Annotated in this window: 33 protein-coding genes; 19 read left to right on the top strand and 14 right to left on the bottom strand. The window is 67.2% G+C overall.

Annotation, left to right across the window (positions count from 1 at the left end; genetic code table 11):
- Nucleotides 1-323: 323 nt before the first annotated feature.
- Complete coding sequence (locus INR38_RS26365; RefSeq protein ID WP_207444320.1) at nt 324-3,485, top strand: multidrug efflux RND transporter permease subunit; 3,162 nt, start codon at nt 324-326, stop codon at nt 3,483-3,485.
- Between the two features lie 23 nt (nt 3,486-3,508).
- Entirely contained in the window at nt 3,509-5,011 is a 1,503-nt protein-coding gene (locus tag INR38_RS26360) for an efflux transporter outer membrane subunit (protein ID WP_207444321.1), read from the top strand.
- A gap of 3 nt (nt 5,012-5,014) precedes the next feature.
- Here the strand turns inward: INR38_RS26360 and INR38_RS26355 are convergent, their stop codons facing one another.
- The gene (locus tag INR38_RS26355; protein WP_065347487.1) at nt 5,015-5,380 is read right to left on the bottom strand and encodes a hypothetical protein; all 366 of its coding nucleotides are present in this window, start codon (nt 5,378-5,380) and stop codon (nt 5,015-5,017) included.
- 91 nt (nt 5,381-5,471) lie between these two features.
- Between INR38_RS26355 and INR38_RS26350 the strand changes: the two genes are divergently transcribed.
- Nucleotides 5,472-6,158, top strand: coding sequence for an ATP-binding cassette domain-containing protein (locus INR38_RS26350; RefSeq protein ID WP_242699203.1), 687 nt, complete (start codon nt 5,472-5,474; stop codon nt 6,156-6,158).
- 25 nt (nt 6,159-6,183) lie between these two features.
- Here the strand turns inward: INR38_RS26350 and INR38_RS26345 are convergent, their stop codons facing one another.
- The 4 genes from INR38_RS26345 to INR38_RS26330 all read right to left on the bottom strand — a co-directional run bounded on the left by INR38_RS26345 (nt 6,184) and on the right by INR38_RS26330 (nt 9,017).
- On the bottom strand, nt 6,184-6,996 hold the full coding sequence (locus INR38_RS26345) for a LytTR family DNA-binding domain-containing protein (RefSeq protein WP_123692446.1): 813 nt from the start codon (nt 6,994-6,996) through the stop codon (nt 6,184-6,186).
- 140 nt (nt 6,997-7,136) lie between these two features.
- Nucleotides 7,137-8,225, bottom strand: coding sequence for a histidine kinase (locus tag INR38_RS26340; RefSeq protein WP_207444339.1), 1,089 nt, complete (start codon nt 8,223-8,225; stop codon nt 7,137-7,139).
- 29 nt (nt 8,226-8,254) lie between these two features.
- The gene (locus INR38_RS26335) at nt 8,255-8,572 is read right to left on the bottom strand and encodes a 2TM domain-containing protein (RefSeq protein ID WP_207444323.1); all 318 of its coding nucleotides are present in this window, start codon (nt 8,570-8,572) and stop codon (nt 8,255-8,257) included.
- Nucleotides 8,573-8,606: 34 nt separating this feature from the next.
- Nucleotides 8,607-9,017 (bottom strand): DUF2306 domain-containing protein, encoded by a 411-nt coding sequence (locus INR38_RS26330; RefSeq protein ID WP_097203067.1) that lies wholly within the window; start codon nt 9,015-9,017, stop codon nt 8,607-8,609.
- Nucleotides 9,018-9,339: 322 nt separating this feature from the next.
- Between INR38_RS26330 and INR38_RS26325 the strand changes: the two genes are divergently transcribed.
- Both INR38_RS26325 and INR38_RS26320 read left to right on the top strand, forming a co-directional pair.
- Nucleotides 9,340-11,505 (top strand): TonB-dependent receptor, encoded by a 2,166-nt coding sequence (locus tag INR38_RS26325; RefSeq protein ID WP_207444324.1) that lies wholly within the window; start codon nt 9,340-9,342, stop codon nt 11,503-11,505.
- An 18-nt stretch (nt 11,506-11,523) separates the two neighbouring features.
- Nucleotides 11,524-12,753 carry a PepSY-associated TM helix domain-containing protein gene (locus tag INR38_RS26320; protein WP_207444325.1) on the top strand — a complete coding sequence of 410 codons (1,230 nt, stop codon included), beginning with the start codon at nt 11,524-11,526 and terminating at the stop codon, nt 12,751-12,753.
- Between the two features lie 330 nt (nt 12,754-13,083).
- Here INR38_RS26320 and INR38_RS26315 read toward each other — a convergent pair whose 3' ends face one another.
- Nucleotides 13,084-13,362 carry a PsiF family protein gene (locus INR38_RS26315; protein ID WP_043781210.1) on the bottom strand — a complete coding sequence of 93 codons (279 nt, stop codon included), beginning with the start codon at nt 13,360-13,362 and terminating at the stop codon, nt 13,084-13,086.
- A gap of 193 nt (nt 13,363-13,555) precedes the next feature.
- Between INR38_RS26315 and INR38_RS26310 the strand changes: the two genes are divergently transcribed.
- Entirely contained in the window at nt 13,556-14,383 is an 828-nt protein-coding gene (locus INR38_RS26310) for an undecaprenyl-diphosphate phosphatase (RefSeq protein WP_013803592.1), read from the top strand.
- 91 nt (nt 14,384-14,474) lie between these two features.
- On the opposite strand, the gene INR38_RS26305 is transcribed toward INR38_RS26310, so the two are convergent.
- The 4 genes from INR38_RS26305 to INR38_RS26290 form a co-directional block, all read right to left on the bottom strand.
- On the bottom strand, nt 14,475-15,344 hold the full coding sequence (locus tag INR38_RS26305) for an alpha/beta hydrolase (protein WP_207444326.1): 870 nt from the start codon (nt 15,342-15,344) through the stop codon (nt 14,475-14,477).
- Nucleotides 15,341-16,399: a proteasome-type protease gene (locus INR38_RS26300; protein ID WP_043824518.1), complete on the bottom strand. Its 1,059-nt coding sequence runs from the start codon at nt 16,397-16,399 to the stop codon at nt 15,341-15,343. The genes INR38_RS26305 and INR38_RS26300 overlap by 4 nt, the downstream gene beginning before the upstream one ends.
- Before the next feature lie 55 nt (nt 16,400-16,454).
- Entirely contained in the window at nt 16,455-19,043 is a 2,589-nt protein-coding gene (mutS, locus tag INR38_RS26295) for a DNA mismatch repair protein MutS (protein ID WP_043824531.1), read from the bottom strand.
- Between the two features lie 319 nt (nt 19,044-19,362).
- Nucleotides 19,363-20,184, bottom strand: a complete 822-nt coding sequence (locus INR38_RS26290; protein WP_242699202.1) for a hypothetical protein — start codon at nt 20,182-20,184, stop codon at nt 19,363-19,365.
- Nucleotides 20,185-20,354: 170 nt separating this feature from the next.
- Here INR38_RS26290 and INR38_RS26285 point away from each other — a divergent pair, with 170 nt between their 5' ends.
- The 4 genes from INR38_RS26285 (at nt 20,355) to INR38_RS26270 (ending at nt 24,723) form a co-directional block, all read left to right on the top strand.
- Nucleotides 20,355-20,831 carry a toxin-antitoxin system HicB family antitoxin gene (locus INR38_RS26285; RefSeq protein ID WP_207444327.1) on the top strand — a complete coding sequence of 159 codons (477 nt, stop codon included), beginning with the start codon at nt 20,355-20,357 and terminating at the stop codon, nt 20,829-20,831.
- 179 nt (nt 20,832-21,010) lie between these two features.
- Nucleotides 21,011-23,002: an ATP-binding protein gene (locus INR38_RS26280; RefSeq protein WP_207444328.1), complete on the top strand. Its 1,992-nt coding sequence runs from the start codon at nt 21,011-21,013 to the stop codon at nt 23,000-23,002.
- Between the two features lie 157 nt (nt 23,003-23,159).
- Entirely contained in the window at nt 23,160-23,786 is a 627-nt protein-coding gene (locus INR38_RS26275; RefSeq protein WP_242699201.1) for a hypothetical protein, read from the top strand.
- A complete protein-coding gene (locus INR38_RS26270; protein ID WP_207444329.1) occupies nt 23,779-24,723 on the top strand; it encodes a nucleotidyl transferase AbiEii/AbiGii toxin family protein in 945 nt (314 codons plus the stop codon). Before INR38_RS26275 ends, INR38_RS26270 begins: the two co-directional genes overlap by 8 nt.
- 95 nt (nt 24,724-24,818) lie before the next feature.
- On the opposite strand, the gene INR38_RS26265 is transcribed toward INR38_RS26270, so the two are convergent.
- Nucleotides 24,819-25,532: a GntR family transcriptional regulator gene (locus tag INR38_RS26265; protein WP_207444330.1), complete on the bottom strand. Its 714-nt coding sequence runs from the start codon at nt 25,530-25,532 to the stop codon at nt 24,819-24,821.
- A 147-nt stretch (nt 25,533-25,679) separates the two neighbouring features.
- Between INR38_RS26265 and INR38_RS26260 the strand changes: the two genes are divergently transcribed.
- The 8 genes from INR38_RS26260 to INR38_RS26225 all read left to right on the top strand — a co-directional run bounded on the left by INR38_RS26260 (nt 25,680) and on the right by INR38_RS26225 (nt 35,623).
- The gene (locus tag INR38_RS26260) at nt 25,680-26,666 is read left to right on the top strand and encodes a tripartite tricarboxylate transporter substrate binding protein (protein ID WP_207444331.1); all 987 of its coding nucleotides are present in this window, start codon (nt 25,680-25,682) and stop codon (nt 26,664-26,666) included.
- A gap of 15 nt (nt 26,667-26,681) precedes the next feature.
- Nucleotides 26,682-27,635 (top strand): SMP-30/gluconolactonase/LRE family protein, encoded by a 954-nt coding sequence (locus tag INR38_RS26255; protein ID WP_016454704.1) that lies wholly within the window; start codon nt 26,682-26,684, stop codon nt 27,633-27,635.
- 90 nt (nt 27,636-27,725) lie between these two features.
- Nucleotides 27,726-29,453, top strand: a complete 1,728-nt coding sequence (locus INR38_RS26250) for an acetolactate synthase catalytic subunit (RefSeq protein ID WP_207444332.1) — start codon at nt 27,726-27,728, stop codon at nt 29,451-29,453.
- Nucleotides 29,453-30,220, top strand: coding sequence for an SDR family oxidoreductase (locus INR38_RS26245; RefSeq protein ID WP_207444333.1), 768 nt, complete (start codon nt 29,453-29,455; stop codon nt 30,218-30,220). Before INR38_RS26250 ends, INR38_RS26245 begins: the two co-directional genes overlap by 1 nt.
- 199 nt (nt 30,221-30,419) lie before the next feature.
- Nucleotides 30,420-31,412 carry a tripartite tricarboxylate transporter substrate binding protein gene (locus tag INR38_RS26240; RefSeq protein ID WP_012204208.1) on the top strand — a complete coding sequence of 331 codons (993 nt, stop codon included), beginning with the start codon at nt 30,420-30,422 and terminating at the stop codon, nt 31,410-31,412.
- A gap of 103 nt (nt 31,413-31,515) precedes the next feature.
- Nucleotides 31,516-32,034, top strand: a complete 519-nt coding sequence (locus tag INR38_RS26235; RefSeq protein WP_207444341.1) for a sigma-70 family RNA polymerase sigma factor — start codon at nt 31,516-31,518, stop codon at nt 32,032-32,034.
- A gap of 1 nt (nt 32,035) precedes the next feature.
- Nucleotides 32,036-33,043, top strand: coding sequence for a FecR domain-containing protein (locus INR38_RS26230; protein ID WP_207444334.1), 1,008 nt, complete (start codon nt 32,036-32,038; stop codon nt 33,041-33,043).
- 126 nt (nt 33,044-33,169) lie between these two features.
- Entirely contained in the window at nt 33,170-35,623 is a 2,454-nt protein-coding gene (locus INR38_RS26225; RefSeq protein ID WP_207444335.1) for a TonB-dependent receptor, read from the top strand.
- A gap of 53 nt (nt 35,624-35,676) precedes the next feature.
- Here INR38_RS26225 and INR38_RS26220 read toward each other — a convergent pair whose 3' ends face one another.
- Genes INR38_RS26220 through INR38_RS26210 form a run of 3 tightly spaced genes read right to left on the bottom strand, consistent with a single transcriptional unit; the run spans nt 35,677 to nt 38,633 of the window.
- Nucleotides 35,677-36,774, bottom strand: a complete 1,098-nt coding sequence (locus INR38_RS26220; protein WP_207444336.1) for a crosslink repair DNA glycosylase YcaQ family protein — start codon at nt 36,772-36,774, stop codon at nt 35,677-35,679.
- A 53-nt stretch (nt 36,775-36,827) separates the two neighbouring features.
- On the bottom strand, nt 36,828-37,760 hold the full coding sequence (locus INR38_RS26215) for a DUF4349 domain-containing protein (protein ID WP_207444337.1): 933 nt from the start codon (nt 37,758-37,760) through the stop codon (nt 36,828-36,830).
- Nucleotides 37,761-37,811: 51 nt separating this feature from the next.
- Nucleotides 37,812-38,633: a hypothetical protein gene (locus INR38_RS26210; protein WP_242699200.1), complete on the bottom strand. Its 822-nt coding sequence runs from the start codon at nt 38,631-38,633 to the stop codon at nt 37,812-37,814.
- A 363-nt stretch (nt 38,634-38,996) separates the two neighbouring features.
- Between INR38_RS26210 and INR38_RS26205 the strand changes: the two genes are divergently transcribed.
- Nucleotides 38,997-40,241: a cyclopropane-fatty-acyl-phospholipid synthase family protein gene (locus tag INR38_RS26205; RefSeq protein WP_046985902.1), complete on the top strand. Its 1,245-nt coding sequence runs from the start codon at nt 38,997-38,999 to the stop codon at nt 40,239-40,241.
- Nucleotides 40,242-40,537: the final 296 nt, after the last annotated feature.

Below are 40,537 nucleotides of genomic sequence, written 5' to 3'. Positions count from 1 at the left end.
TGACTCTGTTCACTACGCCTGTGATTTATCTGACGTTTGAGGGGTGGGCGCAGAGGTGGCGGGATCGTCGGGGTGCTTCTTCGGAGCAGGCCCATGCTTGAGCTTGATCTGCGCTTTTGGCTGGCGCCGCTGGCCGGGGCTCGGCCCGGCGGCCGACCTACTTTCTTGTCGCGCGACAAGAAAGTAGGCAAAGAAGCGCGCCCCACTGCCCGCGACCCCTTCGCTTCGCTGCGGGGCCACCTGCGTCGTGGCGTTTGCGGGGGCACAAGGGAAGTTTGCTCGGGCCATCGCTTCGCTCGGCCTGGGTTTTTTGGGGCTGGATCATGAGCCAGCTTTCCAATCTCTCGGCGCCGTTCATCTTCCGGCCCATTGCCACCATGCTGATGACTATCGGCCTGGCGCTGGCGGGGGCGGTGTCGTATTTCCTGCTGCCGGTGGCGCCGCTGCCGCAGGTGGACTATCCGACGATTTCGGTGTCGGCCAGCCTGCCCGGTGCAAGCCCCGACACGATGGCGGCGACGGTGGCGACGCCGCTGGAGCGGGCGCTGGGGGCGATTGCGGGGGTCAATGAGATCACGTCCAGCTCCAGCCTGGGCAGTACGCGCATCACGCTGCAGTTCGATCTGTCGCGCACGGTGGACAGCGCGGCGCGCGATGTGCAGGCTGCCATCAATGCGGCGCGCACGCTGCTGCCTTCGGGCATGCCGGGCAATCCTACGTATCGCAAGGTGAATCCGGCCGATGCGCCGATCATGATCCTGGCGCTCACGTCCAGCGCGCTGACGCGCGGGCAGATGTATGACGCGGCGTCCACCGTGCTGGCGCAGAAGCTGTCGCAGGTGGAGGGCGTGGGCCAGGCGTCCATCAGCGGGGGGGCGCTGCCGGCCGTGCGCGTGGAGCTGGACCCGGTGAAGCTGGCGGCCAATGGCGTGTCGCTGGACCAGGTGCGTACCGCCATTTCGGCCACGAATGCCAACCGGCCGCTGGGCGCGGTGGAGCGCGAGGACCATTACTGGCAGGTGACCGCCAATGACCAGGCGCGCGTGGCGGCCGACTATGCGCCGCTGGTGCTGCGCTGGAGCAATGGCAATGCGATCCGGCTGCAGGACGTGGCCGATGTCACGGATTCGGTGCAGGACGTTCGCAACTACGGCGTGGCCAATGGCAAGCCCGCCATCCTGCTGCAGATCTTCAAGCAGCCGGACGCCAACATCCTGGAGGCCGTGGCGCGCGTGCGCTCTTTGCTGCCGCAGCTCAAGGCGTCCATCCCTGAGGCCATCGATCTGACCATCGTGTCCGACCGCACGCCCACGCTGCGTGCCTCGGTGGTGGAGGTGGAGCGGGCTCTGTTGATCGCCGTGGCGCTGGTGATCCTGGTGGTGTTCCTGTTCCTGCGCAATGGCCGGGCCACGCTGATTCCGGCCGTGGCCGTGCCGGTGTCGCTGGCAGGCACGTTCGGCGTGATGTACCTGGCTGGCTATACGCTGGACAACCTGTCGCTGATGGCGCTGACCGTGGCCACGGGCTTTGTGGTGGACGATGCCATCGTGGTGCTGGAGAACGTGATGCGCCACATGGAGCGCGGCAAGACCGCGCTGCGCGCGGCGCTGGACGGGGCGCGCGAGATCGGGTTCACCGTGGTGTCCATGAGCCTGTCGCTGATCGCGGTGTTCGTGCCCATCCTGTTCATGGGCGGCATCGTGGGGCGGTTTTTCCGCGAGTTCGCGGTGGTGATGTCGGCGGCGATTCTGATCTCGATGGTGGTGTCGCTGACCACCACGCCCATGATGTGCGCGGCGCTGCTGCGCCCGCAGCGTGTCGCTCAGCCGGGCCGGCCGCGCAACGGCCTGCAGCGCGCCTGGGACCGCTTCGGCGCCTGGGTGGGCCGGGCCGAGCGGCGGGCCATGTCCGGCTACCGCGCAAGCCTGGCCTGGTGCCTGCGCCACCAGCCGCTGGTGCTGCTGGTGCTGGCCGGCGTGGTGGCGCTGAACGTGCACCTGTACATGGCCATCGACAAGGGTTTCATGCCCAGCCAGGACACGGGCCGCGTGATGGGCTTCATCCGGGCCGACCAGTCCACCTCCTACCAGGCCATGGAGCAGCGGCTCAAGCGCTTCCTGTCCATCGTGCAGGAAGACCCGGCCGTGGAGTACGTGACGGGCTTCACGGGCGGCGGCCAGCGCAATGCGGCCAACATGTTCATGTCGCTCAAGCCGCTGGCCGAGCGCAAGGTGTCTTCCGACGAGGTGATCAACCGCCTGCGCGACAAGCTCAAGAACGAGCCCGGCGCGAGGCTGTTCATGGTCACGCAAAGCGATATCCGCATCGGCGGGCGGCAAAGCTCGGGCTCGTATGACTACACGCTGCAGGCCGACGATATCCAGGACCTGCGCACCTGGGAGCCGCGCATCCGCCAGGTGCTTTCGCAACTGCCCCAGCTCACGGACGTGAACAGCGATGTGTCCGACTTCGGCCTGCAGACCTCGCTGGTGATCGACCGCGACGCGGCCACGCGGCTGGGGCTGACGGTGTCGCAGATCGACGGCACGCTCAACAACGCCTTCGGCCAGCGCCAGGTGGGCGTGATCTACAACCCGCTCAACCAATACCGCGTGGTGATGGAGGCCGCGCCCCGCTACCTGCAAAGCCCAGAGACGCTGCGCGGCTTCTTCTTCGTGAACAACCAGGGCGTGCAGGTGCCGCTGACCTCGTTTGCGCGCATCACCACCACCAACACGCCGCTGGCCGTGAACCACGACCGGGGCACGCCGGCCAGCACCATCAGCTTCAGCCTGGCCGAGGGCGTGGCGCTGTCGGACGCCAGTGATGCCATCCGCGCGGCCGTGGCCGATCTGGGCGTGCCCGTGTCGGTGCGCGGCAGCTTCAGCGGCACGGCCGGGGCCTTCCAGCAGGCGCTGTCCGGGCAGCCGCTGCTGATCCTGGCGGCCATCATCACCATCTACCTGGTGCTGGGCGTGCTCTATGAGAGCCTGGTGCATCCGCTGACCATCCTGTCCACGCTGCCCTCGGCCGGCGTGGGCGCGCTGATGGCGCTGATGCTGTTCAAGACGGAGTTCTCGCTGATCGCGCTGATCGGGGTGATATTGCTGATCGGCATCGTCAAGAAGAACGCCATCATGATGATCGACTTCGCGCTGGAGCGGCAGCGCGCCGGCCATGCCACGGCCGCCCAGGCCATCTACCGTGCCTGCGAGCTGCGGCTGCGCCCCATCCTCATGACCAGCCTGGCGGCCATCTGCGGCGCGCTGCCGCTGGCCCTGGGCCGGGGCGATGGCGCCGAGCTGCGCCAGCCGCTGGGCATTGCCATCGTGGGCGGCCTGATGCTGAGCCAGCTGCTCACGCTCTACACCACGCCCGTGGTCTATGTGCTGCTGGACAGGCTGCGCCAGCGTGTCATGGGCCTGCGTGGCCGCGTGCAGGGCAAGGACCGTGGCACCCCTTTGCCCGCCGCATCACCCCAGTGAACCGAATCCGAAAGCCCAAGGCCATGCAGCTGAAGACACTCCAAACCCCGGCGATCTGGCTGGCCGCCGCGCTGCTGGCCGGCTGCTCCACGCAGAGCGCCTACCAGCGCCCCGCACTCGAGGTGCCGGCCCAGTTCAAGGAAGCCACGCCCGAGGCGGCCGAGGCCGGCATCTGGCGGCCCGCAGATCCGTCGCGCGCGCAAGTGCTGCCCGACAACTGGTGGGAGCTGTTCGGCGACGAGCAGCTCAACCGCCTGCAGCAGCAGGCCGCCACCGGCAACCAGAGCATTGCCCAGGCCGCCGCGCGCCTGCGTGCCGCGCAGGCGGCCGTGGCCAGCAGCCAGGCCGGGCTGTTCCCCACGCTGGGCAGCACGGCCGGCGCCACGCGCTCGCGCAGCGGCGGGGCCTCCGGTGCATCAGGCACGGGCGGCAACACCGGCAGTAGCGGCAGTAGCGGCAACATCTCGACCAACTACTCGCTGGGCCTGAACGCCAGCTGGGAACTGGACCTGTGGGGCCGCGTTTCGGGCACGGTCAGCGCCAGCCAGGCCAGCGCCCAGGCCAGCAGCGACGATCTGGCCGCCGCGCGCCTGTCGGCCCAGGCATCGATCACGCAGACCTATTTCTCGCTGCGCGCGGCCGATGCCAGCGTGCGGCTGCTGCAGGAAACGCTGCAGGGCTACGAGCAAAGCCTGAAGCTCACCAACAACCGCTACCGCGCGGGCGTGGCCTCGTCGGCCGACGTGGCCCAGGCCGAGGCGCAGTACAAAAGCACCCAGGCCCAGCTCATCGAGGCACAGACCAGCCGCGCCCAGCTGGAGCACGCCCTGGCCGCGCTGCTGGGCCTGCCGCCGGCCGCCTTCAGCCTGGAGGCCGGCGCCGAACTGCCGCCGCCGCCCGAGGTGCCGGCCATGCTCTCGTCCCAACTGCTGGAGCAGCGCCCCGACATTGCAGCGGCCGAGCGCCGCGTGGCCGCCGCCAACGCCCAGGTAGGCGTGGCGCGCGCGGCCTTCTTCCCGGCGCTCACGCTGTCGGCCACGGCCGGCTACCGGGGTGCATCGCTGTCCAACCTGGTGAGTGCGCCCAACCTGTTCTGGTCGCTGGGCCCGTCGCTGGCGCTGGCGCTGTTCGACGGCGGCGCGCGCACGGCGGCCGTGGAGTCGGCGCGTGCCTCGCTGGACCTGGCTGCTGCCACCTACCGCCAGACCGTGCTGACGGCGCTGCAGGAAGTGGAGGACAACCTGGTCACCGCATCCGCCCTGGCGCGCGAGCAGCAAGTGCAGATCGAGGCCGTGGCCGCGGCGCAGAAGGCGCTGGATGTCGTCAACAACCAGTACCGCGCGGGCACGGTGGCCTATCTGAATGTGCTCAGCGCCCAGACCACGGTGCTGTCGGCGCGGCGCAGCCTGATCGATGTGCGCAACCGGCGGCTGGCCGCCGTCAACACCTTGCTCAAGAACGTGGCCGGGCGCTGGGAGCCGCTGGGGCCGGTGTCCGCGCAGGGGCCGCAGGCTGTCGCGCGCTGATGTTCAGTCCTGCAGCTCGAAGGCCTGGCGCAATGCTTCGCCGAAGGCCGCGCTGCCGCTGATCGACAGGTTCACCGTGGTGCGGCCATCCCCGGCCGCCACGGATTGCAGGCGCGCCGTGGCTGCGTCAAAGCGCCAGGCCAGCGGCTTGCTGCCGTCGTCCTGGGCCTGCAGCTCGTAGTCCCAGTCGCCGCCTTCCTCGATGGGGCCGCGCCGGCCCTTGAAGCGGCGGTGCGCCCAGGCCAGCAATTGCTCCACCTCGGCCGCCAGCGCCGGTACGCGCGTGGCGGGCACGCTGGCCATGGCGTCCCAGCAGCCCGTGCCTTCGTCGTCTTCGCTGTAGTCGAAATCCAGGTAGTCGAGGGTCATGGTGGGTCCGCCTGCGTGATGGGAAAAGAGAAAGCCCGGCATTGTGCCGCGTGCACAATCGCCCGCATCGCAGAACCGGAAAGACATTCAGATGGACACCGCACAGCAAACGATGGCGCCGCCGATGGTGAGCGCGCAGTCCCTGCGCTTCGGGCAGCCGGGCCTGCTGCTGTGGGATGCCGCCTCGCACGACTGGCCCGTGGGCCTGTGCCTGGTGCGCGGCGGCGAGGGCTGCGGCAAGACCAGCCTGCTGCAAATGCTGGCCGGCCAGTTGCCCTTGCAGGCCGGGCGCCTGGTGTATCCACAGCAGCCGGACCCCTCGCAGCGCCCCGCGCTGTTCTGGCGCGACCCGCGCGCCGAACTGTCCAATGCCGAGCGCGCCCGGCCCGCGCAGGAATGGGTGCAGGCACAGCGGCAGTTGCACCCGGCCTGGAGCGAGGCGGCATGGCAGGCCCATGCCGACGGCCTGGGCCTGGAGCCCCACCTGCACAAGGCCCTGCTGGCCCTGTCCACGGGCAGCCTGCGCAAGCTGTGGATGGCGGCGGGCTGGGCCAGCGGCGTGCCGCTGCTGCTGATCGACGAGCCACTGGCCGCGCTGGACCGGGGATCGATCGACCATGTGCAGCGCACGCTGGCGGGGCTGAACCATGCGGGCCAGCAATCGGCCCCCGTGGCTGGGCATGGCCCCCGCTGCGTGATCGTCGCCCACTGGGACGAGATGCAGGGCGTGGCCTGGGACGACGTGCTGGACCTGCCCGATCAGCCGCCGCTGCGCTGACCGGAGCCGGCGTCTACATCGCCACCTACATCGCCTTGAACCGCTGCGCGTAGAGGCGGCTGACGGCCAGTTTTTCCGCTCGCTCGCGCAGCTGCAGCCACAGTCGGCCGGCCTCGTCGCGCTGGGCACTGGCAATGGCGGCTGCGCGCACCACCGTGCCGCGGTGCACCTGCCAGAATTCCTCGGCGTCCAGCCGGGGCAGCAGTTCCTTGAGCGGCGTGCGCACCAGGTATTCATGCGAGGCCGTGAGCACGCGCACGTACTTGTCGGCCGCCTCGAAGTAGACGACGTCGTGCACGGGCACCATCTGGATCTGCGTGCCCACGCCGGCCTGGATCATCTGCAGCGGCGGCTCGGTAGCGGTGGCGGCGGGGGCCGTGGCCCCGGCCAGATGCCGCAATTGCTCCAGCGCCTGCGCCAGCGCAGCGCCGGCCGGGGCCGCCGTGCGCTGGGCCAGCAGCTCGCGCAGGCGCTGCACGCTGCGCGCCAGCCGCTCGGGCTGCACGGGCTTGAGCAGGTAGTCCACGGCCTGGGCCTCGAAGGCGTCCATGGCGTACTGGTCATAGGCGGTCACGAAGACCAGGATGGGAAACGGCTGCGCCTCTGGCCAGGCGTCGGCCAGTTCGGCGGCGGCCTCCAGGCCGCTTTGGCCCGGCATGCGGATGTCGAAGAACAGCACATCAGGCTGCAGCGCCAGCGCCTGCCGGGCGGCACTCAGGCCGTCGCCCACCATGGCGGCGATCTGCAACTCGGGCCAGGCGCGGGCCAGGGCCTGGCGCAGGTCCTCGGCCAGCAGGGGTTCGTCTTCGGCGATCAGGGCGCGGGCGGAGTAGGTCATTTCAGTCTTCTATTTCACTTGCGCATTGCCGACAGCGTATGAAACTGGCGCGGCCCAACTCAGGGACACCGAGGAAGGGCCGCCCCGCACCGAGGGTGTCGTCCCCCCCGCGAAGCGAGAGGGGGAAGGCGCGAAGCGACTCAGGGGGTGCATTTGAGGGTGATGCGGGCGAGCGTGCCGCCTTCGGGCAGGGCGGCCAGTTCGAAGTGCGCGGCGTCGCCATAGCGGCTGGCCAGGCGCTCGCGCAGCTGGGCCGTGCCGAAGCGGCTGCCGGGCAGGGCGGGCGCTCCGGTGTCCAGGCCCATGCCGTTGTCGGCCACGGTCAGCTCCAGCTGGCCGCCGGCGGTGCGGCGCGCGCGCACGGCGATATGCCCGCCTTCCAGCTTGGGCTCCAGTCCGTGGCGTATGCAGTTTTCCACCAGGGGCTGCAGCAGCAGCGGCGGCACGGGCACCTGGGCCAGGTCCTCGGGCAGGTCCAGCGTGTACTGCAGGCGCGGGCCCATGCGGATGGACATCAGCGCCAGGTAGTCGCGCAGGCGTGCGAACTCTTCGCCCAGCGCATGCTCGGTGCTGCGCGAGCCGCCCAGCGTGGCGCGCAGGTAGGCGATCAGATGGTCCAACATGGCCTGGGCGCGCTGCGGGTCGCTGGCCACCAGCACGCGCAGGTTGGCCAGGGTGTTGAACAGCATGTGCGGCTCCAGCTGGGCCTGCAGCAGGGTGAGTTTGGCCTCGGCCGCCTGGCGGCGGGCCTGCTCGGCCTGCATCTGCAGGTGGCGCGAGTAGCCCAGCAGGAAGAAGGCCAGCGACATCACCGTGCTGGCGACGATGGTGACGGCCAGCGGTATCCACAGCCGGTGCATCAGGGCCGTGCTGGCGTCGGGATCGGCCCACTGCCTGTAGGCCGTGCCGATCAGCGATCCGATCACGAACCCCGTCACGATGCCGGCCACCACCAGCGCGGCGCCGCGCCAGCCGCCGGGCCAGGGAATGTCCTGGCCCCGCGTCAGGCGCCAGCGGCCCAGTTCGATGGTGAGCCAACTGGTCAGGCCGATCGACAGCGAGTAGATGAGGTTCACGTCCCAGCGGCCATGGTTGCTCAGGCTGAATGCGGCGGCAATCAGGGCGCAGGCCGAGGTCGTTGCGATGCCGTGGCGCAGCAGCGTGGTCCGTTCCACGATGTGGCCAGGGGCGGCCGGCTGGCGTGTGGCGTTGGATGCGGGGTCGGGCATGGAGAGCAATGGTAGTCCCATGGCGTCGCTCAGCGGGCGCGGCCCTGGCGTGACTGCAGCGCCTGCCGCTCGCGCTCCACCATGCGCCCGTGCCAGCCGTTGCCCGGCAGGGCCAGCCAGACCACGGCGCCGTGGATGGCCAGCCCCAGGCCCCAGCCCAGGGCCGGGAAGATGGCCCAGTGCCTGCCCTGGGACAGCGACAGCGCCGCCAGCCCGAGGTTGACCAGCACATAGACGCTGGCGTGGATCATCCAGCCCATCTTGGCGCCTGCGCGGCGGCGCGCCATGCGCTCCAGGGCATCGTCGTCGTGGCGGGCAGAGGGATCGAGGGGATCAAGGGTGCGCATGGGAAGTTCTCCGTCAGGGGGAAGGAAAGCGGCTTCAGGCCAGGCCCAGCTGCTGCCACAGCAGGTCGCCCAGGTAGCGGCCGGGCAGCAGGGTGAACAGGCCCGCCACGACGCAGGCGCCGATGTAGACGCTGCGCATGATCTTGCGGTGGCCGGCGATGTTGCCGTGGTACAGGTGCCAGAACGAGCGGCCCAGTCCGGCAAAGGTCAGCGGCACCAGCAGGTGGACGGGCGTGTAGCCGGCCCAGTTGGGCAGGCGGTAGTCGCGGATGAAGCAGGCGGACACCGCCGCGCAGACCATGAGCGTGACGAAGGCGTAGCCGGCCGCGCGGTGCAGGCGGGGATGGACGGCGGCCTGGCGGCGTGCCAGCAAGGCGATGGCACCCGTGGCCGTGGCGGCGAGGGCGGCACTCATGTGGATGGCGATCAGCGGTGTCATTTGCATGGCGGTGTCCTGGCGTGCGGCCCGGTTCTGCGGGCCTGTATGGGACAGGACTGTCGCTGCCGGGCGCCGCCGGGGCCAGCGCCATGCGACGGACGGGCGCGGGCAGGGTGCCAGATGCATCGGGGCGCCGCGAGCTGCAGGCATCTCCGTGGTCGTTGGAAGATTGCGGCTATGGGGAGTGCGCACAAACTATTGCGAAGGGCCTTTGAATTCAATCACTTGGAGGATTGCTTCGATGCAACAGATTGAGAAAATTCATAGCAGCGCCCTAACGTGGTTGGTAAGCTAACGGATTCTGTAAATCATTCTCAGTATCATCCTCATGCCCTCCATCCGCCCGATTTCCCTGGCCGTTCTCTGCCTGTGCAGCCAGCAGGCCCTGATTGCCCAGACCCGGGGTGGCGACCCCGTGCTGGAGGCCGTGACGGTGGAGGCCAGTGCCGACGCATCGGCCCAGGGCCTGTCCAAGCCCTTCGCAGGCGGCCAGGTGGCCACGGGCGCGCGCAACGGCGTGCTGGGCACGCTGGACTGGAAGAATTCCTCCTTCTCCACCACCAGCTACACGCAGCAGCTGATCGAAGACACCCAGTCCAAGAGCGTGGGCGATGTGCTGCTCAACGACCCGGGCGTGCGCCAGGCGCGCGGCTTCGGCAACTTCCAGGAGCTGTATGTGCTGCGCGGCTTCCCGGTGTACTCGGACGACATCGCCTACAACGGCCTGTACGGCCTGCTGCCGCGCCAGTACATCGCCTCGGAGTTCTTCGAGCGCGTGGAGGTGCTGCGCGGCGCCAATGCCTTCCTCAATGGCGCGGCACCGGGCGGCAGCGGCATTGGCGGCACCATCAGCCTGCTGCCCAAGCGCGCCGGCAACGATGCGCTGACGCGCGTGGGCGCCGGCATACAGACGGGCGGCCAGGCCTTTGTCTCCACCGACATCTCGCGCCGCTTCGGCCCTGACCAGAGCACCGGCATCCGCCTGAACGCCGTGCGCCGCGACGGCGGCACGGGCGTGGATGGCGAAGACCGCTCGCTCTCCGCCCTGGGCGTGGGCCTGGACTGGCGCAGCCGCAACGTGCGCCTGTCGGGCGACGTGGGCTACCAGCGCAACAGCTACAACGGCGGCCGCCCCAGCGTGACGCCCGGCAACTTCATCCCGGCCGTGCCCGACAACAAGACCAACTACGGCCAGAACTGGTCGTACTCCACCGAGCGCGACCTGTTCGCCACGCTGCGCGCCGAATGGGACATCAACGACACCACCACGGCCTGGGCAGCAGGCGGCCTGCGCCGCGGCAAGGAAGACAACTCCCTGAGCGGCGTGACCGTGAGCAATGCGGCCGGCGACACCACGGGCACGCGCTTCGACAACAAGCGCAAGGACAGCGTGGGCACGGGCGAGGTCGGCATCCGCACGCGCCTGGCCACGGGCAGCGTGGGCCATGAGCTGGTGGCCACGGCCAGCACCTACTCGGCCACCGAGCGCAATGCCTGGGGCATGGGCTTTGGCGTGGTCAACAACATCTACAACCCCTGGAGCAGCGCACGCCCGGCGATGACGCTGTTCGGCGGCAATCTGGCCGATCCCACGCGTGCCGGCGAAACCCAACTCAACAGCTTTGCCATCGGCGACACGCTGACGATGCTGGACGAGCGTCTGCGCCTGACCGTGGGCGTGCGCCGCCAGAGCATCGAGCAAAGCAGCTACGACTACAACACGGGCGCGCAGACCGACAACTACAAGAAGTCGGCCACCACGCCCATGCTGGGCCTGGTGTTCAAGACCAGCGAGAACACCTCGGTCTACGCCAACTACATCGAAGGCCTGACCAAGGGCGCCGTGGCGCCGCAGACGGCCAACGACCTGCCCGTGTCCAACGGCGGCCAGGTGTTCGCGCCCTACAAGTCGCGCCAGAAGGAAATCGGCTTCAAGTGGCAGGGCCAGCAGCTGGGCGCCACGGTGGCGCTGTACACCACGGACATGCCTTCGGCCTATGTGGCCAACCAGGTCTTCGGCCAGTACGGCAAGCAGCGCAACAGCGGCCTGGAGGCCACGGTCTTCGGCGAACCCGTCAAGGGCCTGCGCGTGCTGGGCGGCGTGACCTTCAGCGAAGCCAAGATCCGCGAAGCCGCCGATGCCACCACCATCGGCAACTACGCCATCGGCGTGCCCAAGCGCCTGCTCAACCTGGGCGTGGACTGGGATGTGCCCGGCGTCTCGGGCCTGGCCCTCAATGCGCGCGTGATGCACACCTCCAGCCAGTACGCCAACGGCGCCAACACGCTGAAGGTGGCCTCCTGGACGCGCACCGACATCGGCGCGCGTTATCTCATGGACATCGGCAACAACCGCCTGCTGACCCTGCGCGCGCGCATCGACAACCTGTTCGACAAGGGCTACTGGTCGTCCGTGGGCGGCTACCCGGGCGCCAACTACCTGGTGCAGTCCATGCCGCGCACCTTCTCGCTGAGCGCATCGGTGGACTTCTGAGCCGGAGCGATCTGAAGCATGCGCGCGTTGTGGACGGTGGTGCACCGCTGGATAGGCCTGGTGCTGGCCGGTTTCCTCACCATGGCCGGCCTCACCGGGGCCGTGCTGTCCTGGGACCATGAAATCGATGAATGGCTCAACGCCGACATGCTGGAGACCCCGGCACGCGGCCCGCTGAAGACCCCGCTGGAGCTGGCCGCCGCCGTGCAGGCCAGCGAGCCGCGCGCCGAGATCAGCTACATGACCCTGGGCCTGGTCGAGGGCGAAGCCGCCATGTTCATGGTGCGCCCCCGGCCCGACCCGGCCACGGGCCAGGCGCCTGCGCTGGGCTATGACACGGTCTTCGTCGATCCCGTCAGCGGCCACATCACTGGCCAGCGCAACGGGCGCAGCTTCGCGCTCAGCCAGCGCAACCTCATGCCCTGGCTGCGCCACCTGCACGAAAGCCTGCTGGCCCCGCGCTTTTGGGGCACGGACCGCTGGGGCTACTGGTTCATGGGCAGCCTGGCCCTGCTGTGGGTGGCCGACAGCTTTGTCGCGCTGCTGCTGACCTTTCCCGTCAAGCTCAGGAAAAGCGCCCCGCGCCTGACGGCGGCCGTGGGATCGTGGTGGCGGCGCTGGCTGCCCTCATGGCGCGTGCGCTGGGGCGGCGGCGCCTACAAGCTCAACTTCGACCTGCACCGCGCGGGCGGCCTGTGGGTCTGGGCCGTCATCGTCATCGTGGCCTTCACCTCGTTCTCGCTGAACCTGTACCGCGAAGTCTTCTACCCGGTGATGAGCACCGTCTCCACCACCACGCCCGGCCCCTACGAAACCCTCAAGCCCGCGCCCCAGGGCACGCTCCTCGTGCCCCAGGTCTCGTTCGCCCAGGCCATCTCCATCGCCCAGAGCGAAGCCAAGCGCCTGGGCTTCGCCCAGCCCGCAGGCGGCATCTGGTGGGGCGGCGACTTCCCGTTCTACAACATCTCCTTCTTCGACCCGCACGACGAAACCGGCGCCATGGGCATGGGCCTGTCCAACATCTACGTCAGCTCGGACAACGGCGAAGTCCTGGGCACCTACCGCCCCTGGCACGGCACCGCCGCCGACGTCTTCGTCCAGCTGCAGCTGCCCCTGCACAGCGGCCGCATCCTCGGCACCCCCGGCCGCGTGCTCATGTCCTTCGTCGGCGTGCTCGTCGCCGTCCTGTCGATGACCGGCGTCATCATCTGGTGGCGCAAGCGAAGAGCTAGGAAGATGACCCCCTGAGCGGCTGCGCCGCTTCCCCCTTCTCGCTTCGCGGAGGGGGACGCAGCCCTCACTGCGGGGCGGCCCTTGCTCGGCTGCCCGCGCTTGAGCCCTGCGAGTTTGAACGGCTGTCGGTAGTGCACGGCTCCATTGATAGCCAAATCAGAAAACTATCCGCCTAAACAGCAAAGCCACCGAAAACGGTGGCTTTTTGCAATGCTTGACGGGCTCAAGGCCATCCCGACTGGCGCGCCCTAAAGCGAGGGACACCGAGGAAGGGCCGCCCCGCACCGAGGGTGTCGTCCCCCTCCGCGAAGCGAGAAGGGGGAAGCGGCGCAGCCGCTCAGGGGGTCAATCCTTCTTCAAGCATTCGCTCATGAACGCCTTGCGCTCATCACCCTTCTTGCCCGTGGCGTCCACGTTGCAGGTCTTCATGCGTTCCTGCTGGCGCTTCTTGCCGTCGGACAGGCAGGACTTCATGAACTCCTTGCGTTCATCGCCTTTCTTGCCGGTGGCTTCGGTGTTGCAGGTGCCCATCAGCTTTTGCTGGGCCGTGGGAGCCTTGTCCCCTGCGGCCATGCCCATGCTGCAGGCCAGGGAGACAACTGCCAGAACAACGATTTTTTTCATGATGGAATGGTTTTGAAGGCGCGCTGAAGTCCAGCGCACCCACATTGCAGCACAGTGCCGGGCGCGCAGCAACGTCGCGGGCCGCGCGTTGTAAAAGTTTGCGATTGCCGCTGACAGGCGGGCAGGCGGACACCGGCAGGCCATGGCCAGCGCAGATAATGGCCCACTTTTGCATTGCGACAGGACGCTTGCCGTGGACATTCTTTTGCTGGTCAAGGCCGCCATCATGGGCATCGTGGAAGGGCTGACGGAGTTCCTTCCCATCTCTTCCACCGGGCACCTCATCCTTGCAGGCTCGCTGCTGGGCTTCGACGATGCCAAGGCCAAGGTCTTCGACATCGCCATCCAGACCGGCGCCATCTTCGCCGTGGTGCTGGTGTACTGGCAGAAGATCCGCTCCACCGTGGTCGACCTGCCCACCAGCCGCCAGGCGCAAAGGCTCACGTTGAACGTCATCATCGGCTTCCTGCCGGCCGTGGTGCTGGCGCTGATCTTCGGCAAGTTCATCAAGGCGCACCTGTTCACGCCCACCGTGGTGGCCACCACCTTCATCCTGGGCGGTTTTGTCATCCTGTGGGCCGAGCGCCGGCCGGCATCGGCCATGCGCGTGCAGACCGTGGATGAGATGACGCCGCTCGATGCCCTCAAGGTCGGTCTGGTGCAGTGCCTGGCCATGATTCCCGGCACCAGCCGCAGCGGCGCCACCATCATCGGCGGCATGCTGATGGGCCTGTCGCGCAAGGCAGCGACCGACTTTTCGTTCTTCCTGGCCATTCCCACCCTGATCGGCGCCGGCGTCTACAGCCTCTACAAGGAGCGCGCCCTGCTGTCGGCGGCCGACATCCCCATGTTCGCCGTGGGCCTGGTGTTCTCCTTCATCAGCGCCTGGCTGTGCGTGCGCTGGCTGCTGCGCTACATCTCCACCAACAGCTTCGTACCGTTTGCCTGGTACCGCATCGCCTTCGGCATCATCGTGCTGGTGACGGCCTTCACCGGGGTCGTGAGCTGGAGCGAGGTTTGACCCAGGCTTGGGCGAAGGACCCCAGGCATTCCTCAGGCACCAACGCAGAAGGCCACCGCAAGGTGGCCTTTTCACATTCGGGGCGCCCGGTTCAGCCCTCGGGGCCGAGCAGGTTCAGCAGAGATGCCTCGATGGCGGCGGCCGTGGCGTGGGGCCGCTCCATGGGAAACAGGTGGCTGCCGTCCAGCATCATCACGCGCCCGCGCGTGATGCGGCGCGTGAGGTCCATGCCCACCTGGCGCATCTCCACCGAGGCACGCCCGCCGATGAAGGCCGCCGGGCAGCGCAGCGGATGGTGGTGCAGCAGCGAGGCCAGGTTGTGCGGCAAGGTGTTGTAGATGGCGGTCTCCACCTCGCGCGTGAAGTGCAGCGTGCGCCGGCCGTCCACATCGGACAGGCCGCCCTGCACATAGTCCTGGAGCACCTGCGGGTGCCATTGCGCAAACACCTTCTTGGCGCGGAAATAGGTCATGGCCTCGTCATCGCTGTCCCAGGCATTGCGGCGGCGGGCGCTGATCTTGCCCGGCGAGACCGAGCCCACCAGCTGCGTGCGCTTGGCCACGCCCACGGCATTGGCGCGCCAGCCGCTGAGCAGGGGCGAGTCGATCAGCAGCACGCCACGCGCCAGTTCGGGGTGGCGTGCAGCCGTCATCACGCTCAGGAAACCGCCCAGCGAATGCCCGACCAGAAAGACCGGACCGCCCACGCGCTCCACCTCGGCGCGCGTGAACTCGGCCAGTTGCTCGACCAGATGCGGCCAGTTGTTGGTGACGGGAAAGCGCGGGTCATGGCCGAAGCGCTCCACGCCCTGCGCCGCGATGCCGCGCTCGGCCAGCAGCGAGAACAGCAGCCGGTAGGTGGGCAGCGCAAAGCTGTTGGCATGCGAGAAGACCACGGGCAGCGGTGCCGACCCCGTGCCCGCATCGCTGTCGGCCCGCAGCGCGGGCCGGGCCGCGTTCACGGCTGGGGCTCCTGGCCGGTTCGGTCCGGAGCATCCGGCATGCCTTGCTGGTGGCCGGAGGGTTGCCCGGCGTCCGGCCGCATGGGCGATGCCGGGCCTGGCTGCAGGGGCGTCATGGGCGAGGTGGCCAGCCCGTCGGCCGTGGAGGTGCCCAGGCCTGCACCCGTGCCGCTGTGATAGGGCTGGCGCAGCGCCGCAGGCGGCAGCCGGCCCATGGTGCGCGCGTTGGCGCGCAGGGCGCCGGCCGGCGCGGTGACCTTGGTCAGCGGCTGGGCCTGGCGGCTGTGCACGCGAATGGGCACTGCGGAATCGCCGCCATCCCAGGCCGGGTCCTCGATGCTGTCGAAGACATGGCGCAGGCGCTCGCCCCAGCTGTCGTGCAGCATGCGGAAATACGGATTGCTCTCGTCGATGCTGACGATCTTGTCGGAGGCAAAGCGGTCCTTCTCGTACACGATCAGGTCCAGCGGCAGGCCCACCGAGAGGTTGGACTTGAGCGTGCTGTCCATGGACACCAGGGCGCACTTGGCGGCCTCGTCCAGCGGCGTGCGCGGCGTGATCACGCGGTCCAGCACGGGCTTGCCGTACTTGGACTCGCCGATCTGGAAGTAGGGCGTCTCGCTCGTGGCCTCGATGAAGTTGCCTGCCGAGTAGACCTGGAACAGCCGCATGTTCTCGCCCTGGATCTGGCCGCCCAGCACCAGCGAGATATTGAAGTCCACGCCCGACCGGGACAGCGCCACGCCGTCGCGCTCGAACACATGGCGCACGGCCGCGCCCAGCACGCGGGCTGCGTCGAACATGCTGCGCACGTTCCAGATGGTCAGCATGTCGCCCGTGGCCTCGTCGCGCAGCTGCTGGCTCTCCAGCAGCTCGCGCACCGATTGGGTGATGGACAGGTTGCCGGCCGACAGCAGCACCATGAAGCGGTCGCCGGGGTTCTCGTAGACCATGAGCTTGCGGAACGAGCTGATCTGGTCCAGGCCGGCATTGGTGCGCGAGTCGGCCAGGAAAACCAGGCCGGCGTTGAGCTTGATGGCAACGCAATAAGTCATGGGAACATCCGAAACTGCGGGATCGACAAGTTTAGTGCGAGGCGATTGACCGCGTTCAGGCGGCGATCTTCTTGAGCTGGTAAAGGGCTTCCAGCGCCTCGCGCGGGCTCAGCGCGTCGGGGTTGATGGCGGCCAGGGCCTGGGCCAGCGGGTCGTGGCGGCTTTCGGGCTCGGGCATGTCGGGCGCATCGAACAGGTCCACCTGCAGGCGGCCCTCGTCGGCATGGGCCTCCAGTGCCTCCAGCGCATGGCGCGCGTGGTGCAGCACGCCGGCCGGCATGCCGGCCAGCTTGGCCACCTGGATACCGTAGCTGCGGCTGGCCGGGCCGGGCTGGATCTCGTGCAGGAAGACGATGTCCTGGCCCGACTCCGCCGCGCTCACATGCATGTTCACGGCTGCGCGTGCCTTGGCCGGCAGCTCGGTCAGCTCGAAGTAGTGCGTGGCAAACAGCGTGAAGGCGCGCGTCCTGTCGTGCAGCTGGGTGGCGATGCCGCTGGCCAGCGCCAGGCCGTCGAAGGTGCTGGTGCCCCGGCCGATCTCGTCCATCAGCACCAGGCTGTGCGGCGTGGCCGAGTGCAGGATCTGCGCGGCCTCGGTCATCTCCATCATGAAGGTGGACTGGGCATTGGCCAGGTCGTCGGCCGCGCCGATGCGCGTGTGGATGGCGTCGATGGGCCCCAGCCGGCAGCTGGACGCCGGCACATGCGAGCCCATGCTGGCCAGCAGCACGATCAGCGCCACCTGGCGCATATAGGTCGACTTGCCGCCCATGTTGGGGCCGGTGATGACCTGCATGCGCGTGTTGGCGTTCATGCGCGTGTGGTTGGCGATGAAGCTGCCGCTGGAGGTCTCGGCCATGCGGGCCTCCACCACGGGGTGGCGGCCGGCCTCGATCTCGATGCAGGGATGGTTCACGAACTCGGGCGCGCACCAGTTCAGCGTCAGCGAGCGCTCGGCCAGCGTGCACAGCACGTCGATGGCCGCAATGGCGCCGGCCACGCGCGTGAGCGCCGGCACATGGGGCTGCAGCTGGTCCAGCAGCTGCTCGTAGAGGAATTTCTCGCGCTGCAGCGCGCGCTCCTGCGCGGACAGGGCCTTGTCCTCGAAGGCCTTGAGCTCGGGCGTGATGTAGCGCTCGGCGTTCTTCAGCGTCTGGCGGCGGCGGTAGCGCTCGGGCACCGCGTCCTTGTAGCTGTTGGTGATCTCTATATAGAAGCCGTGCACCTTGTTGAACTGCACGCGCAGGTTGGGAATGCCGGTCAGCAGCTTTTCCTTGGCCTCCAGCTCCAGCAGGAAGTCATCGCAGTTGTTCTGGATGGCGCGCAGCTCGTCCAGTTCGGCGTCGTAGCCCGTGGCGAACACGCCGCCGTCGCGCACCAGGGCGGCCGGCTCTTCCATGATGGCGCGCACCAGCAGCTCGGCGCAGCCCTCGGGCGGCTGCAGGTCGGCAAACAGCTGGGTCAGGTGGGCCGAAGGCGTCTGCCCGGCCTGGGCCAGCACGGCGGCCTTGTGCAGCGTGCGGCCCAGTCCCACCAGCTCGCGCGGGCGCACCTGGCGCAGCGCGGTGCGCGCGGTGATGCGCTCCACATCGCTCACGCCCTTGAGCTGCTCGCGCAACTGCTGCCAGGGCGCGGCCATGCCGCCTGCGCTGGCGCCCTGCAGCGCCCGCGTGGCCTCCAGCCGCGCCATGGCCTGCGTGCGGTCGCGGCGCGGCTCCAGCAGCCAGGCCTTGAGCAGGCGGCTGCCCATGCCCGTCATGCAGGTGTCCAGCAGAGAGAACAATGTGGGCGAATCCTCGCCGCGCAGCGTCTTGACCAGCTCCAGGTTGCGGCGCGTGGCCAGCGGCAGCGCAATCAGCTCATCGTCGCGCTGCACCTGCAGAGCGTGGATGTGCGACAGGCTGCGGCCCTGCGTGTGCTCGGCATACGACAGCAGGGCGGCGCTGGCGCCATGGGCCAGCGGCAGATCCTCGGCCTCCCAGGCCTTGAGGCTGGCCGCGCCCAGCAGCTCCAGCAGCTTGCGCTCGCCCAGGCCGCCGTCGAACTGCCAGTCGGGCCGGGGCGACAGCGGGCAGGCAATGGAGCCGCCATGGCGCAGCGCGAACAGGCTCTGCTCGAAACGCTCGGTCACGCCTGCGCTGTAGATCAGCTCGCTGGGCGCAATGCGTGAAATCCAGGCGCCCAGCTCGTCGTGGGAGCATTCGGCCAGGTGGATGCGCCCCTGCGTCACCGCCATCCAGGCCAGGCCGCAGCGCTGGCGCCCGGCCGTGTGCAGGGACAGCAAGATCGCCTCGCTCTTGTCCGACAGCAGCTCACTGTCGGTCAGCGTGCCCGGCGTCACCACGCGCACCACCTTGCGCTCCACCGGGCCCTTGGCGGCGCCCACCTCGCCCACCTGCTCGCAGATCGCCACCGACTCGCCCAGCTTGATCAGCCGGCCCAGGTAGTTCTCCAGCGCATGGAAGGGCACGCCAGCCATAGGAATCGGCTGCCCCGCCGTCTGCCCGCGCGTGGTCAGCGTGATATCCAGCAGCCGCGCCACCTTCTCCGCATCCCCGAAGAACAGCTCGTAGAAATCCCCCATGCGGTAGAAAACCAGCGTGTCGGGGTAGTTGATCTTGATGCCCAGGTACTGCTGCATCATGGGCGTGTGCGCCGACAGATCAGGGGCCGGAGAGGGCTGTGTGCTTTGCGAGAGGTCGCTCATTGGCTTGGGAATCAACAGGTTGCGGCGGCGCGAAGGCGCCGGGCAAGGCCTGCCTGGGAGGCGCGGGGCCGCAGGAAGGCGCAAATGTTCTTGTGTCGTGCTGCCCGCCTTGGGCCGTATCCATCGTGTGGGGCGTGGTGGCGGACAAAGGTCACATTATTGACTACCCGAGGTTGGACGCCGCGCCAAGGGGGCGAAGATCGCGGCACACAAATGCGCAGCGCTCAATCCAAGGGACCATTTCCGCCATGCGTCGTCACAGGGCTCCTTCTGGCAACTGCTTGGCTCCTTGGTACAGGGCGTACTGCGCATCCGCCAGGGTGATCACTTCGTCCCCGGTGAGATGGCTCATCAGAACACTGTTGAGTTTCGCGATGCGTGCGCCATAGCAGCGAATCAGCGAGGCGATCTGAATCTGCTCCGGTTCCGTGATCTGATCTCCCAGCGCTGTCACGGCGTGGGCTGCTGCCTCGATGTCGAACGAGCAAAGAATGAGCAACTCACTGGCCCGGTGGCCGCTTCCAAGCAACGGCGATGCCGCTGTGACTGGTGATGCTGTATCTGCCTGGCTGCCGAATGTATTGATACCGTTGCCAGTCGCCTTGGCTGCAGCAAAGCTGGCCAGGAAGCGTAGGTCGTCCAAGGAGTGGGGAAGCTCGTTGTAGGCCCCGAACAGCCTGTCTGCGAATTCAAAGGCGTGTTCCAGCAGTCCATGAACAAAGGCAGCTTCACCTGCTGCACTGAGCCGGTTCTCTCGGAATGTGTCGCGAGCGAACTCCAGTTCCGAGCTGATGAGGGCGAGCAGTGAAAGCAGATCCACCCTCACCGGCTCATTTGGACTGGTTGCCGGGCAGCAACCGGGAGCAGGAAGCTGGTTGAGCGCTGCAAATGCCCGGCTGAGGTGCGAGCAGGAGTAGCGCTCCTGTGCTCCGTCGTACAGGATGCTTTTCACCGTGTGCTTGAGCACTCCCGCAGCGCACAGGACTGCTTGGTGGACATCGACAAGAGAATTTCGGGCCATGTTGTTTCTGGCTGGGGTGGGCTTGCCTGCAGAGGCTGATGGGTCATTCCTTGCCATGGTTCTCCTCCATTGCCGGGTGCTGTGTGAAGGGGGCTGCACGGATTGCGCGAAGCCCTATACCTGCTCACTGCTTGATGTTTGGCTTCAAAATGAAGTCAATTTTGAATGTATTTTGACTTCATTTTGGTGTCAATGCTATTTTGAAGCCGACCCATAGAATTTGTGCCATGGCACAAGACGACTACATCCGCACCGCACTGCGCGTGCCACCTGAGCTGCACCAGGCCCTACACGAGGCGGCGGACAGGACCAGCAAGAGCTTCAATGCCGAAATCAACGAGCGCCTGCAGAGGACCTTCGATGACGAGCGCTTGGCCGCCCAGCGCTTGGCAGCTGAAGCCGGCCTCATGGGCCTCCAAGCCATGCTTGCGATTCATTTGAAGGAGTTCTTCGAACTCCTGCCCGTGGAGGAACAAGGTAAGCCCGTCAACAAGGCAGTACGGGATGTGGCACAGGCGATCAGCCAGAGCTCTGCGAAGGAGATCGAAGATGCTCTGGGTCACTATGTCCGCATGGAGGATGAGGAACCCATCAGCCGCATGGCGAGCGCGATTGCGCGTCATCGGGTGGGTTCGCGGGAGCAGGGCGAGCCTATGGTGGACGGGTCTGGCGTAAAGCGGGTGAAGCGCAACACCAGATCCTGAGGGGGAGCCCGCTGGCCGGAGTTTGCAGGCAGAAGTTAGGTAGCTGTGCCGCTTAGGTGAGCCTGACATCCAACAGGAGATGGACGGTTTGCCTCAATACGGGGGGACCGTGCAGTCAGCCATCCTCAACGAGGCGGCCACCCTGCTTCGCAGGCGCTATTACAAAAGGGAGATTTTCCATGGCCCAGCAACAGTATCCGGTCGAAGTTCAATCGGATTTCTTGGAGAAGATCACTCGCGCGAAGCCGGTGCAGGCTTTGGCGGAACTCATTTGGAATGGCTTGGACGCCGATGCCGGCCGAGTTTCCGTCTCGTTTGAGCACAACGAGATGGGCACCTTGTCGGAAGTCATCATTCGCGACGATGGCAATGGCATTCCGAGGGCGAGCGCTCCTGAGTTTTTTCGACGCCTCGGCGGCTCATGGAAGAAGCCGGGAGGCTCCACCGAGACCGGAAGGTTCTTGCACGGCCAAGAGGGCAGGGGCCGCTTCAAGGCGTTCGCCATTGGGACCCGAGCCGAATGGGCCGTCGCATACAAGCGCGACGGGAAGCTCTGGAAGTATTCGATCACGATGTCGGCCAACGACATCCGCCATGTGAACATCTCCGACGAGATCGAAGTCGCCAAGCCGACCGATGCCGGCGTCACGCTGACGATCTCCGATCCGCACAAGGACTTCCGCTCCTTTGTGAGCGACTCGGGCATCCATGTCTTGGCCGAAGTCTTCGCCCTCTATCTGGCCGACTATCCCGATGTCAACGTGACCATCGGCGGCAGGCGCATCGACCCGGCCCTGATGATCGCCAGCAGGAAGGCCTTCAACCTCGCCGACATCGAATCAGGCGGCAAGGCGCATCCCGTCCGGCTTGAGATCGTCGAATGGAAGGGGCTGTCCAACCGGGCTCTGTTCCTCTGCAACGAGAAACGCTTTCCTCTCGTGCAGGTCGATCGCCGATTCCACATTGGCGACTTCCAATTCACCGCGTATCTTGAATCCACGTATCTGACGGTGGCGCAGAAAGATGGGACCGTGGACCTCGCGGAGATGCAGACGCCGGTCGTGGCTGCGATCGACGAGGCCCAGAAGACGATCAAGGACTACTTCCGGCAGCGCTCCGCGATAGAGGCCCGCAGCTACGTCGAGGAATGGAAGACCGAGAAGGTGTATCCCTTCGATGGCGATCCGGCCACGCGCGTGGAGGAGGTCGAGCGGCAAGTGTTCGAGATCGTGGCCGTCAGCGTCGCCAAGAACCTGCCCGAGTTCGCCAGCTCCGCCCAGCAAAACAAGTCTTTCCAGCTTCGCATGCTCAGGCAGGCGATCGAAAAAAGCCCCGAGGAGCTGCAGGTCATCTTGAACGAAGTCCTGCGGCTGCCCAAGCGCCAGCAGGAGGAGCTCGCCGAGCTGCTGCGCGACGTGTCGCTGTCTTCGATCATCAGTTCCGCCAAGATTGTGGCGGATCGTTTGAAGTTCCTGACCGGCATCGAGGCGGTGCTGTTCGATACCGCGCCTAAGAAGAGGCTGCGCGAGCGAACCCAATTGCACCGCATCGTCGCCCAAAACTGCTGGATGTTCGGCGAGGACTTCATGCTGTCTGTCGATGACCAGTCGCTGACGGAAGTCCTACGGTCGCACAAGAAAATCCTCGGGGAGGATATCGTCATCGACGCCCCGGTCAAGCATGTCTCGCAGGAGCGTGGCATCGTGGATTTGATGCTGTCCCGATCCACGCGGCGGCACAACTCGGACTCGATCACCCACTTGGTGGTCGAGCTCAAGGCGCCCAAGGTCAAGGTCAACACCGATGAGATATCGCAGATCGAGGGCTACGCCGCATCGGTCATGGATGACCAGCGGTTCCGCAACGTCAAGGTGTCATGGGTGTTCTGGGTCATCAGCGACGATGTCGGCCCGCACGCGAAATTCCGCATGACCGACGAGTCCGGGCTGATCCACAAGAAGGACAACGTCTGCATCTACGTGAAGACTTGGGGCCAGGTCTTGGCGGAGAACCGGAGCCGCATGAAATTCTTCCAAGAGCGGCTCGAATACCAAGCCGACAAGGGCGCCTCCCTCAAGCATCTGCAGGAGCATTACGCCAAATACTTGGAAGGCGTCTTCGATGCTGAGCCGGTTCCGGCCAGTGGAGAGGAAGTCGCGGCGGCCAAATGAGCAGGCCGCCTCCTTGCGGTCGCCTGCAAGCGTCGATTCGCTGGCGGTTATTGGGTAAAGTTTGAGGATGGTGTTCGTGGCGGCGCTGCTCCAGAGCAACGCGTGGAACTGGGAATGTTTCCCATCTCCTGCAGATGCTAGGATGCATGAAATTTCAATGAAGAATCCAGCCATCATGGGTGTCGTCCGTACTTCTGCTGAACCCTTGCGGGGAGGTGCTGCACTCCTGGCGGAAGAGCTGCGCCCTGGTGGCGTGTACCGACGCGAAGACCTGGCACCGCTTTCCACGGCGGTAGACCGGCATCTGAGTGAGCTGGTGGCTGGCGGAAGATTGAAGAAGTTGGCGCAAGGGCTGTATCACGCACCCAAGCAGTCCGATTTCGGGCCGCTGCCACCTGCTGACGATCAAGTGGTCCAGAGCTTTCTGCGGGACAGCGATTTCCTGTTGTTTTCGCCTTCCGCCTTCAATGCGGTGGGTGTCGGTACCACGCAGCTGTACAACAGCACCTGGGTTTACAACCGCAAGCGGCACGGCATCTTTCGGTTGGGCAATCGTGATTTCGACTTTCGGGTAAAGCCCCGTTTTCCGAAGAAACTCAGCCCCGAGTTCCTGTTCGTGGACTTGCTCAACAACCTGGATGAGCTGGCTGAAGATGGGGAACTGGTTCTTGGGCAGGCGCGCAAAAAGATGCCGTCCTTTGATGCCGAGCGCCTGCGTCAGGCGATTGAGCGCTATGCCAACGCGGCTACCCGAAAAATCTTGAGGGAGTGGAGCGGTGGCTGATTTTCTTCACGAGCGCAGGGATTTCGACCAACTCCTCTCGTTGGTGGCCGACGAACGTGGCCTAGCTCCTGTGCTGGTGGAAAAAGACTACTGGATCATGCATTGCCTCTGGGGTCTTCAGGCCCAGGGGCTGCGGTTCGAGCTGAAGGGCGGCACATCGCTGTCCAAGGGCTTCGGTGTCATCCATCGTTTTTCCGAAGACATCGATATCCGCATCGACCCGCCGCAAGGAATGGACGTCAAGACAGGCCGCAATCACGACAAGCCCGCTCACGTCGAATCACGGCGAGCCTATTACGACGCGCTTGCGCAAACCATCTGCATTCCCGGGGTGGTCGAAGTTCAGCGGGATCGCCTGTTTGACGATGACAAGATGCGCAGCGCCGGGATCCGGTTGATCTACACGCCAAGAACGGCGGCGCTTGCGGGGATCAAGGACGGCATCCTGTTGGAATTGGGATTCGATGACACGGCACCCAATCGCGCAGTGACCATCTCTTCGTGGGCCTTGGAGGCTGCCATGGAGCGCGATATCCCGCTGCGGGACAACCGTGCGGTGAATGTGCCTTGCTATGCACCGACGCACACTTTCGTCGAAAAATTGCAGACCATCTCCACCAAGTACCGCAGGCTGGATGCAAGCCGGGCATTTCCTGCCAACTTCCTGCGGCATTACTACGATGTGTATTGCCTCCTGGGCATGGAGGAAGTGCAGTGCTTCATCGGAACACCGGCCTATCAGCAACGCAAGATCGAGCGGTTCCGTTCCGGAGATGAGCTGGCCATCTCCCTCAACCCGGCATTTGTGCTGGCCGATGCTGCTCAATGCGACCGTTTTGCGCAGGAGTACCGCAAGACACGGGCCTTGTATTACCAAGGACAGCCGGATTTCGACCTTCTTCTGGCCCGCATCCGCGAGCACATCCATGTGCTGTGATGGGCACAGGACTCCTTGATGAAAAAGGACTCAATAGTCCTCATGGGCTTGCATAGGAATGGCCCGCCTGCCTGACGGGCAAGTCTCCGTGTTCCCTAAGTCCGCAGCCCCGCCACCACCCACTCCTGCGGAAACTCCATCCCATCATCCTTGGCAATCTTCCTGAGGATATGCAGGCAGGCGCTTTGCAGGTCCTGCACCACGGCCTGCCGGGCGGCGGGGCCATCCCTTTGCTCCAGCGCATGGATCAGCCGGATGTGGGGATGTTCGGTCGCGCGGGCGTAGGTGCCCCGGTAGAGGTAGCGCACGGACGGGCCGCACTTGAGCCACAGCAGGCCGATGAGGCTGGCCAGCACGGGCTGCTGCGCCGCTTCGATGATGGAGAAGTGGAAGCGCTCGTTGGCGATCAGCGTGGCGTCGTCGTCCACGGCAATGGATTTTTCCAGGTCCTGGTGCAGCCGGGTGAGGGTGTCGATGAAGCCCTGGCCCGGATGGCGGCTGGCGGCGGCTGCGGCGGCGCGGCCTTCCAGTTCGATGCGCAGGGCGATGATTTCCACGTACTGCTCCACGCTGAGCACGGGCACTGTGGCCACGCCGCGGTCGTCCAGGTCCAGGGCGCCTTCGGAGGCCAGGCGCTGTATGGCATCGCGCACGGGCGTGGGGCTGATGCCGAACTCTTCGGCCAGGCTGCGGTAGACGAGGCGCTGCGCGGGTTGCAGCTGGCCTCTCACGATGGCGTCACGGATCTGCAGATAGGTTTTTTCGGCAAGGGTCTGATTGGTTCGGATCTGTGAAAAAACGCTGGACATCGGGCCTCCGCAACTGCTTGGGCGCAATGGTACCTCCCGGGGGATGGTGGGGTGACCGTCACATCCGAGCGTGCCTGGTCCACGGGCTAACCCCATGTTTGGTGTTTGATGCATCAAGTATCATGCATCAAAATCCAGGGAGGAGACATGCCCGTATCACCATCGAACCGCCGTCAATGGCTTGCCATGGGCACGGCCCTTATCAGCCTTTCTTGCGCGGCGTCCGCTGCATCCACCACCTATCCATCCAAGCCGCTGCGAATCCTGGTGCCCTATGCCGCAGGCGGGGCCTCGGACAACATCGCGCGCCAGATTGCGGCGGCCATCACGGGGCAGACCGGACAGGCCGTAGTGGTGGACAACCGGCCCGGCGGCTCGGGCGTGATCGCCGTGCAGGCCCTGCAGGCCGCACCCGCCGATGGCCATACCTTCGCGGTCTTCGATCCCTCGGTGGCGTCGATGAACCCGTTCCTCTTCAGGAAGCTGGCCTATGACCCGGAGCTCGCACTGGTGCCGGTCACCGTGTTGGCGCGCAATCCGATCGCGCTGGTGGCCTTGCCTTCGTTTCCCGCAGGCAGTGTCCGGGAGCTGGTGGCCCATGCCAGGTCGCATGGCGACCTGAGCTATGCCTCCACCGGCAATGGCAACGGCACCAACCTCGCCATGGAGATGTTCCTGGCCGGCAGCGCCATCCAGATGGTGCACGTGCCCTACAAGGGTAGTGCGCCGGCCATGCAGGCCCTGTTGGCGGGGCAGGTGCCGGTCTTCATGTCCGACCTGCCCACCGTCGTGCCCTATGCCCGGTCGGGCAAGGTCCGGGTTATCGCCGTCACGGGAGACCGGCGCTCGCCGCATCTGCCCGATGTGCCGACCTTCGCCGAGGCGGGCGCGCGCGGGGTGGAGATCGCCAACCATTTCAGCGCCTTCGTCGCTGGCGGCACGCCGCCCGCCGTGGTGGAGCAGCTCAACGTCGTGCTGCACAAGGCCCTGGCGGATCCCCGGTTGCAGAAGAATTTCTCGGAAATGGCGCTGGAGGTTTCGCCGTCCACCCCGCAGCAATTGCAGGCCATGGTCAGGGACGATTCCGAAAAATACGGTGCCGTGATCAGGCGCCTGAACCTGAGCATCGATTGATGCAGTGAGGCGCACATGACATACACGCTGCAAAAAACAGAACCCTCGCTCCGGGCACTGGCCGACGGCCTGGAGTTTCCCGAAGGCCCGGTGGCCATGCCCGATGGATCGGTCGTGCTGGTGGAGATCGCCAACGGCTGGCTGACCCGGGTGACGGCCGATGGCACAAGGCGGCAGCTCGTCCACCTGGGCGCAGGCCCGAACGGCGCCGCCATAGGCCCCGGCGGCAAGCTGTTCATCTGCAACAACGGTGGCTTCCAGTGGCACCGCAGTGCGGAGCATGGACTGCGGCCCATAGGCCAGGCCAACGACTATTCAGGCGGGCGCATAGAGGCCGTGGACCTGGCCTCGGGTCAGGTCGAATGCCTGTACACGCAAAGCGGCAGCGGACCCTTGAAGGGGCCCAACGACCTGGTCTTCGACCGGCATGGCGGGTTCTGGTTCACCGACCACGGCAAGGTGCGCCCGCGCGAGGTGGACCGGGGCGGCGTCTGCTACGCGCTGGCCGATGGCAGCGCCATCCGCGAGGCCGTCTTCCCGCTGTGGTCGCCCAACGGAATCGGTCTTTCTCCCGATGAGAAGACGCTCTATGTGGCGGAGACCTTCACGGGGCGGCTGTGGGCCTTCGACATCGGCGAGCCCGGGCACATCCTGGCCCGGCCCTGGCCCGATTCGCCCAATGGCGGACGGCTGGTCTGCCGCCTGCCGGGCATGCAGAACATCGACTCCCTGGCTGTGGATGCCGAAGGGAACATCTGCCTTGCCACGCTGGGCGAGGGCGGCATCACCGTGGTCTCGCCGGCCGGGCAGGTGCTGCACAGGGTCGAGTTGCCCGACCCCATGACGACCAACATCTGCTTTGGCGGTAAGGACCTGAAGACGGCTTTTGTCACCCTGTCTTCCACGGGGCGGCTGGTGGCGCTGGACTGGCCGTGTCCTGGATTGCCTTTGAATTTCCTGAATAGATAAGTTCCCCCTGGCTTCCCTTTCCGTATCGCTGGCGATTGCCATGGCGAGGGAGCCGCTACGCCTTTTTTTGTTGAACGGAAACCGCAACCCATGTCGAAACCCCTGAGCAACCCTGGATTGAACAAGCAGGACACCGTAGGCCACTTGGTGGCACGGGTCCTGAAGCGGCACGGCATCACGCAGTTCTTCGGGCAGAGCCTGCCCAGCATGTTCGTGCTGGCTGCCGAGGAACTGGGCCTGCGCCAGATCGCCTACCGCACCGAGAACGCGGGCGGCTACATGGCCGATGCCCATGCCCGCATGAGTGGCCGGCCGGCCGTGATCACCGCGCAGAACGGGCCGGCCGCAGCGCTGCTGGTGGCGCCGCTGGCCGAGGCGCTGAAGGTCTCCATCCCCATCATTGCGCTGGTGCAGGACGTGGCGCGCGACCAGACCGACAGGAACGCCTTCCAGGACCTGGACCACATGGGCCTGTTCAAGCCCGTGACCAAGTGGGTGCGCCGCGTGGACCAGGCATCGCGCGTGGAGGACTATGTGGAGCAGGCCATCATCGCGGCCTGCAGCGGCCGGCCTGGCCCCGTGGCGCTGATGCTGCCGGCTGACCTGCTCACCGAGCCTGCCCAGCCGTCCGGCGTGCCCCGGCCCGCTGCACTGGCCCGCTTTCCGCTGGACCGCGCCGTGCCCGAACGGCAATTGCTGGAACAGGCCGTGGGTGCGCTGCTCCAGGCCCGCGCGCCGGTCATCGTTGCCGGTGGCGGCGTGCACATCTCGGGTGCCAGCGAGGCACTGAGCGCCTTTGCCGATGCGCTGAGCCTGCCCGTGGCCACCACCAACATGGGCAAGGGTGCCGTGGCCGAGACGCATGAGCTGTCGCTGGGCGTGGTCGCCAACTGCCTGGGGCCCAATGGCTCGGGCCGCTACCTGAAGGATTTCGTGGCCGGGCCCGACGTGGTGTTTCTGATCGGCAACCGCACCAACCAGAACGGCACGGACAGTTGGACGCTGTACCCGCGCGATGCGCAATTCATCCACCTCGATATCGACGGCCAGGAGATAGGGCGCAACTACGACGCCATGCGCCTGGTGGGCGATGCGCGGCTGGCGCTGCAAGCCATGCTGGACATCGCCGGGCCGCTGGATCTGTCGGCCCGTACCGGCCAGCGCGCTGCACTGGCCGCACGCATTGCCAAGGGCAGGGAAAGGCACCGGCAGGAATCAGCCGAAGTACGCCTGTCCAACGCCGCACCCATACGGCCCGAACGCATCATGCATGAGCTCGACGCCCTGCTGACCGCCGAGGACACCGTGGTGGCCGATGCCAGCTACTCCACGCTGTGGGTCACCAACTACCTGACCGCGCGCCGGGCCGGCCAGCGCTTCCTCACGCCGCGCGGCCTGGCGGGCCTGGGCTGGGGCATGCCCATGGCCATGGGCGCGCGCCTGGCGCAGGACGGCGGCCAGGTGTTCTGCCTGGTGGGCGACGGCGGCTTCGGCCATGTGTGGTCGGAGATGGAGACCTGCAGGCGCATGGGCATCAAGGTCATCACCGTCCTCATCAACAACGGCATCCTGGGCTACCAGAAGCATGCCGAGCATGTGAAGTTCGGCGAGCACACCTCGGCCGTGAACTTCAGCGGCGTGGACCATGCGGCCATCGCACGGGCCTGCGGCATCCACGGCGTGCGCGTGGAATCGGCCGATGCCATCGCCCCCGTGCTGCTCGCCGCCATGGCCGCCGAAGAGGCCACGCTGATCGAGGTCATGTGCACCGAAGACGCCTTTCCCCCCATCACCTTCTACACGCCGGAGAGCCACTGATGAGCGCGCCTGAGAACTTCCCCCTCCGCACGGCCCTGGTGACCGGCGCCGCGCGCGGCATCGGCCTGGCCACCGCCATCGAACTGCTGCGCGACGGCCGCCGCGTGGTGCTGGCTGACCTGGCCGCGCCCGACCTGGATCTGGTTCCGCAGGAACTGCGTGCCCGGGCCAGCGCCGTGGTGCTCGATGTCTGCGACGAGGCAGCCCGCCAGCGCGTGGTCGCGGACATGGTGCAGCGCCACGGCGGCGTGGACATCCTGGTCAACAACGCCGGCATCAGCCTCAAGAACGCCAGCGGACAGTCCAACGGCATCCTCGAAGTGGGGCTGGGCGAGGTGCAACAGATCCTGGACGTCAACCTGCTGTCCATGCTGCGCCTGTGCCAGCTGGCGCTGCCGGGCATGAAGCAGCGGCTCTGGGGGCGCATCGTCAACGTGTCCTCGCTGGCCGGGCGCGGCAAGTCCATCGTGGCCGGCCCCGCCTACATGCTGAGCAAGTCAGCCGTGCTGGGCCTGAGCCGCTCCATCGCCTCGGAGATGGGCCAGTACGGCATCACCACCAACTGCGTGGCGCCGGGCCGCATCCTGACGCCGATGGCGCAGCAGGCCGGCGACGAGGTCAACCGCCGCTATGCGGAGCAGATCCCGGTGCGGCGCCTGGGCGAGGCGGCCGAGGTCGGTGCCGCCATCCGCTACCTGTGCAGCGAGTCCGCAGGCTTCACCAATGGCGCGGTGATCGACGTCAACGGCGGCTTCTTCATGAATTGAGGAAGGACGCCCCCCTGAGCGGCTGCGCCGCTTCCCCCTCTCGCTTCGCGGGGGGACGGCACCCTCGGTGCGGGGCGGCCCTTCCTCGGTGCCCCCACTTCCAGGGCGTGCCTGTTTCCCGGTCAGTGGGTAGTACGCAGCACCGTGAAAGCACGACTTCCAAAGACGACAGAACCCAAGATCGCAACGAGAGACAACCATGCATGCATATCCATCCCCCGCATCTCGCCGATGCCTGCTTTCGGCCTTCTGCGCGGCAGCGCTGGCGGCCGCAGCCGGCGCCCCGGCGCTGGCCCAGGGCACGGACGCGTTTCCCGAGCGGGAACTGACCCTGATCATCAACTACGGCGCAGGCGGCAATACTGACGTGGCCTCGCGCGCCATCGGCAATGCCATGGAGGGCCTGCTCAAAAAGCCCGTGGTGCCCAACAACCGCGCGGGAGCGCAGGGCACGCTGGGCGTCTCGTCTCTGGCCCGGCAAAAGCCTGACGGCTATACGCTGGGCGTGGTGACGTTTTCGACCATCGCCATCACGCCCCACCTCATGAAGGTGGACTACAAGGTCGATGACTTCGACTTCATCGCAGGCGTGGCCCGCTACCGCTATGGCGTGGCCGTGCGCGCGGACTCGCCCTACAAGACCATGGCCGACCTGGTGGCCGCGTCCCGCCAGGGTAAGGGCATCTTCTTTGGCGCGCCGTCCGCGCCCAACAACCTGGCCATGTACGAGCTGGGGCGCAAGACGGGCGGCAGGTTCGAAGAGATCAACTACAAGTCCGGCGCCGAGACCGTGGCCGGCCTGATCGGCGGGCAGGTGGACGTCATCGTGCAGAACCCTTCGGACATCGTCCAGCACGTCAAGGCCGGAAAAATGCGCCTGCTCGCCAGCGCCAGCCCCATGCGCTGGAAGGAGTTGCCCGAGGTGCCCACGCTCAGGGAGCAGGGCTACGACGTGGAGATCGACTCCTGGATCGGCCTGGCCTATCCCAAGGGCGTGCCCCCGGCCCTGCGCGACAGGCTGGAGCGCGTCGCCATGGCAGCCGCCGAGGGGCCCCAGGTGGCGCGCATCTTCGAGTCAGCCGGCGTGGACCCGGCGCCGCTCACCGGCGCCGAATACCGCAGGAAGCTGGTCCAGGGCCATGAGTCCATGGGCGCGGCCATCAAGGCGGCGAATCTGCCGCGCATGAACTGAGGGCGGTCCGGCTGCCCTGGGGGAATGGTGGAATGCAAACCATTCTTATTGCGGGCGGCTAAAATACCGCCCCATGTCCGTGCCGCACACGCCTCCAGAATCCATGCTCCAGGTCCAGCAGCTGTATGTGGGCCACCATGCCTGGCTGCTGTCGCGTCTGAAGGCCCGGCTGCGCGACACGGCCGAGGCGCAGGATGTGGCGTCCGAGACCTTTGTGCGCGTGGTGGCCGGGCGCCCCGCTGCCGTGGTGCAGGAGCCGCGCGCCTTTCTGACCACCATTGCCAAGCGCCTGCTGTTCACGCTGTGGCGCCGGCGTGAGCTGGAGCGGGCCTATGTGGAGACCCTGGCCCTGCAGCCCGAGGAGCTGGCGCCTTCTCCCGAAGAGCGCGCCGTGCTGCTGGAGACGCTGGAGCACATCGCCCAGGCGCTGGACGGCTTGCCGCTCAAGGCGCGCCAGGCCTTTTTGCTGAGCCAGATCGACGGCCTGACCTACCAGGCCATTGCCGACCAGCTGGACATTTCCCTGAGCACGGTGCGCCGCCACATGGCCGAGGCCTTCCGGCGCATCGCCATCGCGCTGGCCCGCCAGCAGGCCGGCATTGCCGTAGCGCGCGGCGGCTGACATGGCGGCCTCTCTTTCGCAGGACGGCAGCAGTCTGGATGCCGCCACCGAGGCGGCTGTGGGCTGGCTGGTCACGCTGAACTCGGGCTCCGTCAGCGATGGCGAGCGCCAGGGCTTCGAGCAATGGCTGCGGGCCGATGCCGGCCACCGCCTGGCCTGGGAGCGGCTGCAGGCACCGCTGCAACAGATGCTGTCGCCGCTGCGCACCGGTGCGCCTGCGGCCTCGGGCAGCCTGATGGGCCAGGCGCTGCAGCGTGCCGAATCGCGCATCCGCCGTCGCCGCAGCCTGCTGCGCGGCGCGCTGGGATTGGGCGGCATGGCGGTGGGCACCGCCTTCGTGGCCCACCGCCACGCACCCATCAGCCAATGGGCTGCCGACCTGCGCACCGGCACGGGCGAGCGGCGTGATTTTGCGTTGCCCGATGGCAGCACCATCACGCTGGATGCGCGCTCGGCGGCTGACCTGGACTTCAGTGGTGGCCGCCGCACCGTCATCCTGCGCCAGGGCACGCTGCTGGCGCATGCGGCGCCACAGGCCTGGGAGGCAGGGCAAGGGGGCGCCGCCTTCACCGTGCGCACGGCCCACGGCCAGGTGCGCGCGCTGGGCACGCGCTTCGTGGTGCGCCAGGAGGCCTGCAGCAGCCTGGTGAGCATGCTTGAGCACAGCGTGGAGATCACCACGCCCCAGGGTGCAAGCCAGGTGCTGGCCCAAGGCCGCAGTGCACGCTTCGGGCCGGCGGGCATTGCCGAGGATGCGACTGAGCCCGGCACCGCCTCGGCCTGGCAGCTCGGCATGCTGGAGGCGCATGACCAGCCGCTGGGCGAGGTGGTGCAGGCCCTGCGCGCCTACCGCGCGGGCTTCATCCGCGTGGCGCCGCGTGCGGCGGCCCTGCATGTCTACGGCACGTTTTCGCTGGACGACACCGACCGCGCCCTGGCGGCGCTGGCCGAGACCCTGCCCATTGCCGTGAACGTCTACCAGCGTGGCTGGCTGGTAACCATCGAGTGACTGTCGAGTGACTATCGGGTGAGGTCGGTGCCTGCGCGCAAAAAAATGAACACTTTTTGCGGCGCGCTCGACAAGCCTTGGAAACCTGCTTTTCAGGCCCTACCAACCTCCTTGTCGAGAACCCGCATGCTGCTCTCCTGCCCCTTGCCCTTGCGCACCTTGGCCGCTGCCGCCCTGGCCTGCGCGCTGAGCGCCCACGCCCAGACTTCCCCTTCCGCGCCCGCTGCGCCAGCCGCCTCGTCCGTGCGCAGCTACGACCTGCCATCCCAGCCGCTGGGCAGCGCGCTGGCGCGCATAGGCGCCGAAAGCGGCCAGCAGATCGGCATTGACGCCGAGCTGGTGCGCGGCCTGACCGCGCCCGCCGTGCGCGGCAGCTACACGCCCGAGCAGGCCGCGCGCGCGGCGCTGCAGGGCAGCGGGCTGGAGCTGGTGCGCACGGGCTCGGGCAACTGGGGCCTGCGAACCGCAGCGCCCGCTCCAGCCTCCGCAGCTGCCGCTGCACGCACCGCAGGCACGGCCCAGGCCATGGCCGAGGTGCGTGTCACGGCCCAGGCCATCACCAGCCCCACCACCGAGCAGACCGGCTCCTACACCACGCGCGCTCTGAGCATCGGCAAGATGGAGCAGTCCATTCGCGAGACACCGCAGTCCGTGACCGTGGTCACGCGCCAGCAGATGGATGACCAGAACCTGTCTTCCGTCGAGGACGTCATCCTGCAGACCACGGGCGCCACCAAGTCGCAGCGCAACTTCGGGGCCCACGTCTACATGATGCGCGGCTACGAGATCCCTGACTCCAACTACCTGCTCGACGGCGTGGCCGGCGGCACCTACAGCCCCACGGGCTGGGTGCCCATGGACACGGCCATCCTCGACCGCGTGGAAGTGCTGCGCGGCGCAGGCGCCCTGGTGGTGGGCGCGGGCGACCCCAGCGGCGTGGTCAACATGGTGCGCAAGCGCCCGCGTGCGGAAAAGCACTTCGAGTTTGCCCAGAGCATCGGCTCCTGGAACAACTTCCGCACCGAGATCGATGGAGGCGGCGCGCTCAACGAGGCCGGCACGGTGCGCGGCCGCGTGGTGGCCGCCTATACCGACCGCCACAGCTTCATCGACCTGGTGCATTCGCGCTCGCCCATGCTCTACGGCGTGATCGACGCCGACCTGGGCGCCGGCACCAAGGTCACGGCGGGCTACCGCCATGAGCAGACCGACATCGACGGCTACAGCATCTTCGGCCTGCCCAGCTACTCCAACGGCGCCTCGCTGGGCCTGCCGCGCTCCACTTCGCTGGGCCAGCGCTGGAACCGCCACGAGGCCCAGGTCGATGACGTGTTCGGCGAGGTCGAGCACCGCATGGGAGGCGACTGGGTGGCCAAGCTCACGCTCAACCACGGCAAGACCAGCATCGACCAGAAGCTGGGGTCGGCGCGCGGCGCCATCGATCCCGTTACCCTGCAGGGCCTGCGCTACGTGGGCAACGATTTCATTGCGCGCGACATCGATGCCACGGGGCTGGATGCCAACGTCACCGGCAGCTTTCAGGCGCTGGGCGGCACGCACAAGGTCATGTTCGGCACCAGCTGGACCCAGCAGAAGGTGCTGACCCAGTCGGCCTCCTCTGGCGAGGCCATGCCCCTGGACGTCTTCCGTTTCGACCATTCGCGCATCCCCGATCCCGTGGCTCCTCCTTATGACTTCGGTCTCAGGGAGCGCAAGCAACTGCTGGGCATCTACGGCAGCGGGCGCCTGCAGCTGGCCGAACGCCTGCACCTGCACCTGGGCGGGCGCCTGAACTGGTTCAAGTTCCGCTCCAACGACACCTTCACCGGCGCGCTGACCAACGACTACCGCGAAAACGGCCGCTTCACGCCGTATGCGGGCCTGGTCTACGACCTGGACAAACTCTGGTCGGTCTATGCCAGCTACACCAGCACCTTCCAGCCCCAGTCGCAGTACGCCACCGTGCAGGGCAACCGTCTCAAGCCGGCCGTGGGCGCCAACTACGAGGCCGGCATCAAGGGCGAACTGTTCGAGCGCAAGCTCAACGTGGCCTTCTCGGTGTTCAACATCAAGAAGCGCGACGTGGCCGTGTTCGACACCGGCAACGAAGGCCTGTGCCCCGGCGTGACCACCAATGACTGCTACCGCAACTCCAGCGTGCTGCGCAGCAAGGGCTTCGATGCCGAGATCGGCGGCGAGCTTGCACGCGGCTGGCAGGTCTCTGGCGGCTACACCTGGCTGAACACGCGCGACGACGAAGGCAGCTCGCTGAGCACCGACACCCCGCGCAGCTTGCTGCGCGTGTCCACCAGCTACGCGCTGCCCGGCGAATGGTCGGCCTGGAAGGTGGGCGCCAACCTCAGCGCGCAAAGCCATGCCCGCGTGGACACGGTGCAAAACCCCGGCCACGCTGTGCTGGACCTGCGTGCCTCCTACCGCATCAACCGCAACTGGACGGCCGCGCTCAACATCGGCAACGTGACCGACAAGGTCTACTGGGCTGCCGTGGGCGGCGCGCGCAACGGCACCTACTACGGCATGCCGCGCAATGCCACGCTCACGCTGCGCGGAACCTTCTGAGTGGACTGCCCCTGTGGGGCGGCAACCACGCGCAGGGGGCGAGTGCCTGCGCCTCAGCGCGGCGCCAGGAACAGCTCCATGCGCTGCAGCTCCTCATCCAGCGCGCTGCGGAAGGCGGCATCGCCGGGCGCCGCGCCGGCCACATAGCCGAATGACGGCTCCAGCCGGCCCTCGCGCGCCTGCAGGTTGGCCCAGCCGATCACATGGCCCTGCCAGAGCATGGGCAGGGCGTAGTAGCCGAGTTGGCGCCGGGCCGGTGGCGTATAGGCCTCGAACTTGTAGGTCCAGCCCCAGAGCAGCGTGAAGCGGCGCCGGTCCCAGACCACGGGGTCGAAGGGCGCGAGCAGGCGCAGCCGCTCGTCGAAGGCATGGCGGCGCGAGCGTGGGTTCTCGTCGGCGGGCCAGTACCAGGTGGTTCCGTCGATGCGGCAACTGGCCAACTGCTCGCGCGCCAGCCGCAGCGCCGCCTGGGTCTGCTGCGCCAGGTGGGGCGCGCCATAGCCCAGCAGGCGCACCAGGTAGGTCAGGCTGGGGGCCGGCAGCGGTGCGTACTTGCGCACCACCAGGTCGATCAGCGCGGCGGCGCGCCGGGCGCTGGCGGCGGGGCTGTCGTCGGCAGGCGGGTGGGCGATGGCCTCGTAGACGCGCGTGCCGCTGTCGCGGCGCTTGACGCGCAGCAGGCCGCGGTAGTGCATGCCGTCGAGCAGCTGCGTGCTGGCGCTGCCCGAGCCGCCCCAGTAGTTCTTCACGCTTCCGTGCGAGAAATGCTGCTCCACCTCGCGCGGATGCGCGGCGCCGCGTTCGCGCACAAAGGCCAGCACCTCGGCGGCCTTGCGCTGCGTCTCGGCATCCCAGGCCTTGCGGGCCTGGCGCGGGTGCATCAGCGCCAGGTGCTCACTGGGCAGAAAGCCGTAGTTGACCAGGCAGTCCTCGTCGATCGGCAGGCGCGCGTAGCGGCGTTCCAGATCGCCGGCGCGGTAGTCCTTGACGCGGTGGCGCAGCGTCAGGTCCTGTGCCCGGGCCGGCGCGCGAATCGGGTCTGCCTGCACAAAGCCCAGGCGCTGTATGGCCGCAGGCAGGGTGGTCGGTGTGAACAGGGTGCGCGCCACGGCATGGCGGCGCAGGTCGTCAAGGCTCGGTTCGGTGGGCATGGATTGATTGGAGCACGGCCGTGCCGCCGTACTTCCTGATCCTGCCGTGCCGCTCAGGCCTTCCTGGCACGCCTGCGCCGCCACAGCGCGCGCAGTACCCAGCCCAGCGGCAGCACCACCAGCACCAGCCAGGGCAGCACGGCCGCCACGAAGGTGATCAGCGCGGCCATGCTCTCGCCCAGCACATGGCCGGCATCACGCAGCGCGCGGCCTATGGGGCTGTAGCTGGTGCCGCCCTGCACCAGGGCGCGGGTGGGCGTGAACTGGATCTGTATGTGCTGCTTGCTGGTCTGCTGCTCCAGCACCTTGCGCTGGGCGGCCATGGCGTCCAGCTCGGCCTGCGTGTCCGACAGCGTGCGCTGTATCTCCAGCAGGTCGGACATGGTGCGCTTGGTCGTGGTGTCGCGCAGCATCAGGCGCAGGCTGTCGCGGAACTCGGTGCGGTTCCTGATGCGCGCCTCCACGTCGATCACCTCGGCCGTCTTGTCCTCGCTGATGGTGTTCTGCGACACGATGGTGGCCACGCCGGCCAGCGTGCCCAGCAGCCGCTGCACATCGGCCGGCGCCACGCGCATCTCCAGCATGGCGTTGCCGGGCTGCTGGGGCGTCTCGCGCAGAAGAGATGCCGACAGCAGCTCGCAGCGCAGCGTGGCGCACAGGTCGCGCACCTGGCCCCAGGCATCGGCCAACTGCGCCTGCGGCACTTCCACGTTCAGCTCCTGGCGCACGGCCAGGAAGCGCTGGGCCATCTCGTCCTGCGCCGATGTCTCTGGTGCGGCTGCTGCCGCATCCTCGGCCTGCACAGTGGCGGCGCGGCCTTGCTTCATGCCGGCGCCGCCCGCCATGGGCGCGGGGGCGGGCGCAGATTCCATGGCTGCTGTGTCGTGCCGCTGGTTGCAGCCCGCAAGGGCCAGGGTGGCAGCCAGTGCCAGCACGGCCGGCAAGGCCATGCGGGAGGGCAGAGTGGAAGGCCGGTGATGCGTCATGAATTTCCTCTTGAAAACAGGCAAGAACAGGCCGCTGCCAGGGCTCAAGGCTCAGGGCTTGCCGCCGGGGCCGAACATGGTGTCCACCTCGGACTGCAGCTCGAAGATGTCGGACACGGTGTAGAGCCAGTCGCCCTTTTGCAGATGGCCGGGGTCCGGCGGCGTCTCCACGCAGGCCTTGACCAGGGTGAACTGGCCGGCAGGGTCGGGCAGGAACTTCAGGCCCGATATGGAAAACCGCGCCACCCGCCCCACACCATCGTTGTAGCGCCGGCCCCGGGCGCGCACGTCGGCCAGCTCCGCCATCTGCGGCAGGTGGTCGAACACCGCGTCATAGAACTCCACGATGGGGCTCTGGTTGGTCCGGGCGCAGCCGTGCACGTACAGGGCGTAGAAGCGCCTGTCCAGCTCCATGGCCACCACATCGGCCGCGCGGTAGAAGGTCAGGCTGTCGGGCAGGCCCGGCGAGCGTTTGGGCGGCGCGGGCGGCGTGTCCAGGAAGTCCTGGCGGATCTGCGCCGACTTGCGAAAGAAGTCATCGCTGAGCGCCACCTCGGCATTGAGCACATCGATGGCCGTGCGCGCGGCCGCGTTCAGGCCCGCGTCGGCCAGGCCGTTCCTGTGCAGCACGATGGCCAGGGCCAGCGCCGTCTTGTGCCGGTACAGCGCCGTTGCCTTGGCATCACCGGCCTGCAGCACGCAGCTCCAGCGCCGCAGCAGGGGCGGCAGGGCATGGCCGCCGTAGTTGGCCGCGATAGCGGCATCGTGCCGGCCCAGCGCAAACGTGCGCGCCATCACGCGCGCCACGTCTTCCTCCAGGGTCTGCACCAGGGTATCGGCTGCCAGCTTGGACAGCGCCTGGGTATGGGTCATGGCCATGGCGTCACTGGCTCCAGTTCGATGGCAGGTTCCTGAAATCCGGCCGGCGGTGGCCGCCGGTGCTGCGTTGTTCGTTGCGGTGCTCGATGCAGTGTTCGATGCTCAGGTCAAAGGCTTGCATGGGTCTGTCGCAGGCGCTTTCGCGCCGGGGCAGTTGGAACGCCGGCCAGTGTGCCCCAAGCCGGGCCGCTGGCGGGGTGTGGGCGCCATCGGGTCTGTATCGATCCGCTACCGGCGCGGGCTGCCGCGCTGACGTCTTGCCGTCACATGAACCGGCAAGACTCGTCATTTGCTTTTCATGCGGTTCATGCGGGTCATGTCAAAAGGGGGGCGCAGGCAGCCCCGGGGAGATGCACGATGTTCTGGGACAAGAAGCTCAGGCGCTGGGCCGAGGCCGTGCGTGCGCGGGCCGATCTGCCGGCGCGGCTGGTGCTGTGGAATGGCGAGCAGTTCGACTTCGGCCGTTTCGAGCAGCCGCGCGTCACGCTCACCGTGCGCAGCGCCTCGGCCCTGCCGCTGCTGCTGGACCCCAGCCTGGACCACCTGGGCCAGGCCTATGTGAAGGGCCAGATCGACATCGACGGCCGCCTGCCCGACATCATCGACTTCGGCTATGCGCTGGCTCGCCGCATGTCCAAGACCCAGGGCGCGGGCAAGGGGCCGGGGCGGCTGGCGCTTGCGGCACGCGCGGCCAGGCGCTTTCGGCACAGCCGCAGCACGGACCGCGAATCCATCCAGTACCACTACGACGTGTCCGACGACTTCTACCGGCTCTGGCTGGACGAGGGCATGGTCTACTCCTGCGCCTACTTCGAGAACGGCGACGAGGACCTGGCCACTGCCCAGCGCAAGAAGCTGGACCACATCCTCACCAAGATCCGCCTGCAGCCCGGCCAGCGCCTGCTGGACATAGGCTGCGGCTGGGGCGCCCTGGTGCTGCGCGCGGCCCAGCACTTTGGCGCGCACTGCGTGGGCGTGACCCTGTCGCGCAATCAGTTCGAAGCGGCCACCGAGCGCGTGCGCGCCGCAGGCCTGGCCGACCGCATCGAGATCCGCCTGCAGGACTACCGCGACGTGCAGGGGCGCTTCGACCGCATCACCAGCGTCGGCATGTTCGAGCATGTGGGCCGCCGCAACCTGCCCATGTACTTTGCGCACATGCGCGAGCTGCTGGCCGATGACGGCCTGGCGCTGAACCACGGCATCACCTCCACCGATGCGGACGTGGGCGCCACGGCCCTGGGCGGCGGCGCGTTCATCGACCGGTATGTGTTTCCTGATGGCGAACTGCCGCACCTGAGCCTGGCGCTGGAGGCCATGCAGCGTGGGGGGCTGGAGGTGCTGGATGTGGAGGGGTTGCGGCGGCATTACGTGCGCACGTTGCAGTTGTGGCTGGAGCGGTTCGAGGCTTGTGTGCCGGAGATTCGGGCGTTGGTGGAGGAGGAGAGGTTTCGGATTTGGAGGGTGTATCTGGCGGGGTGTGCTTATGCGTTTGAACACGATGATGTGTCTATCTTTCAGGTTGTTTGTCGGAGGGCGGGGCAGGGGGCTGCTTCGTTGGCTTGGTCGCGGCGGTATATGTACGAGCGGACCTTGTCGTGAGGCTTGTCTTGTTCGTCTGGCGTGACGCGGGTTTGGCTTTTTGACCCTGCCGGGTGGTGTTTTTTCGAGGCCGGGTCTCGGCCCGGCGGCCGACCTACTTTCCTTTGTTTCGCCAAAGGAAAGTAGGCAAAGCAAAGGCGACCCGAATGCCCGCGACCCCTTCGCTGCGCTGCGGGGCAACCTGCGTCGGGCCGCCTGCGGGGTTCGCCGTGAAACTCACTTCGCGCTGCGCGCTCCGTTCAGACAATCACGGCGAGTCAGATGACGAAGCAGTCCTGTCCTGCGGCAGGACTGCA

Origin of the sequence: Delftia sp. SD018, assembly GCF_017355445.1 — a bacterium.
Taxonomy (GTDB): domain Bacteria; phylum Pseudomonadota; class Gammaproteobacteria; order Burkholderiales; family Burkholderiaceae_C; genus Comamonas; species Comamonas acidovorans.
The sequence above is the reverse complement of the archived record's forward strand: the minus strand, read 5'-3'. Positions and strand labels throughout refer to the sequence as shown.

What these genes read in the sequence shown, in the direction of transcription:
- INR38_RS26340 (WP_207444339.1), bottom strand. Translation starts at nt 8,225, where the DNA reads ATGCCCGACCCCGCATCCAACGCCACACGCCAGCCGGCCGCCCCTGGC.
- INR38_RS26345 (WP_123692446.1), bottom strand. Translation starts at nt 6,996, where the DNA reads ATGACCTACTCCGCCCGCGCCCTGATCGCCGAAGACGAACCCCTGCTG.
- INR38_RS26355 (WP_065347487.1), bottom strand. Translation starts at nt 5,380, where the DNA reads ATGACCCTCGACTACCTGGATTTCGACTACAGCGAAGACGACGAAGGC.
- INR38_RS26220 (WP_207444336.1), bottom strand. Translation starts at nt 36,774, where the DNA reads ATGCCCACCGAACCGAGCCTTGACGACCTGCGCCGCCATGCCGTGGCG.
- INR38_RS26265 (WP_207444330.1), bottom strand. Translation starts at nt 25,532, where the DNA reads ATGTCCAGCGTTTTTTCACAGATCCGAACCAATCAGACCCTTGCCGAA.
- INR38_RS26325 (WP_207444324.1), top strand. Translation starts at nt 9,340, where the DNA reads ATGCCCTCCATCCGCCCGATTTCCCTGGCCGTTCTCTGCCTGTGCAGC.
- INR38_RS26255 (WP_016454704.1), top strand. Translation starts at nt 26,682, where the DNA reads ATGACATACACGCTGCAAAAAACAGAACCCTCGCTCCGGGCACTGGCC.
- INR38_RS26320 (WP_207444325.1), top strand. Translation starts at nt 11,524, where the DNA reads ATGCGCGCGTTGTGGACGGTGGTGCACCGCTGGATAGGCCTGGTGCTG.
- INR38_RS26240 (WP_012204208.1), top strand. Translation starts at nt 30,420, where the DNA reads ATGCATGCATATCCATCCCCCGCATCTCGCCGATGCCTGCTTTCGGCC.
- INR38_RS26335 (WP_207444323.1), bottom strand. Translation starts at nt 8,572, where the DNA reads ATGCGCACCCTTGATCCCCTCGATCCCTCTGCCCGCCACGACGACGAT.
- INR38_RS26290 (WP_242699202.1), bottom strand. Translation starts at nt 20,184, where the DNA reads ATGGCAAGGAATGACCCATCAGCCTCTGCAGGCAAGCCCACCCCAGCC.
- INR38_RS26210 (WP_242699200.1), bottom strand. Translation starts at nt 38,633, where the DNA reads ATGACCCATACCCAGGCGCTGTCCAAGCTGGCAGCCGATACCCTGGTG.
- INR38_RS26360 (WP_207444321.1), top strand. Translation starts at nt 3,509, where the DNA reads ATGCAGCTGAAGACACTCCAAACCCCGGCGATCTGGCTGGCCGCCGCG.
- INR38_RS26275 (WP_242699201.1), top strand. Translation starts at nt 23,160, where the DNA reads ATGAAGAATCCAGCCATCATGGGTGTCGTCCGTACTTCTGCTGAACCC.
- INR38_RS26205 (WP_046985902.1), top strand. Translation starts at nt 38,997, where the DNA reads ATGTTCTGGGACAAGAAGCTCAGGCGCTGGGCCGAGGCCGTGCGTGCG.
- INR38_RS26350 (WP_242699203.1), top strand. Translation starts at nt 5,472, where the DNA reads ATGGACACCGCACAGCAAACGATGGCGCCGCCGATGGTGAGCGCGCAG.
- INR38_RS26330 (WP_097203067.1), bottom strand. Translation starts at nt 9,017, where the DNA reads ATGCAAATGACACCGCTGATCGCCATCCACATGAGTGCCGCCCTCGCC.
- INR38_RS26230 (WP_207444334.1), top strand. Translation starts at nt 32,036, where the DNA reads ATGGCGGCCTCTCTTTCGCAGGACGGCAGCAGTCTGGATGCCGCCACC.
- mutS (WP_043824531.1), bottom strand. Translation starts at nt 19,043, where the DNA reads ATGATGCAGCAGTACCTGGGCATCAAGATCAACTACCCCGACACGCTG.
- INR38_RS26300 (WP_043824518.1), bottom strand. Translation starts at nt 16,399, where the DNA reads ATGACTTATTGCGTTGCCATCAAGCTCAACGCCGGCCTGGTTTTCCTG.
- INR38_RS26365 (WP_207444320.1), top strand. Translation starts at nt 324, where the DNA reads ATGAGCCAGCTTTCCAATCTCTCGGCGCCGTTCATCTTCCGGCCCATT.
- INR38_RS26235 (WP_207444341.1), top strand. Translation starts at nt 31,516, where the DNA reads ATGCTCCAGGTCCAGCAGCTGTATGTGGGCCACCATGCCTGGCTGCTG.
- INR38_RS26225 (WP_207444335.1), top strand. Translation starts at nt 33,170, where the DNA reads ATGCTGCTCTCCTGCCCCTTGCCCTTGCGCACCTTGGCCGCTGCCGCC.
- INR38_RS26315 (WP_043781210.1), bottom strand. Translation starts at nt 13,362, where the DNA reads ATGAAAAAAATCGTTGTTCTGGCAGTTGTCTCCCTGGCCTGCAGCATG.
- INR38_RS26215 (WP_207444337.1), bottom strand. Translation starts at nt 37,760, where the DNA reads ATGACGCATCACCGGCCTTCCACTCTGCCCTCCCGCATGGCCTTGCCG.
- INR38_RS26260 (WP_207444331.1), top strand. Translation starts at nt 25,680, where the DNA reads ATGCCCGTATCACCATCGAACCGCCGTCAATGGCTTGCCATGGGCACG.
- INR38_RS26250 (WP_207444332.1), top strand. Translation starts at nt 27,726, where the DNA reads ATGTCGAAACCCCTGAGCAACCCTGGATTGAACAAGCAGGACACCGTA.
- INR38_RS26285 (WP_207444327.1), top strand. Translation starts at nt 20,355, where the DNA reads ATGGCACAAGACGACTACATCCGCACCGCACTGCGCGTGCCACCTGAG.
- INR38_RS26245 (WP_207444333.1), top strand. Translation starts at nt 29,453, where the DNA reads ATGAGCGCGCCTGAGAACTTCCCCCTCCGCACGGCCCTGGTGACCGGC.
- INR38_RS26280 (WP_207444328.1), top strand. Translation starts at nt 21,011, where the DNA reads ATGGCCCAGCAACAGTATCCGGTCGAAGTTCAATCGGATTTCTTGGAG.